At 33.9% G+C, this 57,671-nt stretch carries 41 protein-coding genes and 11 pseudogenes (1 of these 52 running past the window's edge); 43 read left to right on the forward strand and 9 right to left on the reverse strand.

What is annotated here, in order from left to right:
• Positions 1-90 precede the first annotated feature (90 nt).
• A complete protein-coding gene (locus M1D66_RS27275) occupies positions 91-1,782 on the reverse strand; it encodes a hypothetical protein (RefSeq protein WP_283502911.1) in 1,692 nt (563 codons plus the stop codon).
• A 1,272-nt stretch (positions 1,783-3,054) separates the two neighbouring features.
• Here M1D66_RS27275 and M1D66_RS27280 point away from each other — a divergent pair.
• Positions 3,055-4,722: a helix-turn-helix domain-containing protein gene (locus tag M1D66_RS27280; RefSeq protein ID WP_219304500.1), complete on the forward strand. Its 1,668-nt coding sequence runs from the start codon at positions 3,055-3,057 to the stop codon at positions 4,720-4,722.
• A 77-nt stretch (positions 4,723-4,799) separates the two neighbouring features.
• On the opposite strand, the gene M1D66_RS27285 is transcribed toward M1D66_RS27280, so the two are convergent.
• From M1D66_RS27285 to M1D66_RS27295, 3 genes are all read right to left on the reverse strand, one after another.
• A protein-coding gene (locus tag M1D66_RS27285; protein ID WP_242555377.1) for an IS3-like element ISBth8 family transposase occupies positions 4,800-5,959 on the reverse strand; the annotation gives its coding sequence in 2 pieces (ribosomal slippage) (positions 4,800-5,701 and positions 5,701-5,959; 1,161 coding nt in all).
• A 122-nt stretch (positions 5,960-6,081) separates the two neighbouring features.
• Positions 6,082-6,519, reverse strand: coding sequence for a hypothetical protein (locus M1D66_RS27290; protein ID WP_242555378.1), 438 nt, complete (start codon positions 6,517-6,519; stop codon positions 6,082-6,084).
• Between the two features lies 1 nt (position 6,520).
• Complete coding sequence (locus tag M1D66_RS27295; RefSeq protein ID WP_242555379.1) at positions 6,521-7,708, reverse strand: ParM/StbA family protein; 1,188 nt, start codon at positions 7,706-7,708, stop codon at positions 6,521-6,523.
• A 3,749-nt stretch (positions 7,709-11,457) separates the two neighbouring features.
• Between M1D66_RS27295 and tnpB the strand changes: the two are divergent.
• Positions 11,458-12,315: pseudogene (tnpB, locus tag M1D66_RS27300) on the forward strand (IS200/IS605 family element RNA-guided endonuclease TnpB); the annotation flags it as partial.
• A 721-nt stretch (positions 12,316-13,036) separates the two neighbouring features.
• On the opposite strand, the pseudogene M1D66_RS27305 reads toward tnpB, so the two are convergent.
• The 3 genes and pseudogenes from M1D66_RS27305 to M1D66_RS27315 all read right to left on the reverse strand — a co-directional run.
• Positions 13,037-13,408 (reverse strand): annotated as a pseudogene (locus M1D66_RS27305) (zinc ribbon domain-containing protein); the annotation flags it as partial.
• 231 nt (positions 13,409-13,639) lie between these two features.
• Entirely contained in the window at positions 13,640-14,194 is a 555-nt protein-coding gene (locus tag M1D66_RS27310) for a MerR family transcriptional regulator (protein WP_242555380.1), read from the reverse strand.
• 1,288 nt (positions 14,195-15,482) lie between these two features.
• Positions 15,483-16,451, reverse strand: a complete 969-nt coding sequence (locus tag M1D66_RS27315) for a Replicase RepFR55 (RefSeq protein ID WP_242555381.1) — start codon at positions 16,449-16,451, stop codon at positions 15,483-15,485.
• Between the two features lie 678 nt (positions 16,452-17,129).
• Here M1D66_RS27315 and M1D66_RS27320 point away from each other — a divergent pair.
• Positions 17,130-18,260 (forward strand): AimR family lysis-lysogeny pheromone receptor, encoded by a 1,131-nt coding sequence (locus M1D66_RS27320; protein ID WP_242555391.1) that lies wholly within the window; start codon positions 17,130-17,132, stop codon positions 18,258-18,260.
• Positions 18,253-18,399 carry a hypothetical protein gene (locus M1D66_RS27325; RefSeq protein WP_242555382.1) on the forward strand — a complete coding sequence of 49 codons (147 nt, stop codon included), beginning with the start codon at positions 18,253-18,255 and terminating at the stop codon, positions 18,397-18,399. The genes M1D66_RS27320 and M1D66_RS27325 overlap by 8 nt, the downstream gene beginning before the upstream one ends.
• Positions 18,400-18,655: 256 nt before the next feature.
• Here the strand turns inward: M1D66_RS27325 and M1D66_RS27330 are convergent, their stop codons facing one another.
• The gene (locus M1D66_RS27330) at positions 18,656-19,048 is read right to left on the reverse strand and encodes a helix-turn-helix domain-containing protein (RefSeq protein ID WP_012263735.1); all 393 of its coding nucleotides are present in this window, start codon (positions 19,046-19,048) and stop codon (positions 18,656-18,658) included.
• A 146-nt stretch (positions 19,049-19,194) separates the two neighbouring features.
• On the opposite strand from M1D66_RS27330, the gene M1D66_RS27335 reads away from it, so the two are divergent.
• From M1D66_RS27335 to M1D66_RS27500, 34 genes and pseudogenes are all read left to right on the forward strand, one after another.
• Entirely contained in the window at positions 19,195-19,404 is a 210-nt protein-coding gene (locus M1D66_RS27335) for a helix-turn-helix transcriptional regulator (protein ID WP_012263734.1), read from the forward strand.
• A gap of 163 nt (positions 19,405-19,567) precedes the next feature.
• A pseudogene (locus M1D66_RS27340) lies at positions 19,568-21,860 on the forward strand (SpaA isopeptide-forming pilin-related protein).
• A gap of 158 nt (positions 21,861-22,018) precedes the next feature.
• Positions 22,019-22,477, forward strand: a complete 459-nt coding sequence (locus M1D66_RS27345) for a type IV secretory system conjugative DNA transfer family protein (protein ID WP_242555383.1) — start codon at positions 22,019-22,021, stop codon at positions 22,475-22,477.
• Between the two features lie 40 nt (positions 22,478-22,517).
• A complete protein-coding gene (locus M1D66_RS27350; RefSeq protein WP_149174012.1) occupies positions 22,518-23,093 on the forward strand; it encodes a TraM recognition domain-containing protein in 576 nt (191 codons plus the stop codon).
• Positions 23,094-23,195: 102 nt separating this feature from the next.
• The gene (locus M1D66_RS27355) at positions 23,196-23,444 is read left to right on the forward strand and encodes a hypothetical protein (RefSeq protein ID WP_000514061.1); all 249 of its coding nucleotides are present in this window, start codon (positions 23,196-23,198) and stop codon (positions 23,442-23,444) included.
• A gap of 558 nt (positions 23,445-24,002) precedes the next feature.
• A complete protein-coding gene (locus M1D66_RS27360) occupies positions 24,003-24,446 on the forward strand; it encodes a hypothetical protein (protein WP_242555384.1) in 444 nt (147 codons plus the stop codon).
• Positions 24,447-24,475: 29 nt separating this feature from the next.
• A complete protein-coding gene (locus M1D66_RS27365; RefSeq protein WP_242555385.1) occupies positions 24,476-24,700 on the forward strand; it encodes a hypothetical protein in 225 nt (74 codons plus the stop codon).
• A 31-nt stretch (positions 24,701-24,731) separates the two neighbouring features.
• Positions 24,732-25,040: a hypothetical protein gene (locus M1D66_RS27370; protein WP_098212965.1), complete on the forward strand. Its 309-nt coding sequence runs from the start codon at positions 24,732-24,734 to the stop codon at positions 25,038-25,040.
• Positions 25,041-25,148: 108 nt separating this feature from the next.
• A complete protein-coding gene (locus M1D66_RS27375) occupies positions 25,149-25,340 on the forward strand; it encodes a hypothetical protein (RefSeq protein WP_098212966.1) in 192 nt (63 codons plus the stop codon).
• Between the two features lie 39 nt (positions 25,341-25,379).
• The gene (locus M1D66_RS27380) at positions 25,380-26,465 is read left to right on the forward strand and encodes a hypothetical protein (protein ID WP_242555386.1); all 1,086 of its coding nucleotides are present in this window, start codon (positions 25,380-25,382) and stop codon (positions 26,463-26,465) included.
• A gap of 15 nt (positions 26,466-26,480) precedes the next feature.
• Complete coding sequence (locus M1D66_RS27385; protein ID WP_242555387.1) at positions 26,481-27,542, forward strand: hypothetical protein; 1,062 nt, start codon at positions 26,481-26,483, stop codon at positions 27,540-27,542.
• Positions 27,543-27,660: 118 nt separating this feature from the next.
• Positions 27,661-28,122, forward strand: a complete 462-nt coding sequence (locus M1D66_RS27390) for a hypothetical protein (RefSeq protein ID WP_242555392.1) — start codon at positions 27,661-27,663, stop codon at positions 28,120-28,122.
• A 37-nt stretch (positions 28,123-28,159) separates the two neighbouring features.
• A pseudogene (locus M1D66_RS27395) lies at positions 28,160-28,738 on the forward strand (type IV secretory system conjugative DNA transfer family protein); the annotation flags it as partial.
• Positions 28,739-29,474: 736 nt separating this feature from the next.
• Positions 29,475-31,304, forward strand: coding sequence for a group II intron reverse transcriptase/maturase (gene ltrA, locus M1D66_RS27400; protein WP_242555389.1), 1,830 nt, complete (start codon positions 29,475-29,477; stop codon positions 31,302-31,304).
• Between the two features lie 116 nt (positions 31,305-31,420).
• A pseudogene (locus M1D66_RS27405) lies at positions 31,421-33,400 on the forward strand (VirD4-like conjugal transfer protein, CD1115 family); the annotation flags it as partial.
• A gap of 75 nt (positions 33,401-33,475) precedes the next feature.
• Positions 33,476-33,685 (forward strand): hypothetical protein, encoded by a 210-nt coding sequence (locus M1D66_RS27410; RefSeq protein WP_016128119.1) that lies wholly within the window; start codon positions 33,476-33,478, stop codon positions 33,683-33,685.
• 23 nt (positions 33,686-33,708) lie between these two features.
• Positions 33,709-36,522 carry a pLS20_p028 family conjugation system transmembrane protein gene (locus M1D66_RS27415; RefSeq protein WP_479831996.1) on the forward strand — a complete coding sequence of 938 codons (2,814 nt, stop codon included), beginning with the start codon at positions 33,709-33,711 and terminating at the stop codon, positions 36,520-36,522.
• A gap of 47 nt (positions 36,523-36,569) precedes the next feature.
• Positions 36,570-36,857, forward strand: coding sequence for a DUF5592 family protein (locus tag M1D66_RS27420; RefSeq protein ID WP_001258281.1), 288 nt, complete (start codon positions 36,570-36,572; stop codon positions 36,855-36,857).
• A gap of 14 nt (positions 36,858-36,871) precedes the next feature.
• A pseudogene (locus M1D66_RS27425) lies at positions 36,872-37,681 on the forward strand (hypothetical protein).
• Positions 37,682-37,696: 15 nt separating this feature from the next.
• Positions 37,697-39,634, forward strand: a complete 1,938-nt coding sequence (locus tag M1D66_RS27430; protein ID WP_098281932.1) for a VirB4 family type IV secretion system protein — start codon at positions 37,697-37,699, stop codon at positions 39,632-39,634.
• Positions 39,635-39,638: 4 nt separating this feature from the next.
• Positions 39,639-40,292, forward strand: a pseudogene (locus M1D66_RS27435) (lysozyme family protein); the annotation flags it as partial.
• Positions 40,293-40,871: 579 nt separating this feature from the next.
• Positions 40,872-42,695 (forward strand): reverse transcriptase domain-containing protein, encoded by a 1,824-nt coding sequence (locus M1D66_RS27440; RefSeq protein ID WP_479831997.1) that lies wholly within the window; start codon positions 40,872-40,874, stop codon positions 42,693-42,695.
• 110 nt (positions 42,696-42,805) lie between these two features.
• Positions 42,806-43,282 (forward strand): annotated as a pseudogene (locus M1D66_RS27445) (C40 family peptidase); the annotation flags it as partial.
• Between the two features lie 27 nt (positions 43,283-43,309).
• Positions 43,310-43,888, forward strand: coding sequence for a MerR family transcriptional regulator (locus tag M1D66_RS27450; RefSeq protein ID WP_479831998.1), 579 nt, complete (start codon positions 43,310-43,312; stop codon positions 43,886-43,888).
• Positions 43,889-43,909: 21 nt separating this feature from the next.
• Positions 43,910-44,806 carry a hypothetical protein gene (locus M1D66_RS27455; RefSeq protein ID WP_479831999.1) on the forward strand — a complete coding sequence of 299 codons (897 nt, stop codon included), beginning with the start codon at positions 43,910-43,912 and terminating at the stop codon, positions 44,804-44,806.
• Positions 44,807-45,065: 259 nt separating this feature from the next.
• Positions 45,066-45,326, forward strand: coding sequence for a hypothetical protein (locus M1D66_RS27460; protein WP_242555393.1), 261 nt, complete (start codon positions 45,066-45,068; stop codon positions 45,324-45,326).
• Positions 45,319-46,509, forward strand: coding sequence for a MobP2 family relaxase (mobP2, locus tag M1D66_RS27465; protein WP_242555394.1), 1,191 nt, complete (start codon positions 45,319-45,321; stop codon positions 46,507-46,509). Before M1D66_RS27460 ends, mobP2 begins: the two co-directional genes overlap by 8 nt.
• A gap of 3 nt (positions 46,510-46,512) precedes the next feature.
• The gene (locus M1D66_RS27470; protein WP_061664321.1) at positions 46,513-46,950 is read left to right on the forward strand and encodes a hypothetical protein; all 438 of its coding nucleotides are present in this window, start codon (positions 46,513-46,515) and stop codon (positions 46,948-46,950) included.
• A gap of 42 nt (positions 46,951-46,992) precedes the next feature.
• Positions 46,993-47,268, forward strand: a complete 276-nt coding sequence (locus tag M1D66_RS27475) for a hypothetical protein (RefSeq protein WP_242555395.1) — start codon at positions 46,993-46,995, stop codon at positions 47,266-47,268.
• Entirely contained in the window at positions 47,261-50,062 is a 2,802-nt protein-coding gene (locus M1D66_RS27480; RefSeq protein WP_479832000.1) for an LPD25 domain-containing protein, read from the forward strand. Before M1D66_RS27475 ends, M1D66_RS27480 begins: the two co-directional genes overlap by 8 nt.
• Positions 50,063-50,307: 245 nt before the next feature.
• Complete coding sequence (locus tag M1D66_RS27485) at positions 50,308-50,442, forward strand: hypothetical protein (protein WP_255288497.1); 135 nt, start codon at positions 50,308-50,310, stop codon at positions 50,440-50,442.
• Positions 50,443-50,457: 15 nt separating this feature from the next.
• Positions 50,458-53,114 (forward strand): annotated as a pseudogene (locus tag M1D66_RS27490) (type IA DNA topoisomerase).
• A 97-nt stretch (positions 53,115-53,211) separates the two neighbouring features.
• Positions 53,212-54,189: a DUF3991 domain-containing protein gene (locus M1D66_RS27495; protein ID WP_242555397.1), complete on the forward strand. Its 978-nt coding sequence runs from the start codon at positions 53,212-53,214 to the stop codon at positions 54,187-54,189.
• Positions 54,189-54,764: pseudogene (locus M1D66_RS27500) on the forward strand (restriction endonuclease); the annotation flags it as partial. The gene M1D66_RS27495 and the pseudogene M1D66_RS27500, both read left to right, overlap by 1 nt.
• A 214-nt stretch (positions 54,765-54,978) precedes the next feature.
• Here the strand turns inward: M1D66_RS27500 and M1D66_RS27505 are convergent.
• Complete coding sequence (locus M1D66_RS27505; protein WP_000290205.1) at positions 54,979-55,131, reverse strand: ribbon-helix-helix domain-containing protein; 153 nt, start codon at positions 55,129-55,131, stop codon at positions 54,979-54,981.
• A 61-nt stretch (positions 55,132-55,192) separates the two neighbouring features.
• Here M1D66_RS27505 and M1D66_RS27510 point away from each other — a divergent pair, with 61 nt between their 5' ends.
• The 5 genes and pseudogenes from M1D66_RS27510 to M1D66_RS27530 form a co-directional block, all read left to right on the forward strand.
• Positions 55,193-55,381 (forward strand): hypothetical protein, encoded by a 189-nt coding sequence (locus M1D66_RS27510; protein ID WP_000440217.1) that lies wholly within the window; start codon positions 55,193-55,195, stop codon positions 55,379-55,381.
• Between the two features lie 26 nt (positions 55,382-55,407).
• Positions 55,408-55,671 (forward strand): hypothetical protein, encoded by a 264-nt coding sequence (locus M1D66_RS27515; RefSeq protein WP_242555398.1) that lies wholly within the window; start codon positions 55,408-55,410, stop codon positions 55,669-55,671.
• Positions 55,672-56,383: 712 nt separating this feature from the next.
• The gene (locus tag M1D66_RS27520; protein WP_242555399.1) at positions 56,384-56,719 is read left to right on the forward strand and encodes a transposase; all 336 of its coding nucleotides are present in this window, start codon (positions 56,384-56,386) and stop codon (positions 56,717-56,719) included.
• 22 nt (positions 56,720-56,741) lie between these two features.
• Entirely contained in the window at positions 56,742-56,930 is a 189-nt protein-coding gene (hfq, locus tag M1D66_RS27525; protein ID WP_242555400.1) for an RNA chaperone Hfq, read from the forward strand.
• Between the two features lie 643 nt (positions 56,931-57,573).
• Positions 57,574-57,671: pseudogene (locus tag M1D66_RS27530) on the forward strand (DUF3221 domain-containing protein) (its annotated part continues 229 nt past the right edge of the window); the annotation flags it as partial.

Genomic DNA, 57,671 nt, shown 5'->3' on the forward strand with positions numbered 1-57,671 from the left:
AACGTATCTAATAAAAAGACTTTGAATGATAGAGCCAACACGAACAGCCCTCTACTTTGATTTTTTTCAAATATAGAGAGCTGAAAATGATTACATTTCTTCGATTACTTTTAATACTTGTTCAGTTGTTGTGACTTGAATTCCAGCACGTATCAACTGTTCCAAGGCACGTATAAAGGCAATTAAATTTATGCTATTAGGTACTTCAATTACCCGTAGCTTTTCCTTTGGTAATTTATCTATCTTTTCAATGAACAATTCACGTACATCACTAGGAATAAAGCGTTCTTTATGTCCTTTAGTTTTTAAAAGTTCACGCATTTCTATTTCTAAAGCCATGTAAGCATTTAAGTTTGTACCTTGTTCATAAGCGTATTTTCTAAATAATGTTTCTTCTTGATATCTTAGGTAATTACGATGGTAAGATTCCTCTGTAACAGGTACGGCAAATTTGTACTTTAATAGCTCAAATGTTTTGCGGAACAGCTTCTTGATGCTTCGGCGAGAATACATAGAGAAATACAATCCGAAATCAAAAATAGCTTGTTCTTTTTGATTTGCTGGGACGTGCTGTGTAATAAGAGGATAAATTCCTTCTTTAGCTGCGGTATCAAGAATATGATACTGTGATGTTTGATTTAGTAATTTTTTTAGAGTATATACTAATTTACTTGGATATTTTTCAGTGCGATCAATCATGTCACGCAAACTATGTATTACACTGCGAATTTGTCGATGACAGGTATTTTTAAGTACATGAATAAATTTATTCATGTCTCGTGTAAATTCTCCGATATGCATTTCTTGTAGTGTAGATTCAATAAATCGAGCTTTACGGGCATACGTAACCTTTGGAGTAAAAGGATCACGATACTGTAGTTCTCCTGATTCTTTTCCACACAAGAAGTCTGCATGAATAGATAAAAATAAAGTTGTATATTTTTTCTTGTTTTGAACCCCTTTTTGTAGTTTACAGATTTTGAATAGTGGAGACCCTGTACATGGCAATACAGTGGTCAGTTCTTTCATAACTGCACGAATCTGATGTGGATACTTCTTATGTAAAAAGCGGTACATCCCACCAAAGTGAGTCTTATTTCCTCTTTCATCCTGTTTGTCTAAAGAACGTTTTAATGTAGTTTCTCGGTGCTGTTGCATAGCAATATCTAAGAATAGCTTCTTAGATGCTATTGAAAGTTCAAAGAAAGCCTTTGTAAAGACTACAGGACTAATGTAAACATAAGGATTCGCTTTTTCTGTTTCTTCATTCATAAAATGAGTTATTTTAATTGTATATCGACTATCTAATTCATTTTCAATCGTAATAATGTTATGTAGGTTTAATTTTCTTAATGCAATATAGAATTGAGAATGCTGTATACATGCAAATTCTTCTTTGTACTGTTTATAGTCTTCCCAAAGCATATGTACTGTTACGTTTGGAATAATGCCATTCGTATAGCATTTTTTATGTAGGTAAAGGAATACTTCAAGATCTGCATTTGTAATACCATACAATTTATGTTTTCGTCCCATAGGCTTTGAAATAGTATGACGTGAAAAAGATGGTTTTGCTTGTGCAACAAATCCATCGATATCCGCAATGCGTTCTTCATACGACATTTGATTGATAATATCTTCAAGGTATGTATCTTTATAGCTATAGTATTTTCCTTCCAATGAATCAACAAGTGCTTGCCAAGATTTTAATGTAACTATAACTGCATTAGTAGATTGGCCATTTAGACTACGTTGATTACGAATAACAAATGATTTGCTCATCTTTTTCACCTCCTATACAAATTAAAATATACATATCCGTACAATATAAAATATACCGATTTTAATTATAGCAAATCAAAATTGGATGAAATGGGGCCCTTTAAGAGCAAACATGAAAAAATGAAATGTACGTTAATCCCTTTCATACCAAGGGGTTTCAGGTTTTGTTTTATTTTTTTTATGAACATGATATCGCTATGGATTTTCATGTTCTGAATAAACAAGAACATGAGTCATAAATCGCTCATAAACCTTGTTTTAATGGGATTTAAAGCTTACTTTTATAGAAATATAAGGGACATGATAGGGCTGTGGATTTTCATGTTTCTTTTTATTGGAATTAATATGAAAACCATTGATAAACATTGCTATTAAAGGGATTTATATAAAATTTGATATTTATAAAAGGAACATGATACCGCTAAGGATGTTTCATCTTTTTAAATAAAAAGGGACATGATGCCGCTATGATTTTTCATATTATATAGTTCCCTGAAATTTGAGAAGATGTTGTATAAACATATAGTATATAAGGGATTTTAACGGATTTATGAAACAAGAAAGGGACATGATGCCGCTATGATTTTTCATATTATATAGTTCCCTGAAATTTGAGAAGATGTTGTATAAACATATAGTATATAAGGGATTTTAACGGATTTATGAAACAAGAAAGGGACATGATGCCGCTATGATTTTTCATATTATATAGTTCCCTGAAATTTGAGAAGATGTTGTATAAACATATAGTATATAAGGGATTTTAACGGATTTATGAAACAAGAAAGGGACATGATACCGCTATGATTTTTCATGTCTTGAATATAGAAAAACCCTTTTGTATCAAGGGTAGAAGGATTTTTCGAAAAAATATAGTTGAATTCCGCGAAACATTCAAGGTTAAATTTGTCCGCAATTTAGCCAAAAGGGACATGATACCGCTATAAATTTTCACTTTGTATGCAAATTGTAATGAGTTTTACCCTATATAAAACGAAATTGTTAAAACATAAATAACTTAGCTTTTTCATGTTTAGTCAAAAGGGACATGATATCGCAAAAGAATTTCATGTTTTAGCTAATACCTTGAAAAATATTAGGTTTCTTATAATCTCTCACCTTTTCCAAATGGATGCAGTCTTGTATAATCAGTAAAAGAGGTGGTTATAAGCATACGTGCTAGATTATCATTAAGGGATGGTTGGATAGAACTTACTGTATTCTTTTTAAAAATCATTCTCAATTGGAAATTAAATAAGGAGAAGGATGTATATGGATAATGTTCTACAATTGTTTAAAGATGCATTAGTAATATCAGCACCAATCTATAAACATAATGAACAATTGTGGTATAAATGGAATGCTTATTACTTAGAAGTTAAGGAAGATACTAATAGGATTGTAACTTCGGACTATTTCTCTCCATCATTTTCAATGCTTGTGCAGTGGCTTGAACAGCAGCAAAAAAAGGGGATTTCCTCTTTGGAAATATTCACTAACATAGAAGCATATCAAACTGAAATTGATGTGGCAATAGGGATATTTGTGGAGCAAGAGTTTTCAAGGGCCAACAATGAAAGCTTGCAGGAATCAAAGGAATCTAATACAGGTTTAGAGCACGAAAATTATTATGAAGTAAATAATTCTGCGGTTTATTATAAATTAAGAGATGGTATAGCAAAGAATCAATTTGAAGAAGATGAAAATACAAAGTTGAAATCTTATCCAATTGAAACCAAAGATAGTAGTGGAGTTGCACAACTTTCTTCACATAAAGATGAAGATTTAAGATTAATAAATACTGAAGAAGCCGCTCGTTGGAATACATTGGTTGATGGTGTAATGAGTAATATGGATGATTTAACTGCTGATTGTCTAGATGCAATTACTATCCAATGGTTAAATGAGGCAAAATCGCCTGATGAATTCATAGACTTTTCATATAATCAGGTATTAGAAATGTGTAGCATACCTAAAGCAAAGGCTAATAACACAGAATATTATCGAGCAGAAGATAAAATAAAAGTTGCAAAACGTATTGCTGCCTTGGCAAGTATTTTTATCTACTTAAATGATGATAATGAGGTAGTTGTATTAAATGATCGAGCTGAAGCAGGTAAACATTATGAAGTAAAGCGAGAAGTTATTAAGAGGCTTTTTGTATTAGATTCCGTGGTACTCTGGAGAGATAATAACACTAATGAATATATGGGGATAGAATCTTGTAGGATTAAGCCAGGGAGCTTCTTATCGGGTTATTTATATGGTTCTAGCAGTACAACGGCATTGTTATCAAAAAAAGCGTTGGAATATAATAGTTATAGACATAAATATCATAAGAGATTGATTCGTTATTTAACTTGGCAATGGAGAATTCGTCAAATGTTCTCTAGTTTAAAAAGACCTTACTCTATAGGAGGAGATAAGGGATTACTGGCAGTCATGGGGATAAATCAAAATCAAAAGCCAAATCGTATTCGAGAACAGTTAGAAAATGTTCTTATTGATTTAGAGAAGGAAAAGGTACTATCACATTGGGAGTACAGTGAAGATTTAAAAGAGGAAATGTTAACCAAAAAGAATTGGTTTAAGAACTATTATGCTCAGTTAGGTGTAATAATTTTACCTCCTAAAGAATTAATGAATTCAATGGAAAAAATAGTGAAGAAAAAAACAGTAGATATAATACAAGATGAGTCTCTTGTGAAAATAGAAAATAACACTTTAGATGTTGATGAGTATGAAAATTCAATTAGAGAAAAAATATCATTCTTTCATATGAATAAAAATATTACAATGCGAGAACTTTCAAAAGAAATCGGCATATCACAACCAACCCTTTCTAGGTTCTATAATAAGAAAACAAAACGTCTTTCAGGTCTGGCTAAAAATAAATTAAGTCAGTGGTATAAAAGGCAAATTATTCTTGATAAGATGTAGGAAAAGCTTCAATCCATGATAAAAAGAGTCCCTAAAGTGGTCATCTCCCTGTCAAGTAGACAGTAATAAAAAGAGTATTATGCCACGGCCTTTTCCCGATATTCTATCGGGGAAAGGCCGTGAAGTTTTTCTTGGAAGCTTTCTGTATTATAAAATTGAATATATTCTTGAATTGCTCGGTAGGCCATTTCATATGTTTTTGGGCACACTAAATACAACTTCTCTGTTTTTAAATGTGAGAAGAATGATTCGATACACGCATTATCAAAACAGTTTCCACGTCTAGAATGACTACCGACAAATCCTAATTTCTCTAACTGTTTTGCGTAGGATTTAGATGTATATTGAAACCCTTGATCTGAATGGAAAAGGGGCTTAGTAGTTAATGACTTCCCTTCTAATTGACGTAATGTAGTTAAAACCAAATCTAAATCATTTCTTGAAGATAGCTTCCAGGCAACAATTTCATTGTTGTATAAATCTAACACAGCTGACAAATAGGCAAATTGTTCTCCGATTCGTACATAAGTAATATCTGTTACGAATTTTTGATTTTGCTTTTCAGCTTGAAACTCTCGATTCAAATGATTTTTAAATACCACAGATGTTTTTCTTCCATAAAACGGACGTTTTTTTCGAATGATAGATTGAATACCCAGCTCTCTCATAAGACGACGAACACGTTTATGATTCATTACCATTCCTTCTCGAGCCAAAGCACGAGTCATACGTTTATACCCATAGTAAGGGTGCTGACGATGAATAGATAAAATATGTTCTTTATGCCACATATCCCTTTTCTGACGTAAACGCTGCACGTTATGATATTTCCGCCATTTATAGTAGCCAGCCTTAGAAACTTCCGCGATTTGAAGCAACCATCGGAGTGGATAGGCTTGGCGTAATGAATCGATAAGAGAAAATCGTTCTTTCTTTAGGACCATTCCTTCCCGTGTAGATTTGGATTGCGCTTTTTTAAATACTCAACCTGTGCCTTCAAATAAGCATTTTCTTCTTCTAGACTATTAAAATTCTTTCGATTCCAGACACCACGTTGATCATCAAAGGACTCCCCTTGTTGCGCACGTTTTACCCACTCAATAATCTGGGCATCGCTCTTCACACCGAGTTGTTCACGAATTTCTCGCAATGATTTTCTCTCTTCTAATCGAAGACGAACTGCTTCTCGCTTTAGTTCTTCTGTATATTTTTGAAATGATTGTCCTTTTCTTGCCATAAAAAAATCCCCTCCAGATAAAACAGTATTGAGTCCATCATATCAGATGGACTCTTTTTTTACTGTCTACCTATAGGGGATAATACCACTTTAGGGACTCTTTTTATCATGGATTGAAAACGCTAGTTACCAAATAAATTGGCTGTATCCAGGTCTTCATATTCATCTTTTAGGACTGCTTTTTCAGTTGTTGATTCATTTCCTATATCTGTATCTTTAGAAGTAGTATTTTTTTCAAGAGATGAGACTATTTTATTCGGGTCTGCTACCTCTTCTTGATTTGCTTGGTTTTCTTTTTGAATAGTAAGATTTGAATTATTCAATAGTATACGCTTAACATCATTTAAAAAGTCTTTATCTTGAAGTAAAATTTCTTTTTGCATTTGTTGCTGTATCTTATAATCAGCCACGTCTTGTAATCCGTGTTTATCAATAAAATAACATACAAGTTTATATAAAGAATCGGCTATATTGCTTTGTGACTCGAACCATTTAAAGAATTCTTCATTCTCAATCTTCTTGAGGTTCCAGAAGAAGGACTCTCTTTTTTTGCCGGACATACTATTTCACCTTTTTTCGAGAAAGAATTTTCTTGATAATTTGCATCCCCTTAGCATTCATATCTACAGCGTATTTCTCCGGAATCCACAATAAGTACATTCCAACTCGCTCACAATACTCTAATAATTGATTATATAATTCATCTTTAAAAGTAATACTTCCCCCACCATACACACATAAAATTTCAGCTTCACTGGCTGTATTATTTACATATTTTTCATCTGTATCTTCTAGGATTAGTTCAGCTTGTTCCACTTTTGTAATATTAAAGTGTGTTGTTGCCTCTTCATGGTATTTATGATCTATATCTTGAAGAATTTGAGAGAATTGTTGGCGTTTAATATTTGTGCCACGTTCTTGATTTAATAATTTTACAGCTTCTTCTGTAGCATGACCGACACCTCGTCTTTCACCGCTACAAGCATCAATTACTGGATTTACGCCCACTGTGTAGATATACTCAGTTGTTCCGTCCCCAATATCAGAATGTAAAATCTTTTTGTTTTTAAAGAACGAGCCGTCAATTTTTTTGATTTCAAGTTTTTTTGCATATAGTTTAGTGAAATCAGTAAACATCGCCTCTTCCCCTTCAAGAATTGCAAATAATGGAGGAACACCCTCTTGTGTAATGTTTGCACTATTAAAGGTTAAGCTAACCGTTACCTGCTCTTCTCCTACATAAACCACTACAACATGAGTTGAATTAGTAAAACGTTCTTCTAAGTGTTTAGCGTTTACGGGTGTCCATTGGCTTGCTGGGATAGCTGAAATAAGGTCAACAGTCACATTGATTGATTGTGGTAGTTCTTCTTTGCGTTCCCATTCAAGTTGAACTGATTTGTTTGCAATTAATCCTAGCATATTAATTAGTGGTAAATCATCATTGTATTTTTGACCTATTTTAATGTTCATGTTTTTAGGATTTTTCCCTGTTAACATCGCTCGATTACCAATGAAATACATTCCAGATCTTCGAATTGATTTACTAGCAATATTCACGAACATATTATCTACTAAATTTACTACGTTTTTTTGTATGTTTGTTTCAGTAACATTAGGCATTGAATATACACTCTGATATACATTTTTCATTTTTATGTATTCACCATTGATGTAACCTTTAAACGAATCGTTCCCAATATCACCTTCTATGTCTATATGAAGAGTTTTGCCTTTTAAACTTGCCACTATACATCACCTCTAGGAATTTTATTTCTAATTTATATCTAATAAATATATTGTAACCTATAAAACCTCAAACGACAAGGGTTTTATAAGGTTTATGAACAAAAAAATATAAAATAGATATAAAATAAATATAAACTAGATAATAAATCGAGATGGGTTGGGTTATTTCGGGATATTTCTGATCCTTTGTATTTTAGAATATAAACTGAATATCTTTTGGATATCTATAAAATATAAAAGGCGTTATTGGTGGGAGGAATACGTTTGTCGAAGATGCCTTTTATAATATCATGTTGTTTCTATGGTTTACGGATAGACTATTGATGATATATTTGGGGAATCCAAGAGATATCTAATGGAATGAGGTATACATTTTAATCAGGAGGAAGAAAATTAGAAAGCAAATAGATTAATTACGAATATGGCTTATACATACTTGAGTAGTTAAAATAGTTAGCCGAATAAACGTTATAAAGGTGTTATTTCGGTGTTTGATATTACGTGAACGCTAGGCGTTATTAATGCGTTACCCCCTTTTATATCAACGATTTAAATGTTTTTTACAAACAAATAGCTGATAAAAAAATGAGATTGGAAGATTAGATGTTTTTTGGTGTAATAACGCATTGAAAGACGGTTTTAAACTGAAATCTTTATTATATAAGTTTGTTTTTGGCTATTTTGATGATAACTATAACTAAAAGACTAAAAAAGTAGTATGCAAATTAACCCTCTACATATCAAGTTACAATATGTATTTTTATTGTATATGTTCTATTTGTATCTGCAGCACTCCTTTAAAAGAATAGAGAATCTATGAAATTTGATTTGAATATAAAAATTGAACAGGATTAATTACAGATTTATATATATTTGCTAAACAAACGTTATTATGGTGTTTATCTGGCGAACTTAGCTGATGAACACTAGGCGTTTTTAAAGCGTTAAACATTGTAATAGCGACATTTAAAGGTGTTTTTAAAGAAAAAATGGTTTACGTAATGATAAAACCTATAAATTTATTTTTCTAGCTCAATAATAAAAAAAATAGTTTGTATAGGCTGTAAAGAATTTTAATTGAAGTATTTCTATATAAAAAATCACATAGATATCAAAATAGTCTCTACATACATACTTAGATCATAGTGGCAATATAAAGCTATGTTGAAAAGGTGTTTTTTAGGAGGGCCATTGGTAACATACTTTTACTGTTTATAGTAGGAATGTGGTAAGTGATTCTCCGTGAACGCATAGCGTTCACGGAGAATCACAGGAATACTGGCTTAAAGTTTAAAAGTAAGATATTTAAATAGATAATGAATAACCTTTAGTACTCTTGTTTTATTTTCGAAATTAACTCTAAATTTTTATGGTGAAAAAACAAATTTTTTAACCAAATCTTATATTTTTTTGGATTATATATTTAAGTTTCTTAAGTTACATTAAACACAATAGTTTTATTATATGAACGTTTTAGAAGTGTTATTTAGGCGTTGTTTTTTTACAATGGGGCCTTCTTGAATCAATTTTAAGTTGCATATTTACATATTAGTTAATTCGATGTTTTTGATGGATAGAGCAGAAACTCTGGCTAAGAGATAGTATGATTGTAATTTAAAAAAATCTTCTTTTTTTATATAAGAAGATTCAAAATAGCGATCTTAGTCCGGAGAGAAGTACGATGGATATAAGCATATGTTTTTTGAAATGAATGACTCTAATCCAAACAAAATAAAATTCTACACAAGAAACAAACGAATAGGAATATGGTTATAATAGGTGATCAAACAAAAATATCTATAATCTGTAGTGGAACGCTATTTGCAAAGTCTATGACTTAGTACGACTGTTAGATGATACATAAAAGAATTAATGAAAATTGGTACTTCTGTTGAGAATGATGTGGGGTTAGGAATTAAAGAAGTTTTTTTATTTATAAAAAAGCTAAATTTGTTCGAACAGTAGAAACTAGCTAATAAAAACAAAACGTATTCTTTTCAGAAGAACGAATGATACTTTGAACTGGCATATATAGTCTAAAGAAGGCAATAATTTTTTGATGTATCTTAGATGTAATTTTTCAATAACGTTGGAGTCCAAGGCAAAATGTAATGAGGAGAAAGTTATAGTTGTATCTAATCGCATGCTTTAGGCACTTATTTTAGAGGTTTTACGAATGAATTTTTCATTCTTATGGCATATATCATAATAGATATATTAATCAAGGATTAACTAAAAAAATAAATCAATTCATTTCTAGCGTTATAATATAATTATAAAAAAATAGAAAAATTTTATAATAGGATTTATGAGTGTAACGAAAGTTACTACCACACATTGAGGGTTTCATGAACGTTATAAAAACGGTCATGAAACCCTCGGGAAATATTTTTAACACTACTAATAATTTTTTGTATAGGATGTATTTAATATATGAGAATACTGTTTTATCCTGTTTTTCATAATTTCGTCAAGCATGGGACGATAGTTTACAATTGCAATGAGTTTTCTGCAACCAACATCCTATCTTAAGAATTCATAAAAAGCAATATCTACAATTATATGATAACAAGCCAAGCATTTTGGCTTACGTCAATTGGCATACACCTACCACGTTCACATTTTGAGGAAATAGTTCTTTGTCAGAGATTGATAAAATTTATGCAATAATTTTGAGAATGCTACTTTTAAGCAACTATGCTTTTAAATGATGTTACCAAATTGAAGACGTTATAAATTAAAATTAGTAATCCTAACTATAATCTATAAAGGTTAAGTGAATATTTTAAGGTATCGGGATTCGTGGAGAACCTAAACGTTATCAAAGTGTTATTTTAGTGTTTATTTTCACGTGAACGATATCCGTTATTTTGCCGACTAATCCATTAACTACAACGTTAGGAGTTATTTAAAGAGCGTTACACCTAACAAGAGTATGAATAAATAAAATAAGTATTCATATGATGTTTTGTTCCATTTGAATGATAAAAATAAAATATATCTATACATAAATTAATATTCTCTATATTATTTATTATAATATAATAAATTGTTTTATAACTAGTACTAAATGTTATAAAAACAATTTCAACTAAATGAAGTAAAAATATGTCGTATTAAATTCTTTAAACAGGGATCAACTTGCAAGAAGCAAAGCATAATCTTCCAAGGGTGTATTTCAAGAAATCCCCTAATTTTATTCGTGTTATAGATGTTCATGAGAGTTTCATTCTTATAACACACAGTATGATAAAGGTATTAACACAAGTTTAAATCATAAGAACGAAGTGTTTTATTTATAAAGCGTATGAATTATGAGAATAGCCACCTAACAAATAAGAAATGGATTGTCTTTTTATTTAGTAATCTTGCGTCTCCAAACATCCTTACAGGCTGTTTGAGGCGCAAGATGTTTAATACTGTAGGAATAAAAAAATGAACGCTTACTAAACGTTAATTTAACGATTAGTAAAACGTGAACGCTATGCGTTCACAAGGAATTCGGTTCATTAATATTATACGTTTAGATATTTTTATATCTAAACGTATAATGTGGCTTTAGGATAGATATGTTTTATTTAATAGTGTTCATAACGCGTATAAATTAATAATAATGAACGCTGCGATGGTATGATGGTGTTTTATTATTACTAATCTTAATTGTTGGACTTACAGAAAGTTTTACTCCACTACACATCGAATGTATGTTCCGTATATAATAGTCATATACAGAAATGGAGGTGAATCAAATGATAATTAATAAAGCCTATAAGTTTCGTATCTATCCAACTCAAGCACAAGCAATTCTAATTAACAAAACGATAGGTTGTTCTCGCTTTGTATTCAATCATTTCCTATCCCTATGGGATCACGCATACAAAGAGACTGGAAAAGGTTTAACATATGGTACATGCTCTGCCAAACTTCCTGCCATGAAGAAAGAGTTTGTTTGGCTCAAAGAAGCGGATAGTCTTGCGATTCAGTCTTCTGTTCGCAACTTTGCTGATGCTTATACGCGCTTTAAATCTAAGAAGAACAACGTACAATCCTATACCACAAAACAAACAAATGAAAACATTGCCGTTGTAGGGAACAAAATAAAGTTGCCGAAACTAGGCCGTATTCGATTTGCCAAAAGTCGTGAAGTAGAGGGACGTATTGTAAATGCGACTGTTAGACGGAACCCTTCTGGCAGATATTTTGTATCACTATTAGTTGAAACAGAAGTACAAGAACTTTCGAAAACACATTCTTACATAGGAATAGATGTAGGACTAAAAGATTTCGCTATTTTGTCAGATGGAACACCCTATAAAAATCCGAAGTTTTTCCAATCATTAGAAGATAAGTTGGCGAAAGCACAGCGTGTTCTTTCTAGAAGAATGAAAGGATCTTTTCGGTGGAATAAACAACGAGTCAAGGTAGCTAGAATTCATGAATACATATCAAATGCTAGAAAAGATTACTTGGATAAAATCTCAACTGACATCATCAAAAACCACGATGTGATCGGTATAGAGGATTTGCAAGTATTGAATATGTTAAAGAATCATAAGTTAGCAAAAGCAATTAGTGAGGTATCATGGTCACAATTTCGAAGTATGATTACGGAAATATAGACCTTAGTTGGCGTGTTCTTCCTGTGGTACATATCTTATTAGCAAAGCTTTAAATTATAAGAGCGATACGAATCTTCTAAAAGACTTAGGAGCTATGTGATAGCGGCCTAACAAATTAAAGAATGGAAAATTTTCTGTGTTTAGTGTTTTGAACTTGAAACGATCTGTAAGGATATTAGATGGCAAGCATTTTAATACAATAAAAAAACGATATGAGCGCTTATAAAACGTTAATTTAACGTTTTATAAATAATGAACGCATAGCGTTCATTAGAGATTTAGTGCATAAATAGAGTAGTTTTCCTTTAAGGACATAATATAACTTTGGAAGTAAAGATATGGCCTTTAATAATAGCGTTTATAACGCATAGGATTTAATAATAATGAATGCTTTGATTGATGACATTTATATGAAAAATTTAGTCTGGCAAAATGAATTAAAGAAGGCTAGAAAAAGCATGGAGTTTCCTAACAGGTTTATTATGTGGTTAAGAAATTAGAGGATTTGTTAATCTTCCCTAAAAATTGACAAAGTAAACACTTAACTAATTTTAGGAAATAGGATTAACATGTTTTTATTAGCGATATAGAGAGTTTTTGGAATCCATAAGAAAGGTCCAATAAGATATGTTAAGAAAAATATATTGGACAACTGAGTACTTAGTATCCTTGAGGTAATGGATACCTAAGTACAGAAGCCAAACGGTTTCTAATTCAGTAGGCTATCCCGATAGTTTCTACGGTTAGCTTCATTTCTAAGATTGAGCGCTGTGTTACGATCTCTATCATGATGTGTGCTACAATAAGGATAATCCTACTCACGAATGTTTAGATTTTTAGCATCTATGTTTTTATAGTTGCAATTGGAACATAATTGACTAGAAGCAAATGTTTTAGATATTACAACTAATTGCTCACTCCACCACTTTACTTTATATTTCAACATTGTTTGAAATTGTGACTAAGACATGTCACTAATCGCTTTTACAAGTTTTCTATTTTTGAGCATACCACTGAATTATAAGTATTCTTTACCAATGACATGATGCTTTTTGATGATTTTAGTACAAAATTTATGTAATTAATCAACCCTTATAATAGCATCATGTATCACAGGCTGTTTATTCTAGTTAGGATTAGTAACACAAGTTGTAAAAAACTACACTCTTCGAAATTAAACAAGAAAAAACATATCATAGAAATTTTTTTACAAAACTACGTATTCGTGTTGTAAGGGTAAGCAAAAAAAAACGGTAGCTACCGCTTTTTTTTTGCTCAATTAGATATATTTGATAAAAAACGTATATCTGATTTAATTTAAATTAAATAAACGTTGAATGAACGTTTTTTTGGTGTTATTTTGTTGTTCTTGGCGATCTTCATTTAATAGTTCAATTGCTTTATCCAGTTTTTCTTGTAATAACTGAATCTGTAGATCTTTGTCTTCTTTTTCTGAGCGTTCCTGTAATAACAGTTTAATGATATCTTGGTTTTGTTGTACAATTTTATCTTGTTGCTCAAGCATGTGAGAAAATTTTTCTTGAATCATTAAAATATCAGTTTCTGAACGCTTTCTGAGCGTTACTTGAACTTCATTTTCCTCATGAACGCTATCCGTTTTCTGAGCGTTCTCTTCAGTATTTTCCATGCTTCTTGTTGCAGCTTCTTCTAGTTTCCAGTTTTGATTTAAGTATTCTTTCATTTGCTTTAAGATATCTATATCATTCTCATAGTAAATTCGTTGATTACGTTCATTTCTTTCAAATATATATTCCATTTTTTCTAGTTCAATTGACCATCTGCGAAGTGTATTGGTGTTTATATCTAGTTGTTTTGCTACTTCTTGTGCAAAATATCCATATTCCAAACTTCACACCTCCATTATTTGTATGTTAAATATTGATTCGTTCTTGAAAAGATCTTTCCTTTAAGAGTAGAAATTTTTATAGGCAGCCATCTAATCATTTGTACTCATATCAGTTTGTTTGTATACATACTTATATATTAAGTCAGTCTATACATCTAGCGTTAATGTTTTTTCAATAATAAACGCTATTCGTTCTAATAGCGTTCATTGTTGGAAGTGAACAAGTATTTATACAACATTAATGTACGTAGGAAACTATATTAAAACTAACTATTAATATTAGAAGTTTGTTGCTGATATAAGAATTTTACTAGATATTTGCAATAGAATCAAAGCTTTCATTAATAGAATTAGCAATTAAGTACGGTTTTTATAGTACATATGCCTAAAAAGCAAATAAAAAGCTTTATTTGTATGTGAACGCTATGCGTTAAAGTAGCGTTTTAATGTTGTATGAAAGCTTGCGTAGATGTTGTTTGAATTTTATAAAAATACTGATAATATTTGTTGGGTTTTGAATCTCGAACAGGGTTATTTTTATAAGTGAAAAGTAATGAGGATATTGGGAAATGAAATGTATTAATTGAATATTAAATAATTATAGCTAAAAAAACTTAATTTGAAGTTTCATTTGTATTAGTATGGACCAGATTTCTGAATAATACACATCATAAATTTGATATGAAATGTAGATGTGTATAGGAAGATGAAAAGGGGGACGAAGATTTTAAAGAACATAGATAATTTAGAAAAAAATAATTCAATATTATTGAACAATTTTGATGAATAGCAAAGGCCACTGTAGTCATATAACTGATAGAATTATATCTTAATCGATTGTTTAAAATATGATTTATGCCAAATTATATAAAAAATTAGGGAATCTTTTAGAAAATATGCTAAGCCTCCCTAAAAAGTTACAAATAGATGCAAAGTACTATATTAAATATATTTAATAAATCTTGTTTTAGAGATTAAAATAAATATAAACATTAGAATTAATATTTGGGCCATAATGGTTATTGTATCAAGGTATTGGAGATTTTTACTTAGTAAATTTCTAAGTAAATAGTTTAGTAAATAATAATTGAATATACTGTATTCATAAGGTTTAAATTTTATAGTTGAATTAAAAAGAAAAAATTATAGTACATAGAAAATATATATGATTTATGAGTTGTTTGATTGCAGACCAACAAGGTTATAAAGAACGATAGGAAGACATTACAAATAGCATTACTGTATATGTTTTTTTCAGCAAGGCTATTTGTAATTGGATTTTTTGATTTTAATTGTGCTCATCTAAAAAATTATAAAAAACAAATGTATGACTATTATTTGTATCTAAGAGTGAGCTTGTATTTTGTGCATTACGTTTTCTACGATCTTGATTTTGTTTAGATTTTTGATTAAGCATTTTTATGAAATGTGCAGGATTACTGTTTTCAGCTTTATTAAACTGGAACCATTGTACACATTCTTCAAAAACCCATCTTATGTACCGTTCAATATCCGGTGGCAATCTTAAAGCAATTGTGTATGCATCATTTTCAGATAGGTATGTTAGCTCTTGACTCAAAATGTAGTAATACGCTTTTTTCTGATCTTCACTCAAATAATCATTTAAGTCTTGTAATCTATTATTTTTTCCTTGTTCCTCATGATTAACAGCAGGTTTTGATTGCTCTTCAATGCCGAAAAAATCTAAGGAAGGTGAAGGTTTAAAATTGTTTTTTTTCATAAATTCAAGATCTGTCACATCAGACTTTTTACTAATTTTGTTCTTTAAAAATCTAGTAAAAGTAGCACAAACATCAATTGCTACAGCCCAATTTATCTTGAAGTATTCAACGATTTTTAAATAGTTATTATGTATTGTTAAGATGTAAACAGATGGGGCAATCTTTCCATGCCGCCTTACCTTTATTTGTTGGCATACTCCTAAATCTTGCAACCAATTAAATACGTAGTTAATAACAGGCTTTGAAATGCCAGATTTTTTGCTGATGTGTTCTTGTCTAACTTGACTATAGCCTTCTTGTACTAAATAAGATAAAACAGTCTCTAAAGCCTCATATTTTCTTTTGGTAAGATAATCTTTTGTGGTAACACCTTCATATTCAAGGACAACATTATCAATATAAGTAGTAATTTTCTTTATTGCTTGATTTATAGCCCCAGAAGTCTTTGATAAGTGTTTGATACGGGGACTTAATTCAGCTTTTGCTCGACTTAACAAAAAGTTTTGTAAAATCACAAAAAAACCTCCTATTTCTCCCACTAAACACATACAGAAAAAACATGGAAAAATAAAGGTTCTTATTCACATTAAATTCACCTTATGTTATAATTATCGTCATAAGTGAACATTAAAAATGTTAAATAAGACCCTTGCTATTCATGGAGTTTTAAATTGGTTCATGTCGCCAAACTAGAGACCAATTTAAAACTGAGTATAGTGGGTTTTTTTTTCTGTCTACATATTAAAAAAAACATGTTTTCTTCAAAATACAATCTTTCTTTTTATCTTATATTGTTATTAAAATAATATCAATCCCCTCAAGTAGCCTTTGTTATCCCATCTGTAAAAAACATGTGAATTTATTCACTCTAAAAACATATCTGAATTTAAACTTTTGTATCTCCTCATTTAATTTTGAATTTTCTGATAAATAATTATAAAATTTTTATAATGGGCCCTTTAAACATAAATATAAGACCTTCGTGTTAAAATATTTCTAATTATACAATTTATGAGAAAAAACATTAAGTTATATAATATAATGACAAGTTTTGATTACCCGATTATATAAGTTAATTATTAACCTCCATGAATATATCAAAATACTACACTATAGATTAAAATGTCTTTTTAATAATTTATATTGGGTGATGTGTCTTGTGCTTGGAAGGGGGCTTTACATTGGAGAATTTAATGGGGAAATTGTCAAAAATTAAAACTGAAAAGAAAATAAGTAGTAGACAACTAGCAAAGGAAATTGGAACAAGTAAAACAACAATTGATAACGGACTTCAATGTAAAACAGAAGAGTTTAAATTTGAGATTTTCTTAAAGTTAGTTCAAGCCATTTGTGATAGTTCGGAAGAGCAAGGAAAAATCATTCATGAATATATTCTTCTTTGTAAAACACCATTAAATGTACAAAAAGCATTATGCTATTGCCAAGCAATGGGAGAATACAAATTAATAGCAGATATTATAGAAAAACATTCAGATACAAAAGGATTAAAGAAGTACTTAGCAGTTTATAAAATACAGAACAAAAGGAACCAAAACATAGCAAGAGGTCAGCAACTACTGGATGAGATGTATGTTAAAGATTTCTCTTCAGATACAGTATGCCAAGCAGCCTTAAATATTTTATATATGGAAGCTATGTATGATAAGCAAAATTATAATGCTGTTATTCCTTATGCTGATCGTACAGATGTTATTTTAAAAGAAGTGAAACAAGAGTACGTTAAGCGATGTTTGGAAATGAAATATAAAGAGCGATTGGCTTATATATACTTAATGAGAAATGACTTAGAAAGATGTCGCAATACATGTTATGAAATTCTAGATTCTGAATTAAATATTTCTATTATCAAGGCTACAGCTTGGTGCTGTTTAGGAGAGAGTTTCACATTTGAATGCCCATCTACAGCTGAGAAGTATATTAAGAAAGCCATTTCTCTTTGTGAAAGTATTCAAGTCCCACAAAAAACACAAAAGTATGTAGCGTTTCATACTACATTAGCGCATTTATATATAGAAAATGGTATTAGTTTGGATGAGATAAGATTTGATCTTATTCATTTATCTGAGAAAGCTTTCTTTGAATGTATGCATGGTGATTGGGAAACAGGAATTAAGCTATATGAAGAACTGAGAAAAGATGGAAAAAAATTCTCGGCTTTTCAACAGTATTCGTTTTCGAAAGTAAATAATGATATAATAGGATTAAAAGAATCTTTAGAATCTTTCGAATTGACAGGTAATATATTTTATTCGCAATACGTCAAGAAAGAGCTATTAAAAGAAGAGGTGAAGTCAAGTGAATAAATTTTTAGCAGTTACGTTATACACCGTAATGCTATTGACATCGTTTTTTCAATTAGAAACACAAGATTCACAACATGCAAAAGTGCAAGATACAAATAAATATGTTATGCAAAGAATGGTCGACCCCGGTGGTGGTTAAGCCGTTTAAGCAAGAAAGACGCTACTAAAAAGTAGCGTCTTTCGTACTTTATAATGGTGGTTCATTATTTAAAAGCGTAAAAATTTCGTGCCACTAACACATGATAATATAATAAATCACATAAATACGGGAGGTTTACAAAATGAATCTTAATCAAGAATGGTTTAATGAAATGATTGACCAGGACAATCAAATTTTAGAAACTTATCGTGAATTATTACTGTTAATTGGAAACTTCCAAGAAGAATAATGGATTTCAGCTATCTTTTAGTTTGTTTTTAGTCTCAATTCTATGCGTTAAATATTTTGCATACTCAATCAATTCATTTTCTAATAGTGGTTTATCTTTATCCGGAATACTTTTATAACTTTCGTACAAATCTTGAGCTAAACGTTCTACAATTAATTTTCGATCTTCTGTTGTAAGAGCTTCACTATCACCAATTTTATGATTTAGGAGTCGATCAGTACTTACATTAAAATAAATGGAGATCTTTTGGAGCATTTCAAAACTTGGCTCTTTCCTGTTATTTTCCCAGTTGGAAATAGTACTACTAGCGACTCCTAAAACATCACCAAGTTCCTTCATATTTAATCCTTTAAGTGTTCTTAGAATTCTAACATTTTCCCCGAAATAATTCTGTATCATTTATTTCACTCCAATCGATTTATTCACCTTTGGGATAATAATTTGCTTTAATGGTGAAAAAAATTCACCGTTGGGATAAAAAAGTTTCCCTAAAGGATTGACATTCTACTTTAAGGAGAATAGAATGTGATTAAGGGGGTGAGAAATTGACTGTTATACGCAATATTAGAGAATCAAAAGGGTTAACAATTCAAGAGCTGTCGGAGGCTTCTGAAATACCCGTGAAAACTCTGTACCACATTGAAACTGGTACAAAAGGGGTTATTGAAAATAGGGCAAAAATTCTTGCCGATATTTTCAATGAACCAATTGAAAAACTGTTTTTTGCTACGTACTATCGAGCGAGATTAGAATGAAACAAATTTCATTTACTCGTTAAACAATAATTATACATCTATATTGTAAATGAACAATACAGAAAAAGGATAACTTAATTAGTATTTTTCAAGTTAATAAAACTGAAAATTAAGTTTTTTATGATCTTTGAAAACTGCATATCATATGAGGGAGCTGTTAGTCATGTTGAAACGTTCGTATCAAATGCTACTCATTACAATGAGTACGCTTCTTGTAGCATTAAACTTCCTATTTCCGTTTACTAAGGTAAGTGCTGAAGTAATTCAGCGTGAGCAATATAAAATGGATTGGAGTTATAGCCATCAATACGGGAAGGATGTTAGAACGGAACTCCTCAAAAATTCTAATGGGCAAATTGCGTACTGTCTTACATATGGACTACGTTCACCGAATGGTGAGGATCTTCCAGAAGTAGGGCGAATAGATAATGTGGTATATAGAGTTTTAATGAATGGATACCCACAGAAATCCCCACAAGAATTAGGTGTTTCGAATTGGAAGGAAGCTCATTATGCAACGCAATTAACGGTTTGGAATGCATTAGGGCAATTATTTATTTGGGAGCTTGAGCATCGTAATGCTAATGTCGAAAAGGCAGCCAAGGCAATTATTTATGCGGCAGATCATAGTAATGAAACACAAGAAACTTACATGAATGTAATTCCAACTGAAAATCAAGAAGCAAAACTTAATGGTGAGTACTTTGAAACGAGTATGTACCAAGTAGAAAGTAACGCTAAAAATGGTGTATTCGCTGTAAACCTTGCAAATGCACCAAATGGTACAAAAATTGTTACTGAGAATGGAGATATGAAAGAACAATTCCAATTAGGAGAGAAATTCCGTATTTTGGTTCCGAAATCCTCCAATACAGGAAACCTTTCCTTAAAAATCACTTCTAACCTAGTCAATTTACATGCAGTTGCTTACAAAGGAACTGATAAAATTCAAGATGCTACCGTTCTATTAGAGCATAATGAAGAAAAAGTAAGTGCAGATTTAAATGTGAATTGGAAGTCAGTAGGTTAATTAGAAGTTATTAAAGCAGGAGAACAAAAAGAGGTATTACAAGGTGCCGTATTTGATGTGTTTAATAGTATGAATGAAAAGGTTGGTACTATTACAACAAATGAACAAGGAATTGCTAGCCTTTCTGGTTTAGAAATCGGAACTTATACTCTTAAAGAGGTAAAAGGTAAAATCACCTACTGGTTATGTAATGAATGAACAGCCACAACAGATTGAAGTTAAAACAGGTGAGATTACAAGAGTTACAGTACAAAATAATAAAGTAAAAGGGAATATCGAGATTAAGAAATTAAGTGACAGCGGAAGAACTCTTTCAAAAGTAGAATTTACAATGTTCACAGCAGAGGGAAAAGAAATCACAAAAACAACTACAAATGAACAAGGGATTGCACAAGTGAAGGATCTTCCATATGGAAAGTATTATTTTGTTGAGATAAAAGGGGTAGAAGGATACCTTCTTAATCAAACTAAATATCCATTCGAGATTAAAGAACAAGGGAAAACGTTGACGTTTACTGTCGAAAATAAAGAAGTAAAAGGAAACGTGCAACTTCTAAAAGTAGATGGAGAGAATCCAGATAAAAAATTAGAAAGTGCAGTGTTCGTTCTTCAAGATAGTAAAGGGAAGAAAATAAGTGAACACAAAAGTGATAAAAACGGTTTGATTGAAGTGAAAGACCTACCATTTGGAGCATACTCATTTGTTGAGAAGCAAGCACCAACTGGCTATGTTTTAACGAAAGAATCTATTCCTTTTAGTATCTCGGAACAAGGAAAGACAATCATGCTAACAGTAAAAAATAAGAAAATCACAGGAGAGTTAGAGATTAGGAAGGTAGATATTGCGGATGGAAACAACAAGCTTCCGAACGCTGAGTTTACTATCTTTAATGAACAAGGAAAAGAAGTTGCAAAAGGAAAAACGGATGAAAACGGCATTGCAAAATTCAAGCTTCCATATGGAAAGTACACGTATAAAGAAACGTTCGCACCAGACGGATATCTACTGAATGAAGAGATATTCCCTTTTGAAATTAAAGAGGATGGTCAAATTATTAAGCATACGGTGAAGGATCAGAAGAAACCGACACCACCTACACCAGAGACACCAAAACCAGAACAGCCAGAACAACCACAAAAACCAGAAATACCACAAAAGCCAGAGCAACCAGGAGCGCCACAACCACAGGTACCGGAACAACCAAAAGTAACCGAAAAACCTGTCATTCCACAACTAGAGCAACCACAGCAGATTGTTATGAAACCACAATTAGAACAAACACCAAAGAAAATTGAAACGTATCTTCCGACAACAGGCGGTAAAGCTGAAAATCCATACATAAAATGGATTGGTCTTGCATGTGTCGCACTCGGCTTAATTGGAGCCCTATTTGCAGTAAGAAACCGTAAGAAAGCTCAATCTTAATATGGAAGAATATGAAACTCATTTTAGCGAAATTGATGAAAATCCGTTAGGCTTTGCTATTGGATTTCGAAATGCATTTATACTCGTAATTCCCATTTGGACAGTTGTTTTTTGGATAGGGAGCAAGATATAAGAAACCGAGAGGGAGATGGAATGAAATGTCAGAAATCTACGTCGGTAAAATGAAAAATTTAGGGAAACCTGGGGAAGGCGTTGTGCGGCGCAAGAGTGCTTGGTTGTCTGAAGAATTGATGCAAGCAATTTCAATCGCTCAAACTGTAATTAAACCATTAAAACAACATGATTATTGGATAGGGTCCGCTACGAAATTATTAGCAGGAAGTATTTTATATTTGGATCAACGGCATAAAAACTTATACTACCTAGATGTGAAGAAAGTTATTCAGTTCATGGAAAAAATCTATGAGAGCGAAGCGAACTTGGTAGAAGTAGTGGATTCGCTCGAGAATGAGCATCCAGCTTATCATATCTTCCATGAGCTAGGTCTTTATTCAAAAGAAACAAGGGATGCGATAACTATTACTTTGCTATACATTCTTGAAAAACATCAACGTGAAAAGCAAGGGGAACAAAAAGAGTATTTTTGGTTTCAGTAGTAGTCAGAAAAGGGAAATGAAATAGGAAGGAGTGCAATACATGTTAGGCGTTGCTAAGAAGTATACAAAGGTGATTAGAGCGTTGAAAGAACTGAATGAAGGGGAAAAGGTTGCAGGTGTCATAAAAGCTCGTTTTGGAGCTTATAAAACGGTCATAGAAGGTGTGAAGAAAACAACAGATGATTTTATTTTCATTTTTGATCCGAAAGGCATCTTTTATGAAGATACCCATCAAGAAAAACGAAAACAAGGATATCACATCATTAAACATGATTTACTAACTGGTTATGAAACATTACAAATGGATCTAAAACAAAAATCCGTTGTGTACATCAGTGTAGAAACGGAAACGAGTACGTATCAAGAGAGAGGGGAAGCATTATCAAATTTTCTTCAATATCTAACAGAATGCAAGAATATAAGACCGATTCACCTGGTATTTCATCAATATGATTTGTACCCGATCCCTCATATGGAGCAGTTTTTAAAAGAAAGCGCAACATACCACATTCAGCATTCAATCGTAGTTGAATCTCAATCCGCATTACAGCACATATACGGAAAAGAGGCAGCACAACGCATCATAACCTCGTATAACACAACAATCCTAGCATGATCTAAAGCACTCGTTCACTATTTCATCCTATCTAGATGGCTAGAAAACTAGACAAGGGAGAAGCATTTTTCTCCCTTCTTTATCAAAATAGGAGGCGTTCATATGGGAAAAGAAAAAAGACTCACATTTTATGATATTGCCGCATCACAAGCTCACAGTGTTAAAACTTTTGATGGAAAAACATACGAACTGAAAGGTACCATCGCAATTGAAAATAGCACAGGAAGCATCGAAAAGGTAGCTCAAATTTATTATCAAGTGCGCTCGGTAAGAGATGAGCATCAAAACTTAATTGCTAAACGAAAAAATAAACATGCGGAATTAGTAGCTGTAAAACAAAAGTGTAAATAAAAAAGCGATTTTGAAGTGTGCTGAGAACATAGCACAAAGTAAGTTGCTCTTTGACAATTTAAATATATATTGCGTATCTTTTCCTTTCAGTATTGATGTAAAAGGATGATATACGGCTTTCAATATATATGCGTGCCTCCCTTCGAAAGGTCACTAGAGGGGTTAGGTATACGATTATCGTTGGGTGAGTAAGATCGTAAAACTCATCTGTGACCACTGGGAAATGCAGTGTATCAAAGACCTGTTTGTGTCAGTACTCGTGAGGAATATCCCATTTTGACATTCTGAAGGAGCGAGGAACATCACAACAGTAGATACATAAGGTTCTACGTTCACGCCAAAATACGTAGTGCGGTATTGGGCATATAGAAGCTAGGTCGGGATTAGTCTCTATACGCATGCCAATACAGGCTTCGTCATTCCAGCCATAAATGATATTTCTATTTTCTATCCCACTTTCCTTTAAATATTATAAAATAAAGACAGATGTTGAAGTTTAAAAGTGTCTCATCACACTTCAAAATCGCTTATTAAAATATGACATAGGGAGGAACATGCATGAGTCGTAAAGGGTGGATTATTTCCGCTGTTGTTGGACTGTTAATTGCAATTGGTATTGGTTCAACATTTGTCTTTAGCTCGGGAAAAGGGGAAGTAATGGAACTTAGTCCGTTAGAAATGAAGAAGTTCATGAGTGAGGATGGCACAGGATTTGTTATGTTGAATTCTAATATGAGACATAGTAATGATTGGATTTTTCTTGTAAAGAATATAGCTGAAAAGGAAAAGATTCAAGTAAGGGGATTGAATGAAAATCATGAGGACATTCCAGGTTCAAGTAATCCTCATGATTGGGGCTTATCACAACGAAGAGATTCCCTTGCTTATTATGAAAAAGGAAAATTGAAAAAAGATATTGATTTTTCCACATTTAAAGAGTCCGAACTTGAAAAAGAAGTTACCTATTTTGTTCAAAATTGCAAAGAGCAATATCAGAAGTAATCACATAATCATTGAAAGGTGGTGATATAGTGGCGATTACACAGAGGGAATTAAAAAAAGAAAAAGATATGGTAGCAAACCTATTAAGAGCCAATGGTCAGGATTATAACCATTGGCTTCATTTACATCATCAGAAATACATTGAAGAAAATCAAGATCTAGTAATGAAAGCTTTACAGGCTTATAAAGCAACATCAACAGAAGTGAAAGAAGAAAGCAAGGCGAATGAATCAAGTCATCTTAGTAACGCATAAGCATTTAAAAATGAAAAGGGAGTGAATGTATATGTCAATGTTGGAAACATTATCTCAAATGTTAGTGTTAGGTGATGCGATGGACGGTCTAATTAATACAGGGAATTCATTTATTGCATGGATGCAAAGAGGGGCGATGGTTAGTACAGCAATTGTATTTTGCTGGGGCGCTTATCTATTAATTTGGGGCGGTGAACGAGGAAGACATAAATGTATTTGGTGGTTTCTTGGTGGGGCAGCCGGACTTGTTATCGTAATGGGATGCCAATACTTAGCAGAGAGTGTAAATAGCAATGTGAAATTTGGTCAAATCTTATTCCCGTTTTTCTGGATGAACTAGTGAAAAAATATAAGTAAGGCAATGAGGGAGCTATGCAAAGGGTATGGCTTTTTTTGTTGCCTTTTTTTCGTGAAATTTTAGTTTTATTAAGCAATCGGGGTGTTAATTATGAGATTAACAAGTGTATTGGAGAGCGTTTCGGTTATTGGTAATATACAACCGATTATGACAGTACCAACAACAGAAGGGCTGTTAAGAGCTTTGATATTCTTCATCGTTATTTGGGTATTGATTTCTGTTTTTTGTATCTATCATAAGTACGCAACCAATAAAGCTGAAAATAATAGTTCAAAAGATTAATCGAAGTAAATTTAAATCAAACGGAAGAAAGGAGAAGCCATGTTTGTCATTTTTAAGAGTAGCAATGGAACAGAAATTGAGTCGGGTAAGCAATATTCGTTTCATGAAGCTTATATCTTAACGAAGCGATTAGAACGAGTTTATAGAGAGGCAGGGAGGCAAGAACATATTGATTTCGATTTGTTAGATGGTCATTCTAATGAAATTTATAACGGTACGTTATCACTTGGTTCGAGATATGCAAATCACATTTTTGATCACATTTCTAAAAAAATGAATGTGATGCAATTAGATCCAGAACAAGAGGAACAAAAGAAGGAGCTGTTAGAAACATTAGAAAAAGAAATCAATGATTCTCCTTTTCATGAAGAATATGAATATCAAGAAGAATCATCAGAAAGGAAGGAAGAACCCTCTTATAGTCCAGCGGATGAAGTAAAAACACTAGTAAAGCCTGGAAAGGAAAATAGAAAAGGATTCAAGATTATTGCGAGTGTCATAGGAAGCGTGGTGTTAATTGGAGCTGGTGCCATATTTGCCTTTAAGTTATTCTCTTCCGAACCAGTTTCGAGTGCAAATGCTGGCTCGGAACAATATGTAGTACAAGGATTACAACAGGCAGCCATTCAGCAGTATGGAGAAGCCGTTAAATACTTCGATAAGGTCAATTACACAGAATTAGATAAAGATAGTCAGAAGGCAGTTCTATTTACTTATTTATTAAATGGAAAGGCAAATAAGGCCTTACAATATGAACCGAAATTTGCAGAAAGTGTGGTTGCTTATTTTATTGGGATAGACAACATGAATAAAATCAATGAAATTGATGTCAAAAATGATGTAATCGACTTTGAAAAAGCAGCACTTAATAAGAAATATGAGGAGGTAATTAAGCTTAAGGGTAAAGTCAATATGGACGGTAGACGTGAAAAACTCATTGTTGAAGCTTTTGTAAATCTAAAAAAATATGAAGATTGTTATTCCTTTGCTAAAACGCAAGGAAATAAAAATGTAATGAAAGAGGTCAAAGAATTAGAGAAACGAGATATTCAACAATCTACGATAAGTGAAGAAGAAAAGAAAGCTAAGATTGAAAAAATTGATAAAGATCTACAGAACATCTAAGGGGGAGAGAATAACATGCCTTTAAATTATGAGAATCTGTACAAAAAAATGGGAATTGTTTTTCTTGGTGGTTCATTGATATTAAGTACGACAGGTTGCAGTTGGTTTGGAAGTAAGGAATCATCAAAAAGTAAATCAGCTATTACAAAAAAAGTAGATAAGAATAAGCCGGAGGAAAAGAAAAAAGATCTGAACAAACAAGATTTTGAAGCAATTACAGAGAATGCAATTCAAAGTAAGGATAATGAAGTTGCTTATGTACTCGAAGAGCTGGATAAATCAAAAATTAACTTTAAAGAAAAATCTATTGTAAGTAATCTTCAAAATGGGGATGACACTACTTCTCGTGTTCTAGCACTCTTTGATAAAGAAACGGTAGATAAATCAATTCAAGATACAGCAAAAGACAATGTGATTGCAGCTATTACAGATAACAAGCCACAAGTCACCGTGAATGGAGATCATTTTGCATTCGGTGATCAAAATATTGATTCTTCAGTAGCGAGTATAGGTGATATTCTTCCACCAGAGAAAAAACCAGATACAATTGTGAACTCACCAATTATAACGGAGGGTGAGAATGGTAATACGGAAAATACAGGGACAGAAAAAACAAAGCCACCAATAGAGCTGGAAAAACCAACAAATCCAGAGAAGCCGACAGAGCCAGAGAAGCCGACAGAGCCAGAGAAACCGACAGAGCCGGAAAAACCAACAAATCCAGAGAAGCCAACAGAACCAGAGAAGCCGACAGAGCCAGAGAAGCCGACAGAGCCAGAGAAACCAACAGAACCGGAGAAACCAACAGAACCGGAGAAACCAACAGAACCAGAGAAACCAACAGAACCAGAGAAACCAACAGAACCGGAAAAGCCAACGAATCCAGAGAAACCAACAGAACCGGAGAAACCAACAGAACCGGAAAAGCCAACGAATCCAGAAAAACCTACAAATTCAGAAAAGCCAACAGAACCGGAAAAACCTACAAATTCAGAAAAGCCAACAGAACCAGAGAAACCAACGAATCCAGAAAAGCCAGTTCTGAAACAAAATGAAAAGATGGTAGCGAGTAAATAAAGAAAAAACCAACTGATATTGCCAAAAAGGTACTCATAAAAAGAGTACCTTTTTAATTTGAAAGGGGGCATATAGATGTTTGTTAATAGTACAAATTTCAAGTCTAGATAAAAGTTTAATGGTGGTAGGTCGAGTGGGAACAGGGAAAACGAGGGAATTGAAGAAAATGGCTTTAAGTTTATCAAAAGTTTTAGTGTTAGATCCAGTGAGGGAATACGAAGACGAAGCATTCGGGAAGCAAACAGAGGGTAATGTGACTTTACAACACTTGGATTGTGAATCGAATGAGGGGTATGGGAATTTTAAAATTACAGAAGATGTGATAAATATAGCTAAACAATATGAATACGTAATTGTAGATGAAACCAATTATTTATGTCAGGAAGATTTTATATACTTTCTCCAACAAATGAAGGATTCCGATATAAAAGTAGTAGCAAGTTTTCAACAAATGCCCTCAGATGCCCAAATTACTAAGAAATTCGGATATATCATATCTTTAGATGTAACGAATGATTTCGATAAGATAACAGAGTATGAAAAATATAATTATGATTCGGGCTTTGGTTTAAAGAAGTAATACGTGTGGCTAGATTGAACAGAGGTGATGCTTTGATATGTATAGTGAAAAAATATCAATCAAATATAAATTGGCTGAAAAAGAAGTACTCATTCCATTGAGTGCTTTTTTGTTTGTTGGAATGTTATTGATCGCTAATTTTTTACTCAACTTATCCTTAGAGCTGATAGAAACAACTTTTAGTGATTTATTACATCCCAAACCGTTTCATATGGAGATAGGATTTCTTTTTCGGATGCCAATTGCAGAGCATCCGATTTACTACATGCTTGTTTTCCTTGTAGTGATTGGAACTATAGCGAGAACAGTGTACAAATTGAAATCTTCCTTTAAAAACTTAAATAATCATCAGAAAGGATCTAGTCGTTTTACAACCGTTGAAGAGCTGAAAAAGCAGTATCGAGCAGTACCGGATCGAGAGGATTCATTTAAAGGTGGCGGTGGTGTTGTTATCTCCCGGCTAGGTGACAAGGTATTTATTGATGATAGTCCAGTAAACAATTTAATTATCGGTACAACACGCTCTGGTAAAGGGGAAACTTATGTATTTCCTACAATTGATGTCTATTCTAGAGCGGAATATAAACCATCATTAATACTGAACGATCCCAAGGGCGGTGCGACACGTTCCTAAGTGAAAAGCTTAGGCGCTGTCGGACAATTGTTCAACAGTGAACTTTCATTCCGAGTTGTCAAATGATAGGGTAACGCCTTGAAGGGCACCTCTAATATTCCGACATGCGGTTAGATTGGCAAGAGTCTAACGGTTTGAAGCTCGGAGAAGTCGGCTGAGAGCTACCGTAAGTTAAAATACACGAAAGCTGTCCAGAGGTGGATGGTGTAGCATATAGGCCGGGGGTCTACAAAACACTTATGGTTAGAATGCACGATGATGCAATCGCGAACTTTGAAAGTGCAGACGAATCTCTGATGGTACGGGCCTATATCGGGAGCATATCGAAAGGTATGCTGACACAATTAGTGTCGCTACTGTGGGCTAGTAAGACTCTCCTTTATGAACGTCCATATGTTGTTACAGGCAACATCAAGGTAGCAGGCTCATAGGAGAAACCTAAAAGTGTATGTACAGATAGGAATGAAGGAACGTGGTAAGCTATCAACGCAGAGGACTTGCTTCTGACGAAGCGTTTCTAGGGAAAGCACTAATGAGATTAGTTAGTCGTATAACCTAGATTTATGGTAGTGAAGGTGGTGGCATAGTACCTGTGAAACGTCTAATGAACGTGGAGGGATAGCCACTAGTCAATTGCAGGCTAATTGTTACTTACGGTTAACATGGATTCGAGTAAGACTAAGAGATGTAGTGTTTCTCCATAAGGAGGCTACAGCCCATGTTAAAGAAAACCAAGCTAAGACATAGCGAATACTACGATATGCAAACGAAATATGATCAACTATATTCCTATAGTCTTAACGGTAACAATTTCTATAAGTTAATGGATATGATTGGTTCAGAAGAAAATATTAGATTAGCGTATAGAAATATTAAAACAAATAAGGGTAGTAAGACCGCTGGCGTAGATGGATTAACTATTAAAGATATTTGGCATTTAAATGATACACAGGTAGTAAAACAAGTCAGAAAAAGATTGAAATGGTATCGACCACACCCCGTTAAGAGAGTATACATCCCAAAAGAGGGAAGCGATAAGATGCGTCCATTAGGTATTCCTACTATTTGGGATAGACTTGTCCAACAGAGCATTTTACAAGTGCTTGAACCCATATGTGAAGCGAAATTCCATAATCATAGTTATGGATTTAGGCCAAACAGAAGTACTCATCATGCGCTCAGTCGAATGGTGAGTCTAATGAATCTAGGGCGTCAGCATTATTGTGTAGACATAGATATCAAAGGTTTCTTTGATAATGTAAGTCATGGGAAATTACTCAAGCAGTTATGGACCTTAGGTGTGCGTGATAAATCACTCCTAAGTGTTATCTCGAAAATCTTAAAATCTGAAGTTCAAGGAGAAGGTATCCCAACTAAAGGAACACCGCAAGGTGGTATTATATCTCCTCTATTATCCAACGTGGTTTTAAATGAATTGGATTGGTGGATTAGCAATCAATGGGAAACTTTTCAGCCTAAGAATTATAAGACGGCTATAGCCTTTAGGGGCTATGCTCGCAAATACACCAATCTTAAAGATGGGTTCATTGTGCGGTATGCTGACGATTTTAAAATCATGTGTAGAACATATATTGGTGCCAAAAGATATTATTATGCCACCATTGATTTCTTGCGTACGAGATTAGGACTTGAAATTAATGAGCAAAAATCTAAAGTAGTTAATCTTAAAAAGAATTCTTCGAACTTTTTGGGGTTTAAAGTGAAGTTGGTTCAACAAGGTCAATCTAAACATGGCTATGTTGCCAAAAGTAGTATGACGGACAAAGCTATACAAAACACCAAAAGAATTCTAAAGGATAAGGTAAAAGAAATCCAAAGGCATCCAACATCAGAAAATGTACTTAAATTTAATATTACCCTTATTGGCATTCAAAATTATTACAGGTACGCTACTAAAATTTATATAGATTTTACAAAAATTAACTACACTCTACTCAAATCCATGAAAAACAGGCTCAGTGAAAATGGAAAAGTAATTCAATTTTATGAAACTCCTAAGAAATTTCAACTACGTGCCAAAGGAATTCAGTCTCATACTAAAATATATACAGTTTGTGCCACACCTTTACTTCCAGTTACAGGCGTACATCATAAGAATCCATGGAACTTCTCACAAAATATATGCAATTACACCGCAAAAGGTCGTAATAAAATTCATGAGAATCTTAAAATCATACCTAAGGATGTCTTAAAACAAGCCATGGCAACATACTCCCGAAATAGGAGTATTGAATACAATGATAACAGGATATCGAGGTATGTTGCACAATACGGAAAGTGCTATGTAACTGAAGAAGTTATAGGTATAGATAGGGTACATTGTCATCATAAGATTCCTTTGAAAAGTGGTGGAACTGATAAATATCACAACTTAATAATTGTGGATAAATATATACATCAATTAATTCACATGACAGATAAGAATAAGATCAGAGCTGCGCTCTTGGCGTTGAAATTGAACGATAAGCAATTAAGTAAATTGAATACACTCAGAACTGAGGCTGAAAATGAACCGATAACTGTATAAATTAACTTATATCAATTAGCTGAAAATGATGGGACGCCGTATGACGGGAAACTGTCGCGTACGGTGTTAGGTGGGGGAAAAGGTGGAGATGATATCAAAGCTTTACCTATCACGCACAACTATTTAGTGCTTCAAAAGAAACGTTGGAAAAACGAGGGTATCACATTGAAGTCTTGAATTTGTTAAACCCACTTGATTCTATGAGTTATAACTTATTGCAACTTGTAAAAGATGCCTATAAAGAGGGGGATTATTCAACAGCGCAAGCACTATGTAAAACGCTCTCACACACTTTATATTACAATCCGAATGTTAAAGATCCTTTTTGGCAACAGTGCGCTATGAGCTTGTGTAACGCCATGATATTAGCCGTTACAGATAAATGTATTGCGGAAGGTGCAGAAGAAAAAATTACAATGTATGCAGTTGCAAATATGTTATCAGAACTTGGTTCAAAAGAGATAATCGTAGATCCGAAAGTAGATCCACAAAATGCATTAGATTTATACTTTGAAGGCTTACCAACGGATAGTGTTGCGAAAATGCAATATGCAACCTCAAATTTCTCAAAAGGAACGACACGAGGCGGGATTTTCACCCAAACCATGAACGGACTTTCTATTTTTACATTTGATGAAATCGCTAAAATGACAGCAAAAAATAGTGTGGATTTAAAACGTGTCGGTTTTGGAAAAACGATAAAAGGAAAAGTAATACCTAGAAAAAGAGTGGAAATTGTATTTCCAGATGGCTCAAAGGAGTCTATCAAGGCAGATATTACAGGACGTTTTACATTAGATTTCAAGAAAGTAATAAAAGTCGGAGATACCATTCAATGTAATGAAAAGGACAATAAGAAAAAGAAAGCATCTATTTCCATTACGAAAATAGATGAAAAGACGGGTCATACAGAATTTAAAGTAATAGAAGACAATGAAGATATGAAAATAACAAAAGTCGATTATTTCAATAAACCAGTTGCTATTTTTATGATTACGCCAGACTTTGATTCTTCGAACCATGTGATTGCTTCTATTTTCGTAAGACAACTTTATTTCATATTGGCTAAAGGTGCATCCCTTGCTCGTGGAGGGAAATGTCACCGTGAGGTGGTTTTTATCTTAGATGAGTTTGGAAATATGCCGAGTATTGAAGGAATGGCGAATATTATCACGGTTTGTCTTGGTAGAAATGTTCGCTTTAATCTTGTAATCCAAGCATATGCACAATTAAAAAATAAGTATGGTGAGGATGCAGATACGATTGATGGAAACTGTGGGAATACAATCTACATTTTAACTAACGATCAAGAAACCGCCGAAAAAGTGTCCAAAAAACTAGGGAATCAGACAATTAACCTACCTTCCCGAAGTGGAAAAGGTCTTTCTACTGATAAAAATAAAACGGAAGGTCTAGATCAGCGCCCACTGTTAACAGCAAATGAACTTATGAATTTTAAAGAAGGAGAAAGTGCCGTTAGTCGTGTCATAAAACGTCAGGATAATAACGGAAAACGGATCAGACCTCGCCCAATTTATAATACGGGGGAAACAGCCTTAAAATACAGATGGGAGTACTTAGGAGTAGAGTTCGATACAGATAAATCTATTTTAGATATAGATATTGATTCTCTACATGATGATGTAAATCCAAAATCACTTATTGTTGATTTTCTAGGAGAGAGAAAAGCAGAACAAATTGAGAAAAAAACATCAGAACCAGAACAAGAACAAGAAGCTTCTTCCCAAATAGAGACACCGCAGCCAGTAGAAGAACCAACAATGATGGGAATTGGTGAAGATATTCCGGAAGAGGCGTTTCAGCAGGAAGATAGCCCGTTTAATTCGCTCTCCATTGAAAATTGGAAGGAAAAAACGGTTAATGAATTTTTCGAATCTGATTTAGCAGTTTTGAAACTGGTTGATAAGTTCTTTTTAGCGCAATTAGGTAAATCAACAGATGAAGTTGAAAATCAAGAAGTGGGCGAGTTTTACAGTGAATTTCAAATGTTAGCTCACAATGACCACATCGACAAAAATGTGTATCAAGCAGTCGAAAACAAGATTAATCGAATCTTGCGTGATTTAGAAGAATAAGAACAAGTAACAAGTTAAAAAGCACTCAAATAATTGAGTGCTTTTTTGATTCCAAACATAAAGGAGGAAGAGGGAATGTGTGTACCGACAATCACGGATAAAATGCAATTGATTTTAGATAGCTACTCGCCATTTGTGACAGAAGAAAATGAGGTCATTCTTGGTCTAGAAGATGCGGTTCTTTTCCTTTCAGTAGATCGGGAACAAAAAGGAAAATTGATTATTCGTATCGACAGACTAAATGAAAGGGTGAGTTGGACAGCAAAAGAAGTATTGGGACAATAGTAAGCATGAGAGGGGGGTAAATCGTGAAAGATGAGGAAATTTTAAAGGTTTTAGAAACGTTCTCGGATTATCTTCAAGTAGGAGACATCGTGAATTATGTATTACGTTGGTTAGGATGGTTCTTAATTGTAGGCTTATCTTTAGTTGTAGATGCTTTAGAAGGTGTGACAGATGCCATACTGGGGATTAAAGGATTCTTTAATTCACCAGAAATACAAAATTTTGTTGATATGTTATATCCATTGTTTGTTGTTCTTTTGGCCATATCGTTTTTATATATTGGCTACATGTTCATTATGAACAAACAAATGAACCGTTCTCAAATTATCATCAATATTTTCATAACATTGAGTGTACTTTGTTTATTAAGTACTGGTATGACAAAGGTTGATAAGTTCACTGATGATGCCATAGCGGTTGTGAAATCTGAACAAAAGGGTTCTTTAAGTGATGAAATTATTAAGAAGAATATAACGGATGTTGCAGTAATAGATCAAAATGGATGGAAAAAGAAAGAGGATATGAATCCGAAAAACAATATTCCTGAAAAAAACATTAGACAGATAGATATTACTGAAAAAATAGATAAAGATTTTACGTTCACAAAGGATAAAAATTTATCGGATGATGGTCAGAAAATTTTGCAGAATAAAAGAGTAATGGATGCTTTAGGAGTCGCATCTTTAGCCGAATTAAAAGATGGATGGTTTGATTTCTTTCCAGAAAAGTATTATCGCTGGCATTGGAATTTCTGGAATATATTCTTTACTTTACTGATAACAGGATTAACTTTGTTGTTAGTAAGTATTAAGTTAGCTAGATTATTTTATGAATTGGCATTTAACTACTTGTTAGCAAACATATTAGCACCAGCCGATGTTGCGAATGGTCAAAAGTTAAAAGCCGTGTTATCCAATATTCTCAATATATTTATAGCAACGATTATAATATTCCTATCTTTGAAGCTATACCTAATAGGAACAGCTTTTCTCCATGACAAATTAAATGGTGTACCGTATCTGATTGCATTAGCAGCATTTAGTATGGCAGTACTAGATGGACCGTCAGTCGTAGAAAGGTTATTTGGTATAGATATTGGGTTAAAAAGCAGTTGGGGCATGTTAGTAGGTGGTTTCGCACTTGGTAAAGGAATTGGCAGTCTCGCAAATTCAAAACCAATGAAGAGTCTCGGGAATATGATTGGAAAAGGAGCGAAAGATGCAGCAGAAGGAACTGGTGTTGCAGCAGCTAAAACAGCAAGTGCGGCAGCGATGGCAACAGGTGGAATGGCTGGTCTCATAAGTGGCTTAAAAAATGGAAATGAGTCTGAAAATAAAGATTCATTGCAAGATCAAATGAAAAAAGCGGATCAGAAAAAAGCAAATGGTAATGATTTAGCAAAAAATGAAAAAGAAAAAGGTAACTTAAATAAGGAAAAAGATAAAAAGAATGGTGGTACGCCATCTATTCAAGAAGACATGAAAAAAGGAGGGAACGAAAACCCAGGGGGAGCGAATGGGCAAGAATCGGGAACAACAAGTCTTCAAGATGAAATGAAAGAAGCTGGAAAATCAAATGGAGCGATTGAAGGAAGTCAAACACCGGGAACAGTAAGAGAAGGAGCAAATGAAGGAAGTCAAACACCAGGAAGCGTAAGACAAGGAGCAAATGAAGGAAATCAAACAGCAGGAACAGTAAGGCAAGGAGTGATTGAAGGAAATCAAACACCAGGAACGGTAAGACAAGGAGCAAATGAAGGAAATCAAACACCAGGAACGGTAAGACAAGGAGCAAATGAAGGAAGTCAAACACCAGGAGGCGTAAGACAAGGAGCGATTGAAGGAAATCAAACACCAGGAACGGTAAGACAAGGAGCAAGTGAAGGAAATCAAACAGCAGGAACAGTAAGACAGGGAGCAAGTGAAGGAGGTCAAACACCGGGAGGCGTAAGACAAGGAGCAAGTGAAGGAAGTCAAACACCAGGAGGCGTAAGACAAGGAGCAAGTGAAGGAAGTCAAACACCGGGAACAGTAAGACAAGGAACAAGTGAAGGAAGTCAAACGGCAAGAACAATATCAAGCGGAAGTAGCCCGGCACCAATGGAAACATCAAGAACAATATCAAGCGGAAGTAGCCCGGCACCAATGGAAACATCAAGATCAGTGCCAAGTGGAGGAAGTCCGGCACCAGTAGAAACACCAAGATCAGTACCAAGTGGAGGAAGTCCGGCACCAATGGAAATATCAAGACCAGTACCAAGCGGAAGTAGCCCGGCACTAGTGGAAACACCAAGATCAGTACCAAGCGGAAGTAGCCCGGTACCAGTGGAAACACCAAGATCAGTACCAAGCGGAAGTAGCCCGGCACTAGTGGAAACACCAAGATCAGTACCAAGCGGAAGTAGCCCGGCACCAGTGGAAACACCAAGATCAGTACCAAGCGGAAGTAGCCCGACACCAGTGGAAACACCAAGATCAGTACCAAGCGGAAGTAGCCCGGCACCAGTGGAAACACCAAGATCAGTACCAAGCGGAAGTAGCCCGGCACCAGCCGACATTGTAACGGTGACACATAGTAGCCCAATTATTCCTTATGAAAGTGATAAAGAAGTGGCAGCAAGTAGAGGTCAAGAAACACGAACATTAGGACAATATACAACCGAAAAAGTTAAAAATACTACATCATCGGTGAAACAAAAGGTAAGAGGCGTGCAAGAGCGCATTCATAATTCGGAAACGGTACAGAATACAAAGCGTTTTTATCAGATGGGGCAAAACACGGGTAAAAGTTGGAGAGATATTGTAAACAAAAACAAAAATAATACAGATAAAAAATAAGCGTAATCGTACGCTTATTTTTTATTGTCGAAAAGGAGGGAATCCCGATGAGAAGCTATCGGATTCCGAAGGAAATCAGTACAGAATTACGGATTAATAAAGTGCTTTATTTAATAGATTTCTTTTTATTAATTGGTTTATTAGTTGTAACAATGATTCTTAGGAACTTCGTACATGAGTCCTTTCAGTTACCATTTATTCTTTTCATGGTAGCTATTGCAATTATCATGATTTGGCGACCAAGTACGAATCCTCAAAAACGAATGTATGAGGTATTGATTATTACTTTGCTAAGAAGGAAAGGTGCATATTGCGCCATTGATAACGATCAATAAGGGAGGGATCACATATGGCGTTATTCAGCGAAAAAGATGTAGAAAAAGAAGAGCCAAAACAACTAGAAAGACCGAAGAAAAATGCATTTCGATTTAACGAAAAAAACGTAAAAGAATCAATTTCTGAACCAAAAGAAATTGTGAAGGTGGTACCCAACAAAAAGAAAGAAGAAAAACCAAAGGTAAAACCAAAAGTAAAAAAACAGAAGAAAGAAAAGCCAAAGAAAGACACTTCGAAAAAGAAAAATCCAAAACTGTTAGGTTTTTTATCTAGAAAAAAGAAAGAAGCTCCACCAAAGGTAAAGAAAAGTATTGCCGAAATTATGCAAATTGTAGACATGACAGAGGATGGCATATTTGAACTGAAAAATGAGGAGTTTTTAGAAATTCTTCAAGTGGAAGGTGACGATATGTTTTCTAAGAATAGCGACGAGCAAGCATTTGTTATTTTCTCACATGCTTATTTTTATCAAGCCTACAAACAGTCCATTAAACTCGTTTTTTTAAACTTCCCATGTCAAACAACAGAACAACAACGTTATATAGAGAAGAAAATTAAAGAATGTACCAGTCCTTTGTATGAACGGATTTTAAATCAGAAGTTAAAAGAACTTCAGTTTTTAGAATGGGGCAGAACAAATCGGGAAGCCTTCTTATTCATTTACGGAGAAACGTAATTGATCGTAAAAGAACGTGTAGATGCAGCAAAGCGGTATATTAAACGCTCTACCGAACTATTAGATGTAGATGAAGAGAAAAAGTTAGAGCTTATGTTTAAATTGTTTAATCAAAATGCAAAATTGGGAACGAAAAATATATGGTAGTAAGGGGGAAATAAGATGTTTGCGTTCAAAAGTAAAAAATCCAAAAAGGAAAAACAAGAAGAACTAAAAAAGAAGAAAGGTTACAACCCTTATTTAGTGGCTAGAGTTCAGCCACAAGGGGGGATCAGCTTTAAAGAAAGCTATGTGCAAACAGGTGATGGATTTGCTACTTGTATTCATGTTTTTGACTTTCCAACAGAGGTAAATGATTTTTGGTTAGAGCAAATTATGAATATGCCAAATGTGATCACAACATTAGATGTAATGAGTGATGATCGAAAAGAAGTCGTTGAATCGATTAATAAATCCATGAGTGAACAAAGTGTTCGGCATGATACAGCAAAGGATAATATAGATCGGATTGATGCGAAAAATGAATTTTTAGAGTTGGAAGCTCTCTATACGGATTTGAAACAAGGTGAGGTCATGAAACGTATTCATATCCGTATCTATGTTTCTGCTAGAACGTTAGATGAGTTAGAAAAACAAGTAAAAGAAATCATGGAAACATTAGAGTCTTATAACTTTCGTGGAGCTGTTTTTTTAAATGAACAAGAATATGAGTGGGATGCACTCGTAACAAGCTTTGATACACAAAAAAATTATGTGAACCGAAGAAAAGGGAAAGAAATTCCGGCAGTCAGTTTGGCTGGTGGGTGTCCGTTTCATTATTCTTATTTGCACGATCCATACGGTACGTATTATGGAACAACGAAAACAAAAGGAAATGTTATTTTTGATATTTTTCATAAAGACGAACAAAGAAAGTTTTATAACGGTGTAATGATTGGAAAGCCTGGTGCTGGAAAATCAACATTACTAAAAAAGAAATCAGTAGACTATGCAAGTAAAGGTCATTTTATTCGTATTTTTGATATTGTAGGTGAATTTGAGGAAACAGTACGTGATGTGAACGGGAAAACAATTGCATTAGATGGTTCGCAAGGTCAAATTAACCCACTTCAAGTATATAAGACAGCAGAACTTGAGGAAGTTAGTTTCACTCAGCATTTATCTAAACTTACAATTTTTTATCGATTCATTGCGCCAGAAGCAAAAGATGATGAAATTAAAGAATATGAAAATTTGCTTCGTAAATTATATATTCGTATGGGATTATGGAATGATGAAAAAGGAGCGAAAAATGAAATTACAACAAGAAAACCAAAAGAATATCCTATTTTCTCTGACTTTTTAATGTTTGTTCGCAAAGAATTATATCAAGATGTAAAAGCTAAAAAACATCATGATAATCTAGGAGACAGTAGAATTCATCGTTTAGAATTGATTGAATTAAATCTTACGAATTTAGTAGAAGCATATGCACAATTATTTGATGGGCCTTCTACAATTGAAGATTTCAAGAAAGAACAAGTTGTATCGTTTTCCTTACGAAACATTTCAAATTTTAAACCGGAAGTATTCCAAGCGCAAATTTTTAATGTTTTTAATTTAATATGGGATGAAATGATATCCAATGGTGCGCCACAATTAGAGGCATATACTAAAAAACAACTTGCTTTTGAAGATGTAATTCGTTATTTCATTATTATTGACGAGGCGCATCACATTATTAACACGAAAAAAGAAAGCGCTCATGCGCTACAATTTTTAACGAAATTTAGCCGAGAAGATCGAAAATATTTTGCAGGGCTTTTATATGCAAGTCACACGATTCGGGATTTTGTACCGGAAGGATCTTCACAAGAAATGATTGATGAAATTAAAAAGTTATTTGAACTTACACAGTACAAATTTATTATGCAGCAAGATAATAACAGTTTAGATATGTTACGAAAAGTATTTGCAGGACAGTTAAGTGAAAGTGAGATTGCAGCGATTCCACATTTGCCAACAGGGGATGTCATCTTAAGTATTGGGGCTGTAAAAAACATTCATTTTCATGTAGAAGTAACAGATGAAGAATTGATGTTATTCGGGGGAGGTGCTTAATACTATGCATCTAGTTTTAAAGATTATACCAAAGAAATGGCTCATCACTTTAGCACTACTTGTGATGGGTCTTTTTTCTTTTCTTTTACTTGGAGTAGTAAGCATTTTTATTGCGGCAATGGGGAGTGATAGTGGAACAGACACGGGTGATATTACGTATACAGGTGAAGGGCAAGTCATGAATGTTTCACCTGAAGTTCTAAAATGGGAACCTACGATTCGGAAGCATGCGAAAGCTTTTGGCGTGGAACCGTTTGTCGCTTTAATGCTTGCTCAAATGATGCAAGAAAGCGGAGGACGAGGTAGCGATCCAATGCAATCATCAGAGGGGGCTTTTAATACGAAATATTGTAAATCACCAAACTGTATTACAGATCCAGACTACAGTATTTGGGCAGGTGTACAGGAATTTAAACATGCGATAGAAAGAGCTGGTGTAACGAGTCCCGGTGACATGGATCATATCAAAACAGCCCTTCAAGCTTACAATTTCGGGACAGGATTTTTTGATTTTGTTGGCGCAAATGGTGGTAAGTATACGAAAGAATTAGCAATCAAATTTTCACAACAACAGTATCAAAAAGTAAAACATACTGGTATGTATCATTGCCTTAGACCAGAAGCCGTACCATATCAAGCGTGTTATGGCGATATAGTGCGCCCGTAGAGGGAGTAAGAGAACATGGTGACTGCAAACCATTAGGTTTTCCCTAAATGACCTAGCATCACTTGACTAACCTTGGAAGGAAACTGAAGGGGGACAACAGCATGTCAAGAAAGCCGTAAGTTGATTAATCATCGAATCACGACTGAACGGCAAGATGTGAAGTATGGATAAGGATGAAAGCTAAACTGCTTGAACGATAGCACAAGGAAGGCTACCGTAACTCATTTCGGAAGATGGTTATATACGGAATGTGGTAGATGACATAGTGATAAGGGTGTCGTCGCTATGTATAGGGACATTTACCATCCTCCACTATACGTGGAAACGTGTGAAAGTCGCATCCGAAACCATATGTGCAAGTCTCTTTTCTTTTAAACGGGGATTACCTAAGTTGGAATGCCGGAAGGCTATTGAGGATGACTTCAAGGCTCTGCCAAGAAGTGTGGCTTATGAATATCCAATACGGTAACGGAGCCTTCATAGTAGTCCGAGCTAGGGAAAGCCTAGTACATGGCGAAGGAAGGCAGTCTGTCCGCTTAAAAATGAAATTGGGGAGGTGCGAAAGGCATCATGCAAAGTCCAAAAGTAGTGCTAAGCAACCTGCAAAAACAGAGTCAGAAGGACGAGTATAAATACCGAAGACTCTATCGAAATTTATACAATCCAGAGTTTTATTTCACTGCATATGACAATCTGAGTAAAAATGATGGGGCACTCACGATGGGTGTAGATAAACGTTCTATTGATGGATTTTCAATAGAAGTTATTGAAGAGCTGATAGAAGCCCTTAAGCAACGGGCATATCAACCGTTCCCATCAAAAAGAGTATATATCCCAAAGAAAGACGGAAAGAAAAGGCCATTGGGTATACCTAGTTTTGCGGATAAATTGGTGCAAGAAGTTGTGAGAATGATATTGGAAGCAATATATGAACCAACGTTCTCCGTATCATCACATGCTTATCGAAAAGGAAGAAGCTGTCACACAGCACTTCAAGAAATCCAAAGAACGTTTACTGGTAGCAATTGGTTTATTGAAGGGGATATTAAAGGTTTTTTTGATAACATCAATCATCATACTTTGATTGGCATTTTAAGAAAACGTATCGAAGATGAGGCATTTATTGAACTGATATGGAAATTCCTTCGTGCTGGATACTTGGAAGAATGGAAATTTCATAATACCTTTAGCGGTGCTCCGCAAGGTGGTATTATCAGTCCACTTCTATCTAATATCTACTTGAATGAGTTAGACCGATACATGATGAACTATATACAACAATTCAATCAAGGTAAAAAACGAAAGAACAATCCTGAATATCAACGGAAATATACTCAAATGAGAAGCACGATTCAGAAGTATAAAAATGCACTGGAAAAAGAACAAAAAGAAGAAGCACAACAACATTTAGAACAAGCTAAAGCGTTAAAGAAAGAATTGCAGACAATTCCATATAGTAATCCAATGGATCCAATTTATAAGCGTCTTACTTATGTTAGATACGCTGATGATTTTCTAATTGGTGTAATTGGTTCAAAGTACGATGCGAGATATATTAAGAAAACGTTAACTGAGTATCTAATGAAGACACTTCAATTGGAATTGTCTTCAGAGAAAACGCTTATTACCCATGCTTCTGAAAAACATGCAGGATTTCTCGGTTACAATATTCGTGTTTTTAGAGGAAGTGCACCTCGAAAAGATGCGATTGGGAGAGTATGTAGATACCTTAATGGAAAAGTTCAATTAAAAATGCCTCATGAGGCTTGGGTCAACAAATTGAAGAAATACCAAGCTATCAAAATGAGTGCCGATGGCACTTGGATGCCCAAAGACAGAGGATACTTCATTCATAATGAAGATTTAGAGATTGTCGCTCAATATAACAGTGAAATAAGAGGATTGTATAACTATTATCGGCTAGCAGAAAACGTGAGTAATCATATGCATCGTTTTGCTTACTTTATGTATTACTCTATGCTAAAAACATTTGCATCTAAGTATAGAGTTAAAACAAAAGAGATTCGAAAACGTTATGAGAAAAACAGACGATTTACTGTCACATATAAAACATCTCGAGGAGAAAAGCAAACGCATTTTATTGAACGTAGTTTTCCACGAGAGAAACAATCAAAAGAAGCGAACTTAGATTTAATTCCAGATACAAAATATGTGCTAAGTGAAACGAAACTCTCTGATCGAATCAAAGCTGAACAATGCGAATTGTGTGGGAAAGCGAATACCACAATTCATATGCACCACGTAAAAAGATTGAAAGACATTAAAAATAAGCCGAACAAGTCCTTTCTAGAGAAACGTATGGTTTCAAGGAATCGTAAAACCATAGCGTTATGTAAAGAGTGCCACGTAAAAAGGCACAAAGGAGAGGTTTAGCAGGAGACAGATGGAGAGCCGGATACATTGAGAGATGTAAGTCCGGTTCGGGGAGGAGCACTTAAAAACCTACTACAGTAATGTAACAAGGCGTTGGGTGCTTACTCTACCTTTATGTTGATGCCGTTTTGAAATATTATCAGCCGGGTTCTGTCGTTTCTGGTGGAGGAGGAAATCCAGGAAGTGGCGGAAGTAGCGGTTCAAAAGTTGCCGATGTAGGTCGCCAATGGATAGGGCGTTCTACCTATGTATTTGGTGGAGGACGTAACACAAATGACATTGCAAGAGGGATTTTTGATTGTTCAAGTTTTGTACGCTGGGCATTCGAACAAGTAGGGGTGTACACCAGCCCAATAGGAGCTGTAAGTACGGAAACATTAAATAGAATCGGTACAAAAGTATCATCAAATGATATGAAACCAGGTGACGTTATTTTCTTTGATACCTACAAACATGACGGACACGTTGGCATCGTGATTGATAAAAATACTTTCATTGGTTGCCAAACAAATAAAGGTGTTTCCATTGAAAATTTAAATGATACGTATTGGCAAAAAGTCTTTTCTGGTCATGTAAGAAGGTTCTAAAAACCGAAGGAATAGGAGACTGTAAGAATGAAAGATAAACGAAAATCTTTGTTTATTGTGTTTGTCATTTTAGTTGTAGGTGTGACAGCTTTTAATATTTATTTGAGCAAAAAGTCAATGAGTGATAGCAAAGAAAAACAGTTAAAACTTTCAAATGAATTACTAACAAAACAAAATGAAGACTTAAAAAAACGACTGGATAAGGTGCTTCCTTCCGCACAAGAACAACAAAGGAGGGCGTATTTATCGAAAGCCGAAACGTTTATTCAATTATCATTTCATCGAGAAAAAGAAGGCTACAGTGAGCGAAAAGAAAAGGCGAAATCCATTATGAGCGAAGAACTTTTACAACAATTCTATCCAACAGATAAATACGAATTAGGAGATACGTATAAAACAAAACCAATAGAAATGAAGTTTTATTTACAAGAGAATGAACCCGATAAAGAGGAGGTAAATGTGTTAGCTGAATTTATAAATGTCACGACAGATTCAACGCAAAACCGAGAAGAAAAAGTAAACAATGTGTTACGAATCATCATGAAAAAAGAAAAGGACACATGGCGAGTTACAAGTGTGGAAGAGTTAAATATGAAAGTTTTATAACGAAAAAGGTGGGGTGAGAGTGTGATAGGAGCGATTGGTAAGAAGAGTGAAAGAATCAATCTAAGAAAAAATAAGTCGTGGATCTACTTAACAATTATCAGCTTTCTATTTTTGGGTTTTTTCGCTTTCTTGACATCAAAAATTTACATGCCAAACGATGAAAAACTATTCCATACAGAGACAAATAAAGTAATTAAGTTGTCGGGTATGGGGAAATTGATTGTAGAGAAAAGGGAATACAATCCACATAAAAACTTTATACAAATTTACTTTCGATTAGAAGGATATGAGGAAACAGGATATACATTTAAAGCACAGCAAAAATCAAATCCAGGTGTTCAATTACCTGTCAAAGTATTGTATGAGGAGAACGGAAAATACGTTGTAGAAGTAAAAGACTTATCTCCGAATTGGGGAGCGTTAGCTTTCGATATTTACAATAAAAATAGTGAGAAAGAACAAATGGATATTCGTAAATTTACACAGGATGTGAACGAATATGAAGAAGAAAATGCATCAACAAAAAGTCCAAATAAATTAGTTCAAACGATTTTTACCGATCAAAGAAAAACAAAAGCGAATGACGAACTGATAGCTGAAGATAAAAAAACATATGAGCTAGATTTTATAGAAAGAGACAAAAAGGATATCGAAACAAAGATAAAAAATTATGGGAAAGCAATCAAACTGGAAGAAGAAAATGCGAAGACAGTTTATGAAAAAGTAAAAGAATTACAAGATGAAATGAAGTACCAAACTGAAGTAGAAAAAACGGAAACTCAATCAAAAATAGCATCTTTAGAATCTAAAATAAAATCATCAGAAAAGAACGTTGAATTGTTTAAAGGCGAACAAAAAATTGCACAAGATAAAATCAAAAAGTTAGAAGAAAAAGCAAAGGAAATTAATAAAAAGTGAAAAAAGATATAGGGACACAATGGGGACATTGAGGAGAAATAAGGGGACATGAAAGGGACGTTAAGAAAAAATAACGGGACATGATGGAGACATTAATAAAAAAGATAGGGACGTAATGGGGACATTCAACTTCTTTCCTTGTTCCCATCGTTTTGCTAGGCTCCGCCTAGCTTCACACCTTAGGTGGGAACAAAAACCCCTTATGCTCTTCTCACTATTTTTTGATCTCTACCCAGAATTGTAGAAAGGAGAGGGAAAAGTGGAAATTAGAATAAGAGAAGTAGATCCAATTGCCGTAAAGAAAATAGATGAAATGGCAAAGAGAAAGGGAATATCCCGGCAAAAATTTTTGAAAGCCCAAATTGAAATGCTGGCATTTTTTCAGCAGCAAAATAAAAGGGAAATGGAGTTAGAAAATCTCATTGAAAAGAACATCCATATGATGAGTGATTGTTATAGCGCAATGGAAAAAATGAATGAGTTTATTCAAATGATGATGCAGGATATTGAAAATGAGTAATGCGGTTCCTGTTCAATCTTCCGTCACACCGGGTGTTGTTTTAAAAACGAAATTTGTGTTACCAAGTTCCGATGCGTTTCAGAACTATATTGATTATGTAGATCGGGAGGAAGCGAAAAGTGAAGTGAAGTTGAATCCGAAAATGTTCGAAACGTATCAAGACTATATGGGGAATTCAGAAAAGACCCCGGCACTATTTACGGAACACGCAAATCGTTTAACAGAAAGTGAAAAAAAGTCCTTAAAGGAAATGTTTAAAACCGCTCATGAGAATGGAAGTATCATGTGGCAAGATGTCATTTCTTTTCATAATCCCTGGTTAGAAAAACAAGGGATTTATGATGAGAAAACAAAAACGTTGGATGAAAAAAAGTTAATGGATGTAACACGGCTTGCGATGAAAGAAATGCAAAAAAGAGAGGGGCTGGAAAAAAGTTCTATCTGGTCGGCAGCTATTCATTTTAATACGGATAATATTCATATTCATGTCGCAACTGTTGAGCCATTTCCAACGAGAGAACGTGGCAAAAGAAAACCCAAAACGTTAGATGCGATGAAGGGGAAAGTCGTAAATAATTTGTTAGATCGTAAGCAGGAACAAAAACAAATTAATGATCTAATTCGAAACAATATGGTGGGAAGGAAAAAAGAAGATTCCGTTTTTGATTGGCGTAATCAACATTTGAAGCCATTGTTTTTACAAATCTATAAACAGTTACCAAGTGATAGAAGACAGTGGCAATATAGCTACAATACGATTCAACCATTAAAGCCGCAAATTGATGAATTAAGCAGTCGGTATATTCAACATCATCATAAAAAAGATTACGATCAGTTTTTCAAAAAGTTAGATAAAGAGGTGCAAGTTTTTAAAGAAGCTTATGGGGAAGGAAAGTATGATAAGAAGCAATATGAAAATTATAAAACGAATAAAATTAATGACCTATATAAAAGAATGGGTAACGCCTTTTTACAAGAAATGAAGGCATATGATAAAGAACAAAAAAGAATCCATCACATGAAAAAATCAAAGTCATTTAGAAAATTTCAGCAGAATGTATCTATTCAGTATTCTATGAGAAAAGTGGAAGGCGCTTTTAAAAGTGAATATGAAAGCTGGAAGAATCAAAAGTATTATGAGCGTATGCAAAGGGAAAATGCATATGAAAATGAGAGGAGTTAGATCATGGAGAATAAAAAAATACGAATGAAGTTATCGTTGAATGAAAATGTCCATCAATACATTCAAGACTACATGGATGAAAATAATATTACTCATCCTGGTGATGCTATATCGAAAATTTGTATGGAGCATCAAGCATCAAAAAGTTCAGAATGGTCATTGAATTATATTTCCGAAATTGTATCAAAGAATCTACACGATGTGTTGAAAAGTGAACTAACAAAAATTCGTCTTGGTGCAAATAGTGCGGATAGAAATACGCAAATTTTAATTGAGTTATTAAATGGTTATTTCTTTTTAGAGGGTGTAGATAGTCTTATTACGACTGATAAACAAGAGATGGGAAGTGTGAAGATAGCAAAAGAAGTCGTAGCGGAACGGATTAGTAACGCAAGACAAAAACGTTTAGATCATGAGGCATCAAAGAACAATGTAACGTAAGCTACATTGTTTCTTTTTATAAAAAAACAGGAGGTTAGTAGGATGTTATTATTTCGTGAAGATATCGCATTAGGAGTCATTAAAGAGGTTGGAGAAGGTGAATTTGTTTTACTTGTAAAAGAGGAAGAACTAACAATCAAAATTACACGAGAACAAGAGGAAGAACTTGTAGTGCATGTTATGAATCAAGAAAATATGTTAGTTCCGGTTAATGTAAAAACTCATGAGCTTTTCTTTGATACAGCTGAGAAATGGAATGAAGAAGAAATGGAGGAATTACAAAAAGCGAGTGAAAGAGTAGGAGAAGATCATGAGTAAAAGTTATAAGAAAAAGTATCAAACGAAATCACCAGAAGAAAAGAAAGAAGCGGTGCAAGCTTTAACAAAAAAGATGGAAAAAAGCGTTGAAGGTTATTTTCGTACACCGGGAGATTTAAAAGAGTACTTAACGTTTATGGCAAAGTTTTATCACTATTCACCATCTAATATTTCATTAATACAGAGTCAATTCCAGGGAGCCAATGCAGTTGGTTCCTTTTCTTTTTGGAAAGAAAAAGGATTTCCGGTTAAGAAGGGTGAGAAAGGAATTAAAATTCTTGTTCCAAACCGAACTGTAGCAAAATTTAAGGACAAAGAAGGCACTTGGAAAACAGTAACTAAAGCAAATGAGGAAGAGAAGAAACAAATTGAATCTAAAAGCGTAGAAGTGATGCCTGGTCGCTTATATTTTGCTGTCGGTCATGTGTTTGACGTGTCTCAAACAAACGCAAAAGCGGAAGATCTACCCCGTATTTTTCCGAATCGTTGGCTAGACGGGAGTGTAACAGATTACCAGAGTTTGTACAAGGGAATGGAAGCCATTGCGGAAAAAAACGGTGTAAAAATTATTGAGCCGAAGCAAGAACTTGGGGTCGCAAAGGGGGTTAGTTACACCTTAACAAAAGAGGTTGCTTTGAATCCACGGAACAGTGAATTACAAAATGTAAAAACACTTCCTCACGAATTGGCGCATGCCAAACTTCATACAGCAGAGACACATATGAATTACACAGCGCCAGAAAAAGAGTTTCAAGCAGAGATGACAGCTTATGCCGTTTCTTCTTATTTTGGGATTGATACGAGCGAATATTCGTTAGGATATTTAGCGAGCTGGACACAAGGAAAAGAAATGAAAGATAAAACCAAGTTGTTGAAAGAAGTACATGAAACTTCGATTGAATTTATTGAAACAATTGAAAATACGCTAGAAAAGGAAAAAGAAAAAACGAATGAAAAGGGAGTAGATAATATGTCAAAACAAGTGTCTGATAATGGAAAAGAGCATGTAGTAACAGTTGAAATATTGGATAAGGATATCAAAGACGGTGAGATTGCAAAATTACACATGGTGGATGCAGAAACCAAAGAAGTATATCATATGGCGATTTATGATCCGGGCGTATTAGACCGTGATGAATTTTATAATGGTGAAAGGGACGTTTCTAATATCGAACATATTTTTAAAGGAGATGTTTATGAAAAAGTAAAAGATACTCTCCTTGATAAAAACGAAAGTCAATCATTTACTGTACGTGAAGAAGATTTGCTTATTCCTTTCAGTGAGTTAGAACAAGATGATCGATACGCTATATTATTTAATACAGAAAAATATGAAGCGGCTAAAATAAAAGAAAATGAAAAACAGAATGAAAATAGAGAACAGAATGAGAGTGAAAAAAATATTTTACTAGTGGAATACATGAGTTTAAGTAACACGACACAAGAACTCATTTCTGTTAACGATTTAAGAGAACAAGCAGATAAAAATCGAGCGTTTGAACCTGTAGAAGGGGCAGAAAAATTGAGTGATAAAGAATTTATTGAAGCATTTAATGAGGTGAATCAAGAAAAGTATGCAGCATTAAATCAGGACGAAATTAATCGCCCAACTATGCTAGTTCAATGGAGCGACAATGAAACTTTTAAAAATAATCAACTGATCCCATTTGGAGAAGCCAATGAAAAAATGGCTGAAGTTATTTCAAGTATTGAAAAAGCAAGGGAAGAAGCTAGAGAAAGAGGTGAAACCATCCCTTACGATCAAGCTCGTTATCATATTGCCATTCCAAAAGAAGTCGATAGGGATTTTGGAAGAATGGAGCTTGTGAGTATGGATCGTATGAATATGGGGGATGGGGACTATAAGACACCGTATGAACAGGTATTAAACGAGAAAAGGCATTTATCGAATGAAGTAAAACAAGTGTTACGAGATGAGGTAGTGAACCATAGAAATAACAAAGAAATACCGATGGAAAAAGTACAAGAAAATCCATTAGAAAAATCAAAAGAGACACCCAACCACTTAGTAACAATTGAAGTATTGGCAAACGGTGTTTACGATGAAGAAGAAGTTGCAAGAATCCACATGATGGATGCTGTTACGAAAGATATTGATTATTTGTCTGTATGGAATCAAGATTCAACAAATCGGGAAGATTTATCTGTTTTCCTCATGGAAAAGAACGGGAAACGGGAAAATTACCCCTTAGATAACATTTTAAAACCAGATTTATATGAAAAGGTTCAAAGTTCTATCTTTGACGGGAGAGGAAATTTGTCATTTGTGGTTTATGAAAAGGATGCAAATATGAGTCTAGATGAAATCGTAAAAGATGAAAGATATGGACACTTAGTTGATAAAGCGGAAGCACAAAAAGATTACTCATTTAATGAAAAAGAAGTGGAATTGTATAAAGAAATGAAAAAGGAAGGATATGCACCTATTGTCTCTTTAGATCAACAAATTCAAACTTCAAAAGAAAAAAAATCAACTACATTAGATAAGGACTTAAGCCGAAAATTCGAAGCATACAGACGTTCACAATATGAAGAAACACCAGATAATATTGATAGTATTGTCACTCGTGTAAAAGCTGAAGAGCGGTATTATACAACGAAATATGTTTCGATTGATAATGAGCTGGTAAGCCAGGAACACGTAGTAAAATTAGAAAATCAGGTGGATGAGAAGCTTGGAAAAGAAGGAATAACAGTAAATCAGTCTACATCTTCAAAAGAAACGGATTTTGATAAAAATTTTCAGCCATTGAATGGAAAAAAAAACGAATGATAAAGAAAAAGACAAGGAAATAGATCCTGGTAATGTAGATCAGTCGAAGTCTACAAAGAAATCGAGTAGAAAAAAAGAAACAATGGAAATGGAACGATGAAAAATTGTATAGCAGGAACACCAGATTAAATCATTTTTTGTTACTCAATTGAGATAACGGAGAGTGATTTTTTTATATCTAAAAATGAAAGAGGGTTAAAGGAAAAGCCCTCTTTCTTATTTATAGAACGAAAGGAGAGAATGCCATGAATGTATGGCTGTTTGCAGGCTGTATGTTCCTTGTAGCTGTCTTTTTGAACATGTTGCTATTATTTGGTCACAGAATGATGAAAAAGCGGAGAAATAAGAAATGGAAGCGTGAAACTGAAATTGCAGATTAATAGGAGGTATTATGTATGGGGAAAACATTGTTTATCGCTGAAAAGCCGAAGGTAGCTGTTGAATTATTAAAATCACCTAGATTTAAAAACTCACAAAAGTATCTAGGGAGTAAGCCGTATTATGGCTACTATGAAACTGAAAATTACATTATTAGTTGGTGCCGGGGGCATTTATTAGAACTAAAACATCCGGAGGAGATGGACGAGAAGTACAAAGAATTTAAATTTGATCACTTACCCATTATTTTAGAGCCGGAATATAAAGAGAAATCGGATAGTCTAGAACAAATTCAAATATTAGTTAAGCTGTTAATCGTCCCGATGTGGATCATGTGGTCAACTCTTGTGATGCAGATAGGGAGGGTGAGCTTATCTATCGAGAAATATATGAACATGCAGGTGTGAACAAGCGAGAATCCCGTCTTTTTATCTCTTCCTATGAAGCCGCAGAATTAGAAGGAGCATTAAACCGATTAGAACCAGGAACAGACTATGACGGGCTTGCACAATCGGCTAAAGCAAGGCAATACCTGGATTATATTTTAGGGATTAATGTTACAAGAGGCTGTACATCCAAACTAGCAAGAAACCAATTCTTATTGGCTTCTGGTCGTGTTCAAATGTGTATCTTGAATGAAATCCGTCAAAGGGAAATCGCTATTCAAAATTATAAAGAACAAACCTATTACAATTTGAAGCTACTAACCGAAAATGGTTTATCACCAGTAATGAAAATAGAAGAGCAACTGATAGATCCATCGCCACTACAAAAGCTTGGAGATAGCTTGAAAGAAACGAATGTAATTGTAACGGAATTTAAAGAAAGCAATAGAAAAAAGAAACCAAAATTATTATATAACTTAACGGATATCTACAAAGATGCTCACGCCAAACTGAAGATAAATGCGGAAACAGCAAAAAAGCATATTCAGAGTTTGTATGAAGAAGGCTTTATCACATATCCTCGTTCTTCATCCAGGCACTTACCTACAGAACAAGTGGAACGAGTGAAAGAAGTAATGGCAGCATTAGAAAAAAGCGCCTATGCAAATCTTGTACAACAAGTAATCCCATCTTCTATTACGAAAAAACATTCTACTTTTAATGATGAATTAGTCAGTAGTCACTTTGCCATCATCCCAACAACAAAATTATATGTCGGGACTAACCGAAATCCATTAGAAAAACAGTTATATGACTTAATTGTAAAACGATTTATCGGGAACTTTATGAAACCAGCAATTTACCTGGTGAGAGAAGTACATTTTATAGATCAAGAGGGCAACACATACAGTACAAAAGAAAAAATTCTACAAGAGAAAGGGTTTCTAAGTGTGTTTCAAGAGGATATAGAGGAAGGGTCAGTTGAAGCATTCCAGATACCTATTTTACGAGAGGGAGATTCTTTCAGAATCAGTCAGTATGACTTGATTGAGTCTCGAGCAAAGAAACCAGCCTTTCATACGGAGAGTTCCATTTTAACCTTTATGGAAACGGCAGGGCGTAAATTAGATGATGAACATTTGAAAGAACTTATGAAAGGAAAACGGATTGGGACAGTGGCAACGGAAGAAACGTTTATTCCGAAACTGTTAGAGCGAAGCTATATTGATGTTACCAACAGTCAGATTCGAACTACTAATATTGGTCGTGCGTTTATAGATGCTTTTCCGGTAGATGAAATCAAAAATCCAGCTTATACGGCTGAAATGGAAGGGATGATCTGCATGATTGAAAAGAACGAAATGAAATATGAGGAATTTGTAGAGAAAACAAATACGTTTGTAAAAGATACGGTGGAACAATTAGGCGCAATGGATGATAAGGTGTCGGATAGTATTATTAATACCTGGAATCAGCAGATTGAAGTGTGCAAATGCCCTTGTAGAAAAGGAAAAATCTTTCATAAAGGTAATTTCTATGGTTGCAGTAATTATCCGGAATGTGAAATCTCCTTACCGAAAAAAATTAAAGAAAAAGCGATTCCGGAAGCGCAAGCGAAAAAGCTGTTTGAGGATAAGAAAACAGATCTTTTAAAAGGATTTAAGTCCAATGAGAAGGAGTTTTCCGCTTATCTCGTGTTACATGAAGGGAAAGTTAAATTTCAGTTCCCTACACAAGAAGAACTGTCATTTGGTAAATGCCCAAAATGTAAAAAAGGGGATATGCTTCATCGTAAAACATTTTATGGTTGCACGGAGCATAAAAACGGATGTGATTTTATGTTACCAGCCAAAATGAAAGGGAAAGCAATCCCTGGTAATCAAATGAAGAAGCTACTTCAGTATAAAACAACAGATTTTATCAACGGATTTCAAGGAGAAAAGGGAGAATTTACAGCAGCTATCTATATGGAAGCGGATGGAAGTTTGAAATTCCGTTTTCCAACGACTGAAGACCGTACCATTGGTAAATGTCCATTGTGTAAGAGTAGGGTTCTTGTAGGAAAAAGTAACTACTTATGTGAGAAATACAAAAAAGGCTGTGACTTCATTATTTTTGGTACATTCTCTGGTGAAAATTTAAGTAGTAACCATGTGAAAAAGTTATTAGAAAAGAATGTGACAGATCAGATTAAAGGGTTTATCTCAAACAAAAACGGGAAGAAATTTGATGCTCGTTTATCATACAGCGTACAGGAGAAGCGATTAAAATTCTTATTCGGCAAATAAAAATGAAATGTAACAACTATAAGTAGCAAAAGAGGACTAGGAAACGGAATAGTCCTCTTTTTTATTTCATTTTATAGAGTAAAGGGGGGATTCCGTAATGGCATATGTCAGTGCGGAGGATGCGATGAAAGCAAGAAAAGTTGACTTGATTTCATATCTGGAAGCAAAAGGAGAAACGTTTAAGAAAGAAGGTAACTATTATCGTCATACGGAGCATGACAGTCTCATCATTAAAGGGAATCAATACGCCTGGAATAGTCGAGGGGAAAAAGGATACGGAGCGATTAGCTTTGCGATGATGTACTATGACATGACATTCCCACAAGCCGTGATGGACATTCAGAAGGGGGACTACAAAGAGTTTGATCGTTCAAAAGCTGAAGAGGAGCGCAAAAAAGAGCAGCAGCCTTTTAGTTATCCAAAACATTTAGAGGTGCCGAAACAGACAGAAATCAAGCAATACTTAATTGATGAGAGAAAAATAGATCCTCGCCTGGTGAACTGGCTGATTAATAAGGATCTCATCGCCCAAGATAAGAAAAATAATGTGGTGTTCAAATGGAGAGAAGAAGGAGGCAAAGGGCAAGTCATTGGAATGAACCGTCAAGGGACGGTCAAAATGGAGAATAAAAGAGGAAGCTTTAAGCAAATCGTCCCTAATTATGAAAAAATCAACGCCGGTTTTACGGTTGATGTAGGTAAACCGGATAAGATTTATTTTTATGAAGATCCGATTGATATGTTATCTCATTGGAGTATCAAGCAAAATAAGATACAAAACGCTCGCCTAGTTTCTATGCATGGATTGAAGTCAAAAACAGTAATTCAATCTTTAATGGATGCAAAAAAAGAAGGGCACGATATTAAAGAGGTCATTATGGCAGTTGATAATGATAAAGCCGGGAAAGACTTCATTCAGACAATGAAATGCTTTGTAGATCTTAAAGAGGATATTCCAACGAATGAAAAGGATTGGAACGATGTCCGGAAGAAACAAGTGAATGAGCAACAGGCAAAAGAAACAGCCCAACCAAAGAAAATGAAACCAATTAAAGAGGTGGAGCGAAGTGTCTAATCTACCAGAAATTCCAGGAGCGAAGAATATTAAAGCGAATGGCTAAGTCCGGTATTCGTTTCATAGACAAAATGGATGGACATCAATTTGAAGTATATCTAAAAGCTCTCTTTCGAGAGTTGGGTTATACTCCAACAGTTACAAAGCAGTCAAATGATTTCGGAGCGGATCTGGTGTTAAAGGGGAAAAATCGTATTGTAATCCAGGCGAAACGCTACGGGATGAAAAATAGAGTCGGCATTAGTGCCGTACAAGAGATATATGCAGCACAAGCCTATTACAAAGCAAATGAGGGCTGGGTTGTAACGAACAGTGTGTATACAAGGCAAGCGAAAGAATTAGCGGAAGCTTGCAATGTAAAACTAATAGATCGTGTAGAACTTCAGAAATTGATTAATAAAATCAATCCCGAATATTCGGCTGAAGATGTGTATCAAGGGGTAAAACCTGCAGAACGGAAATGTCCCACATGTAAACATGATTTAGTCATTCGAAATTCGAATAAAACAGGTAATAAGTTTTTTGGCTGTTCACAATATCCCACATGTACACATACAGAACCAATTAATTCATGAGCTGTGATGAAAATCCGGCTCTTTTTTTATTTATTTAAAGAATACATGAAAAAAATCAGTTTAACTAAAAAACGAACCTTCAGATTTGCTTGTATGAGGTTTTGAAGGAGTTGTTAATATAATAAGTCGTATTTGTTATAAAAACACATGTAAAGGGAGATAGGGAATTTAAATGTGTTTTTAGGTTTTTTAGGAAAAATAAAAAGGGTAGCCATTATTTACGACTTAACCCTTTGTCTACGATCTGACGAATTGCTTCATTTCGGTTCTTCAGCTTATTTTCATGCCAATAATTTTCTATTTGTTCTACTTGTTCTTTTGTAAAAGTAACTAAAATTTGAGTGTACTTGTCTTTATTAACAGCCATATTACAACCTCCTCTATAAAAATAATTATAAGTTATATAACTTTATTGAGGAGGTTATTATATGGAACGGAAGGTTAAAAAGATGATGGCTGATCTTCAATTTATTATGAATCATGGTCAAATCAGTGTAGATTTTATGGATCAAGGATATAAAAGAATGCTTTTTAGTGCATTAGAAGCTACCGGAAAAAGGTTTAATGTGCATACCAATGAACATAATGAAACAACCTTGTTCTTAGAGTTAGTTTAGTAAATTTACGCAATGAGGAGCTGTTAATGATGGAACAGTTAACTATTTTTGACGTAATGGATGAAACTAAAAATAAGCTTTATGAGGTATTAGAGAACAATGGATTAAATTATAAAATTCATAAATACTATTTATATTCGAATTATGAAGGGGCTGTTCAGTATTATTATATAAGAACAACTGATAATACAATTATTGATTTGTGTCTCTCGGATTTTCCAGAAATCTTCGCTGTCCATGAAGGATTTAGCGATAAACAAATTAGAAAGATTTACAATTGGAACTTATAAGCTATATAAATAACAAATTTAATTATTGGAGGAATGGAAAATGAAAATTGGTGTATCTGAGTGGAAAGCATTGAAAAGAGAGACAAAGTTAAAGCTATTGCGTTATGCGATGCTAAAAAGTAAGTATAAGTATGCAAAATAAAAGCTCTTCATTTGCAAAAGCAAACAAAGAGCAAAGTCATGAGTGACCGTCTGGGAAAGAAATTGGCAGGTTTCTTTCCTCTATATTTTAACATATAAAAAGTTGTAGAGAAAAGGGGCATGTAGAATGGAAGAAGGGCGTATTTCCTTTCAGCAAGGGTTTAAAGAATTTCTTATTATGATGGTCTGTTTTTGGTTCATTATGTTTCTCATGTATGGTGAAAGCCTGTTACAATAGAATGGAGTCGAAAGTCTAAATACTCTTAGGCACCTCTCATAGGTGTACGATCTATGGGGGCTTTTTTAACAAGGAAATATAAAATTTCACGTACCGAAATGTTTAATAAAAAACAAACTAAAGAATCAATAGTCTACATTTAATTTTTGTACCTAATTAATTCGCTTAATGGATTCGGTCTCGTCTAATTTGGATAATATTTTGTGTGGAATAGAGAAATTATTTTTATTTTGGATAGATTTCTTGCGAAATATGTACTTAGAGCCGTATTTCAATTAAAATGTGATACGATAGTTATATATTCGTTTTGCTAGTAAAAGGGGATGAGTGTTGATGAAAAACCACATAAAAGTAAATGGAAAAATCCTTCAAACAAATAAAAAATGGTCACATCTCAAGCAAAGACAAAGACAACATATTTCTAATTGGTTATGTAGAGAATATACACAGTTTGTAAAAACACATTATAGAAAACCTAAAAAGTATGAACATGATGAGATTCTTCATGAAGTGATGAATCAAATACAGGAACGTGAAATTTGGATTCCTAATGGTGAAGTAAAAAGATATTATCTAAGTAAAATAGGAAAATGGTTTAGAAAAATAGAAGGTGAATGGGAAATACAAATAGACAACAAAGAGATGCAGCAAGCATTAAAAGAAAATTAGATACAATTAGGGGGAGTATTTCATGTATAACTTACAAGAAGATATGTATGAACAATTGAAAGAAAGAAAAGGGGTAGTTACTGTTTTTTTAATGAATGGCGTTCCAATACGTGGGCAGATCCTTGCAATGGATAAATTCACCGTTCTTATGATAGTTCATGGTAAGCAACAACTAGTCTACAAGCAAGCTATTTCCACAATTCTTAAGTAATTCTTGTTCTTTTTTCGAGGAAAGGGGAATTAACAAAAAAAAAGAAGATTGGAATCAATCTTCTTTAGAAAAAGGAACAGATGACAGATTAGTACTCCAACTCATAATCAATTATAAATAAGAGTACATATATATTCAATAAGTTATGAATTTTCTCAATGTATTTGTCTTATTTTTAAATTATAATATAAGTAATTCTTTTTATTATTATATATTTGTTCTTTCCTGTTGCAGAATCCTTTTAATAAGGATTCTCTTTTTTGTATTAGGGGTACCGCCACATCGCTATCAAGCTAATAAAAAGAAATGCCCTCTAGAATGAAAAAAATGCTATTCTTTCTGTAGAATCATAGGAAAGGATGGCGTTTTTTTCTATCTAAAATGTAGTAGGAACATCCTTTGTATTTTATAAATATAAAAAGTTTTTGACATTTTGAAGATGGAAAAAAAGATGGGAAACAGGTAACAAACCCACGCTATAAATTGCTAATTATAACATAAAATAACTACTGTTAACGGAAAATATTACCATTAGTGGAACATTAGTTACAATTTTGTTGAATATCTTAATATTAAAAGGCTTTACATGTATACAAATGGAATGTGGATAGTGTAGGGATAAAATATAAGGGGGATGTATATTATGTTTAACAAAAAACAAAAATTAGTAACAACCGTAACAGTTTTAGCATTAGGATGTGGATTTACTTTCGGATTAACACCAACCTTTGCAGATTCTAC

It is taken from the genome of Bacillus sp. PK6-16, from assembly GCF_056530295.1.

What these genes read in the sequence shown, in the direction of transcription:
- M1D66_RS27275 (WP_283502911.1), bottom strand. Translation starts at nt 1,782, where the DNA reads ATGAGCAAATCATTTGTTATTCGTAATCAACGTAGTCTAAATGGCCAA.
- M1D66_RS27280 (WP_219304500.1), top strand. Translation starts at nt 3,055, where the DNA reads ATGGATAATGTTCTACAATTGTTTAAAGATGCATTAGTAATATCAGCA.
- M1D66_RS27290 (WP_242555378.1), bottom strand. Translation starts at nt 6,519, where the DNA reads ATGTCCGGCAAAAAAAGAGAGTCCTTCTTCTGGAACCTCAAGAAGATT.
- M1D66_RS27320 (WP_242555391.1), top strand. Translation starts at nt 17,130, where the DNA reads ATGGGGAAATTGTCAAAAATTAAAACTGAAAAGAAAATAAGTAGTAGA.
- M1D66_RS27330 (WP_012263735.1), bottom strand. Translation starts at nt 19,048, where the DNA reads ATGATACAGAATTATTTCGGGGAAAATGTTAGAATTCTAAGAACACTT.
- M1D66_RS27345 (WP_242555383.1), top strand. Translation starts at nt 22,019, where the DNA reads ATGTCAGAAATCTACGTCGGTAAAATGAAAAATTTAGGGAAACCTGGG.
- M1D66_RS27350 (WP_149174012.1), top strand. Translation starts at nt 22,518, where the DNA reads ATGTTAGGCGTTGCTAAGAAGTATACAAAGGTGATTAGAGCGTTGAAA.
- M1D66_RS27355 (WP_000514061.1), top strand. Translation starts at nt 23,196, where the DNA reads ATGGGAAAAGAAAAAAGACTCACATTTTATGATATTGCCGCATCACAA.
- M1D66_RS27360 (WP_242555384.1), top strand. Translation starts at nt 24,003, where the DNA reads ATGAGTCGTAAAGGGTGGATTATTTCCGCTGTTGTTGGACTGTTAATT.
- M1D66_RS27370 (WP_098212965.1), top strand. Translation starts at nt 24,732, where the DNA reads ATGTCAATGTTGGAAACATTATCTCAAATGTTAGTGTTAGGTGATGCG.
- M1D66_RS27375 (WP_098212966.1), top strand. Translation starts at nt 25,149, where the DNA reads ATGAGATTAACAAGTGTATTGGAGAGCGTTTCGGTTATTGGTAATATA.
- M1D66_RS27380 (WP_242555386.1), top strand. Translation starts at nt 25,380, where the DNA reads ATGTTTGTCATTTTTAAGAGTAGCAATGGAACAGAAATTGAGTCGGGT.
- M1D66_RS27385 (WP_242555387.1), top strand. Translation starts at nt 26,481, where the DNA reads ATGCCTTTAAATTATGAGAATCTGTACAAAAAAATGGGAATTGTTTTT.
- M1D66_RS27390 (WP_242555392.1), top strand. Translation starts at nt 27,661, where the DNA reads ATGGTGGTAGGTCGAGTGGGAACAGGGAAAACGAGGGAATTGAAGAAA.
- ltrA (WP_242555389.1), top strand. Translation starts at nt 29,475, where the DNA reads ATGTTAAAGAAAACCAAGCTAAGACATAGCGAATACTACGATATGCAA.
- M1D66_RS27410 (WP_016128119.1), top strand. Translation starts at nt 33,476, where the DNA reads ATGTGTGTACCGACAATCACGGATAAAATGCAATTGATTTTAGATAGC.
- M1D66_RS27420 (WP_001258281.1), top strand. Translation starts at nt 36,570, where the DNA reads ATGAGAAGCTATCGGATTCCGAAGGAAATCAGTACAGAATTACGGATT.
- M1D66_RS27430 (WP_098281932.1), top strand. Translation starts at nt 37,697, where the DNA reads ATGTTTGCGTTCAAAAGTAAAAAATCCAAAAAGGAAAAACAAGAAGAA.
- M1D66_RS27440 (WP_479831997.1), top strand. Translation starts at nt 40,872, where the DNA reads ATGCAAAGTCCAAAAGTAGTGCTAAGCAACCTGCAAAAACAGAGTCAG.
- M1D66_RS27450 (WP_479831998.1), top strand. Translation starts at nt 43,310, where the DNA reads ATGAAAGATAAACGAAAATCTTTGTTTATTGTGTTTGTCATTTTAGTT.
- mobP2 (WP_242555394.1), top strand. Translation starts at nt 45,319, where the DNA reads ATGAGTAATGCGGTTCCTGTTCAATCTTCCGTCACACCGGGTGTTGTT.
- M1D66_RS27470 (WP_061664321.1), top strand. Translation starts at nt 46,513, where the DNA reads ATGGAGAATAAAAAAATACGAATGAAGTTATCGTTGAATGAAAATGTC.
- M1D66_RS27475 (WP_242555395.1), top strand. Translation starts at nt 46,993, where the DNA reads ATGTTATTATTTCGTGAAGATATCGCATTAGGAGTCATTAAAGAGGTT.
- M1D66_RS27480 (WP_479832000.1), top strand. Translation starts at nt 47,261, where the DNA reads ATGAGTAAAAGTTATAAGAAAAAGTATCAAACGAAATCACCAGAAGAA.
- M1D66_RS27485 (WP_255288497.1), top strand. Translation starts at nt 50,308, where the DNA reads ATGAATGTATGGCTGTTTGCAGGCTGTATGTTCCTTGTAGCTGTCTTT.
- M1D66_RS27495 (WP_242555397.1), top strand. Translation starts at nt 53,212, where the DNA reads ATGGCATATGTCAGTGCGGAGGATGCGATGAAAGCAAGAAAAGTTGAC.
- M1D66_RS27505 (WP_000290205.1), bottom strand. Translation starts at nt 55,131, where the DNA reads ATGGCTGTTAATAAAGACAAGTACACTCAAATTTTAGTTACTTTTACA.
- M1D66_RS27510 (WP_000440217.1), top strand. Translation starts at nt 55,193, where the DNA reads ATGGAACGGAAGGTTAAAAAGATGATGGCTGATCTTCAATTTATTATG.
- M1D66_RS27515 (WP_242555398.1), top strand. Translation starts at nt 55,408, where the DNA reads ATGATGGAACAGTTAACTATTTTTGACGTAATGGATGAAACTAAAAAT.
- M1D66_RS27520 (WP_242555399.1), top strand. Translation starts at nt 56,384, where the DNA reads ATGAAAAACCACATAAAAGTAAATGGAAAAATCCTTCAAACAAATAAA.
- hfq (WP_242555400.1), top strand. Translation starts at nt 56,742, where the DNA reads ATGTATAACTTACAAGAAGATATGTATGAACAATTGAAAGAAAGAAAA.